The following is a 43,278-nucleotide window of genomic DNA, read 5'->3' as shown; positions in this document are numbered from 1 at the left end:
CCCCCGCGCCGCCCGCGGCTCCAGGGCCGCCACCCGAGCCGGCCCCCTCTCAGGCCCCGTCGATGACGCCCCCCGGCTGATTCGATGTGGATCGGCTGGCTGGAGTTCGACGTGTTGCTGGGCGACGTGCGATCGCTGAAGCAGAAGCGGTCGGTGATCCGTCCGGTGGTCGCCGAGCTGCAGCGCAAGTTCAGCGTGTCGGCGGCCGAGACCGGTTCGCAGGATCTGCACCGTCGGGCCGGCATCGGGGTGTCCTTGGTGTCCGGCGACCGCGGCCACGCCGTCGACGTGCTCGACCGCGCCGAGCGACTGGTGGCCGCGCACCCGGAGTTCGAGTTGCTTTCGGTGCGACGCGGCCTGCACCGCAGCGACGACAGCTAGCGACGGTGGCTAGCGACGGTGGCTAGCCGTCGCGGCCCTCGCGTTTGCGGCCCAGCGGCGCCGGCGCGATGACCCCGGGAGCGAGCCGTCGCGCAAAGATCAGGAACGCGGTGTGCCCGCGCATCGAATGCTGCGGCCGCACGGCCAGGCCGACGACGTTCCAGCCGCGCTGCAGGGTCTCCCACGCCCGCGGTTCGGTCCAGCACTGCTGGGCGCGCAGCGCCTCCACGACCCGCGACAGCTGGGTCACGGTGGCCACGTAGACCATCAGCACGCCGCCGGGGATGAGCAGCCGCGCGGCAGCGTCGAGCACCTCCCACGGCGCCAGCATGTCCAGCACGGCCCGGTCGAAGGAACCGTCGGGCAGCTCGGAGTCGGAGAGGTCGCTGACGATCAGCTCCCAGTTCTCGGGGGCCCCGCCGAAGAAGACGTCGACGTTGCGGCGGGCGTGTTCGGCGTGGTCGGCGCGCTGTTCATACGAGACCACCCGCCCGGCGGCGCCCACCGCACGCAGCAGCGAACAGGTCAGCGCCCCGGATCCGGCCCCTGCCTCGAGCACCCGCGCGCCCGGAAAGATGTCACCCTCGTGCACGATCTGCGCGGCGTCCTTGGGGTAGATGACCTGCGGGCCGCGCGGCATCGACATCACGTAATCGACCAGCAGCGGCCGCAGCGCCAGGAACGGCGCGCCGTTGCTGGACTTGACGACGCTGCCCGATTCGAGCCCGATCACCGCGTCGTGGGCGATCGAGCCGCGGTGGGTGTGGAATTCGGCGCCGGGGGTGAGCGACATCGTGTAGTGCCGGCCCTTGGCGTCGGTGAGTTGGACGCGTTCGCCGGCGGCGAACGGACCGGTTGCTGGCACGCCGTCTAGCGTGCCAGCCGACTCGCCGCGGCGGTGCTTGGGGGTTGTCGGCGCCCGGTTCTACGCTGCGACCATGACCGACCAGCTGGAGGGACGCGCACGGCCTGCGCTCTCGCCGTCGCGGGCGGCCGATTTCAAGCAGTGCCCGCTGCTGTACCGATTCCGGGCGATCGATCGGTTGCCCGAGGCGCCGTCGACCGCGCAGCTGCGGGGCTCGTTGGTGCACGCCGCGCTGGAACGGCTCTACGGTCTGCCCGCGGCCTCCCGCGGCCCCGCCGCGGCGCTATCGCTGGTCGACCGCGCCTGGGAGCAGGTGATCGCCGCGGAGCCCGGCCTGGCCGCCGAGCTGGACCCGGTGCAGCGAACCGAACTGCTGACCGAGGCCCGCGCGTTGCTGTCCGGCTATTACCGGCTGGAAGACCCGACGCGGTTCGACCCGGAAAGCTGCGAGCAGCGGGTGGAGGTCGAACTCGCCGACGGGACGCTGCTGCGAGGGTTCATCGATCGCATCGACGTCGCGGCCACCGGCGAGCTGCGGGTGGTCGACTACAAGACCGGCAAGGCGCCCCCGGAAGCGCGAGCGCTGGCCGAGTTCAAGGCCATGTTCCAGATGAAGTTCTATGCCGTGGCGCTGCTGCGGTCGCGCGGGGTGCTGCCCACCCGGCTGCGGATCATTTACCTGGCCGACGGCCAGATGCTGGACTACGCCCCCGACCGCGACGAGCTGCTGCGCTTCGAGAAGACGCTGATGGCGATCTGGCAGGCCATCCAAAGGGCCGCTCCCACAGGCGATTTCCGGCCCAGCCCGTCGCGGCTGTGCGATTGGTGCTCACACCAGCAACTCTGCCCGAGCTTCGGCGGCACCCCGCCGCCCTACCCGGGCTGGCCGGATGACCTGCCGGCGCAGCCTGTTTCGGCCCCGCCCCAGCCGGCCGCCTAGCTATAGCGGCGACATTTCCTGCAGCACGGTGGGAATCAGCTCGCTGACGGTGGGGTGGATGTGCATCGTGCGCGCCAGCGTCGGGTACGGCGCCTTGGCCGACATGACGTCCAAGACGGCGTGGATCGCCTCGTCCCCGCCGACCCCGAAGACGGCGGCCCCCAGGATCTCGTCGGTGTCGGCGTCGACGATCACCTTCATAAACCCTTGCGTCTCACCCTTTTCCACCGCCCGGCCCACGCGGGTCATCGGCCGCTTGCCCAGCAGCGCCCTGCGGCCCGAGGCGCGGACCTGCTCGACGGTCATGCCGGCGCGGCCCAGGGGCGGGTCGATGTAGAGGGCATAGGTTGGGATGCGGTCGCTCACGCGGCGCGGGTCATTGTCTAGCAGGTTCGCGGCGACGATCTCGAAATCGTTGTACGAGGTGTGGGTGAACGCGCCCTTGCCGTTGCAGTCGCCCATCGCCCAGATGTGCTCGACGTTGGTCCGCAGCTGGTCGTCGACCACGATGTAGCCGCGCGGGTCGGTCCGCACCCCGGCGGCGTCGAGGCCCAAGTCGTCGGTGTTGGGGCGCCGCCCCACCGCCACCAGCAGGTGACTGCCGGCGATGGGGGTCGCGCCGGCAGCGGGCGTGAGCTCGAAACCGTTGTCTTTTTTCATGATTCGCACGTCGTCGGCGCCGACGACGACCTCGACCCCTTCGGCCTCCAGGATTTCCCTGACGGTGGCCGAGACGTCCTCGTCCTCGCGGGACGCCAGCCGCGGTCCCCGCTCGACGACGGTGACCCGGGCCCCGAAGCGCCGGTACATCTGCGCGAATTCCAGCGCGATGTAGCTGCCGCCGAGGATGACGAGATGCGTTGGCAGCGTGTCGAGTTCGAGGATCGACACGTTGGTGAGGAAGTCGATGTCCGACAGCCCCGGGACGTCCGGCACCACGGCGCGGCCACCGACGTTGAGGAAGATCCGGTCGGCGTGCAGGCGCTCGCCGTTCACGCCGACGGTGTGGGGGTCTTCGAAGCGGGCGTGGCCGCGCACCAGAGTGCAGCCCTCCATGGTTTCCAGCCAGCTTTCGACGCCCCTGCGGTCGGCCAGCATGATGTCGTCCTTGCGCGCCTTGACCTTGGCCATGTCCACGCTGACGGGACCGGTCCCGACACCGTACTCGGCGCCGCGGCGGGCCAGCTGGGCCGCGTGCGCGCTGGCCACCAGGGTCTTGGTGGGGATGCAGCCGGTGTTGACGCAGGTGCCGCCGACCAGCTTGCGCTCGATGATCGCGACGCGCTGCCCGGCGTCGGTCAGCCGGCCGGCGAGCGGGGGCCCCGCCTGCCCGGCCCCGACGATGATCGCGTCGAAATGCTCGCTCACTTACTGGCTCACTTGACGGCCGTCAGCAGGTACTCCGTCAGCACGTGACCCGTCATCGCGACGATCGCGAACCCGCCCAAGACCGCGACCGCGTCCTCGAGCAGGGCGATGGGCAAGTCCCTACCGGCCGCGGCGGCCAGCCGCTTGCGCGCCTGATAGCCGCCGAGGGTGCCGAGCACCGCGCCGATGATGCCGGCGCCGAGCGCGGTGAAGGTCCAGTGCGGCCATGCGCCGAGCACCGCGCCGGCAAACCCGCCGGTGATGATCCGGACAGCGAAGATCGGCGCCGCCGTGCGGGCGGGCGTCTTGGGTAGCTTGTCGTTGACGAGCTCGCCGATGGCCAGGACGGTCAGGACGATGGCCGTGATGATGCTGGCCACCCAGGACGCCCACGTGCCGTGCAGGTCGATCCACCCCAGGAAGCCGCCCCAGGCGACCACGGCGGGTGCCGTCAGCGATCGCAACCCGGCGACGACGCCGATGAGTAAAGCCAACAGCACGATAACGACGTGTGTCATGAAGACCCTCCTGGGGAAGAACAGCCCGGCAACGGTAGAGCGTGACGGCCCGTGAAGATGCCACGGGCGTCGGTTTTTACGGCGGTCGTTCCAGCGGCACTAGGCGGACGCTAACACAGCAAGGCGTCGATCAGAATCGGCAGAATCGAATGTCGGATGCCAGAATCGCTTTGGCGCCGATCGCGGCGAGCTGGTCCATGATCTCGTTGACGCCGCGGCGGGGCACCAGCGCGCGGACCGCCACCCAATCCGGTTCGGCGAGCGGCGCGATGGTCGGCGACTCCAGCCCCGGCGTGATGGACGTGGCCTTCTCAAGCACCGACCGCGGGCAGTCGTAGTCGAGCATCAGGTACTGCTGACCGAAGACCACGCCCTGAATCCGCGCCACCAGTTGATCGCGCGCGGCCTGGCTTGCCTGGCCACCCTCGTCGGCCCGCTCGATCAGCACCGCCTCCGAATCGCACAGCGGCTCACCGAAGGCCACCAGATCGTGCAGACTCAGGGTTCGCCCCGATCCCACCACGTCGGCGATGGCATCGGCCACCCCGAGCTGCACCGAAATCTCCACCGCGCCATCAAGCCTGATGACGGTGGCCTCAATCCCCTTCTCCGCCAAGTCTTTCCGGACAAGGTTGGGATAGGCGGTGGCGATCCGCTTTCCGGCCAGGTCCGCCGTAGTCCAATCCCGCCCGGCCGGGCCCGCGTAGCGAAAGCTCGACGAGCCGAATCCCAGCGCGAGGCGCTCGCGCACCGGCGCGTCGGAATCGAGCACCAGGTCGCGGCCGGTGATGCCGAAATCCAGCTGTCCTGAACCCACGTACACCGCAATGTCTTTGGGCCGCAAGAAGAAGAACTCGACCTGGTTCACGGGGTCGATGACCGTCAGGTCCTTGGAATCGGTGCGGCGGCGGTATCCGGCCTCGGTGAGAATCTCGGTGGCCGGTTCGCTGAGCGTGCCTTTGTTGGGGACGGCCACCCGCAGCATGCTCACAGCTTCCGGTAGACGTCGTCGAGGGACAGGCCGCGCGCGACCATCAGCACCTGCGTCCAGTACAGCAACTGGCTGATCTCCTCGGCCAAAGCGTCGTCGGGCTCGTGTTCGGCGGCCAGCCACACCTCGCCGGCCTCCTCCAGGATCTTCTTGCCCAGCCCGTGGATGCCGCCGTCCAGCGCGGCGACCGTGGCGCTGCCGGGCGGGCGGGTGCGGGCGCGCTCGCCGAGTTCGGCGAACAGATCCTCGAAGGTCTTCACGGCCAGCGATTGTGTCACGCGGCGCCGAGCGAAGTCACGGCGGTTTCCGTCCGGTCGCGGGCTCAGTCCTCCGGGTTGTAGCCGAGGTTGGGGGCGAGCCAGCGCTCGGCCTCCTGCAAAGTCCAGCCCTTGCGCTTGGCGTAGTCGGCGACCTGGTCCTGGGCCACCCGGCCGACCACGAAGTACTGCGACTGCGGGTGCGAGAAGTACCAGCCGCTGACGGCGGCGCCGGGCCACATCGCCATCGACTCGGTCAACTCGATGCTGGTGCGCGCCTTGACGTCCATCAACTTCCAGAGCGTCACCTTCTCGGTGTGGTCCGGGCACGCCGGATAGCCGGGGGCTGGGCGGATTCCCACGTACTTCTCGTCGATGAGCGCGTCGTTGTCCAACTGCTCGTCGGGCTGGAATCCCCAGAACTCTTTGCGGACCCGCTGGTGCATCCGTTCGGCGAAGGCCTCCGCCAACCGGTCGGCGAGCGACTCCAGCAGGATCGCGCTGTAGTCGTCGAGGGCGGCCTTGAACTCCGCGATCTTCTCCTGGCTGCCCAGCCCCGCCGTGACGGCGAACGCGCCGACGTAGTCGGCCAGGCCGGTGGCCTTGGGCGCAACGTAGTCGCCGAGGCTCCGGTTCGGGACGCCGTCCCGGTGCTCGCCCTGCTGGCGCAGGTTGTGCAGCGTGGTCAGCACCTCGGTGCGGGTGTCGTCGGTGTAGACCTCGATGTCGTCACCGACCGCGTTCGCCGGGAAGAACCCGATCACCCCGTTGGCCGTCAGCCATTTCTCCTTGATCAGGGTGTCGAGCATCTCACTCGCGTCGTCGTACAGCTTGCGGGCGGCCTCGCCCGAGGCGGGGTTGTTGAGGATGTCGGGGAAGCGGCCCTTCATCTCCCACGCGTTGAAGAACGGCTGCCAGTCGATGTACTCGCGCAACTCGGCGAGGTCGTAGTCCTGAAATTCCCGTATTCGCGCACCGATAGCGGGCACCGGCGGCGTGTAGCCGTGCCACTCGATCGGCGTCCGGTTCGCGCGGGCCTTCTCCAGGGTCAGCATCGGGCGCTCGTTCTTTTGCGAGTGCCGTTCGCGCAGCGACGCGTAATCCTTCTCGGTGGCCTCCAGCAGGGCGGGCCGCTGCTTGTCGTCGAGCAGCGCGGCGGCGACCGGCACCGACCGGGACGCGTCCTTGACCCAGACCACCGGACCGCTGCGACGCGGCGCCACCTTCACCGCAGTGTGGGCGCGCGAGGTGGTCGCGCCACCGATCAGCAGCGGGATCTGCAGCCCCTTGCGTTCCATCTCGGCGGCGAAGTTGACCATCTCGTCCAGCGACGGCGTGATCAGGCCGGACAACCCGATGATGTCCGCATCGTATTCGTCGGCCGCCGCCAGGATCTTCTCGGCGGGCACCATCACCCCGAGGTCGATCACCTCAAAGTTGTTGCACTGCAACACAACCCCGACGATGTTCTTGCCGATGTCGTGGACGTCGCCCTTGACCGTCGCCATCACGATCGTGCCGTTGGTGTCCTTTGAGTCGGCGGTACCGTTCTGCTCCTTCTCGGCCTCGATGAACGGCAGCAGGTACGCGACGGCCTTCTTCATCACCCGGGCCGACTTCACCACCTGGGGCAAAAACATCTTGCCCGAGCCGAACAGGTCACCGACGACGTTCATCCCGTCCATCAGCGGGCCCTCGATCACCTCGATCGGCCGCCCTCCCGCGGCGGCGATCTCGGCCCGCAACTCCTCGGTGTCGTCGTCGACGTGGGCGTCGATGCCCTTGACCAGGGCGTGCGTGATGCGCTCGCGGACCGGCAAGGATCGCCATTCGGCCGCCGCCGGGTCGTCGGCCTTCTCGGAGCTGTTGAACCGTTCGGCGATCTCCAGGAGTCGTTCGGCCGCGTCCGGGCGACGGTTCAGGACGACGTCCTCGATGCGCTCGCGCAGCTCGGGGTCGATCGAGTCGTAGGGCACCAGAGCGCCGGCGTTGACGATGCCCATGTCCAGGCCGGCCTTAATGGCATGGAACAAAAACACCGAATGGATCGCCTCGCGTACCGGGTTGTTGCCCCGGAACGAGAACGACACGTTCGAGATCCCGCCGGAGATGTGCACGCCCGGCAGGTTCTCCTTGATCCAGGCGCAGGCGTTGATGAAGTCGATCCCGTAGGTCGCGTGTTCCTCGATGCCGGTCGCGAGCGCGAAGCAGTTGGGGTCGAAGATGATGTCCTCGGACGGGAAGCCGACCTCTTCGGTCAGGATCCGGTAGGCGCGCCCGCAGATCTCCTTACGACGCTCCAGGTTGTCGGCCTGGCCCTGCTCGTCGAAGGCCATCACGACGACGGCGGCGCCGTACTTGCGGCACAGCCGCGCCTCGCGGACGAACTTCTCCTCGCCCTCCTTCAACGAGATCGAGTTGACGATCGGCTTGCCCTGCACGTTCTTCAGGCCCGCCTCGATGACCTCCCACTTGGAGGAGTCGATCATCACCGGGACCCGGCTGATGTCCGGCTCGGCCGCGATCAGTTTGGTGAACCGGTCCATCGCGGCGACGCCGTCGATCATGCCCTCGTCCATGTTGATGTCGATGACCTGCGCACCGACCTCGACCTGCTGCAGGGCGACCGACAGGGCGGTGTCGTAGTCCCCGGCCTTGATCAGGTTACGGAACCGCGCGGAGCCGGTGATGTTGGTGCGCTCACCGATGTTCACAAACAGGGAATCGTCGGTGATGTTGAGCGGCTCCAGGCCCGAGAGCCGGGTCGCCACCGGGAGCTGCGGCACCTCGCGCGGCGGCTTGCCCTCGACGACCTTGGCGATCTCGGCGATGTGCGGCGGCGCCGTCCCGCAGCAACCGCCGACCAGGTTGACCAGGCCGGCCTCGGCGAAGTCGGCGATGTAGCTCGCCTGACGCTCGGGGGACTCGTCGTATTCGCCGAAGGCGTTGGGCAGGCCGGCGTTCGGGTAGCAGGAGACGAAGGTGTCCGCGATCCGCGACATCTCGGCGATGTAGGGCCGCATCTCCGGCGCGCCCAGCGCACAGTTGAGGCCGACCGCGATCGGCCGCGCGTGCCGGATCGAGTTCCAGAACGCCTCGGTGACCTGGCCGGACAGCGTCCGCCCGGAGGCGTCGGTGATGGTGCCCGAAATGATCACCGGCCAGCGGCGGCCGCGCTCCTCGAACAGCGTCTCCACGGCGAACACCGCCGCCTTGGCGTTGAGCGAATCGAAGATCGTCTCGATGATGAGCAGGTCGACACCGCCGTCGACCAGGCCGTTGGCGGCTTCGAGGTAGGCGGCGACCAGCTGGTCGTAGGAGACGTTGCGGGCCCCGGGGTCGTTGACGTCCGGCGAGATCGACGCGGTCCGCGTCGTCGGCCCGATCGCTCCGGCCACGTAACGGGGTTTGTCCGCGGTGCTGTATTCGTCGGCCGCCTTGCGGGCGAGGGCGGCGCCGGCGTAGTTCAGCTCGTAGGCCAAGTCCGACATGTCGTAGTCGGACAGCGAGATCGCGTTCGCGTTGAACGTGTTGGTTTCGATGATGTCGGCGCCCGCCTCGAGGTACTCGCGGTGGATGCCGTCGATGATCTGCGGCTGCGTCAGGTTGAGCAGGTCGTTGTTGCCTTGAAGGGCGGTCGGCCACTCGGTGAACCGGTCGCCGCGGTAGCCGGCCTCGTCCGGCCGGTCCCGCTGGATCGCCGTGCCCATCGCGCCGTCGATCACCATGATGCGCTGGCGCAGCACTGCCGTCAGTTCCTCGGCGCAGTCCGGGCGGATGTTCGGCTCTGGGCTGATCTTTACCTCATTGGAGGTCACGCGCATTCCTTCCGTTACGGAAGGCGTCCTTGAGTCTGCCGAGCGTGGCGGTCACCGGCGGGGAACCGGGACCGTTGCAACGCCTCTCGACGGTGAAAAGTCTACGTTGTCACCCGACGTCTGGACGCCCACCCCAATCGACCGCTCGCCAATGTTGTCGGCCAGGAGATAGTTACCCACGTTAACAAGTTTGCAACCGAACGTATTTCTTCCTGACCCGGTGAGTCTTGACCCGGTGAGTCTTGACCCGGTGGGTCGACCGATGCCGGCCAGGACGCGCGACCGCATCCCCGCCGGGCCGAAGGCCGTACCCTGAGTCTGTGACCCCGCCCGCTGGCCCACCCTTTGGCAAAGGCGCGCTGCCCGAACTGCACAACACCGTCGTCGTGGCGGCGTTCGAGGGCTGGAACGATGCGGGCGACGCGGCCAGCGACGCGCTCGAGCACCTCGACGCGATCTGGGAAGCCGACCCGATCGTGGAGATCGACGACGAGGCGTACTACGACTACCAGGTCAATCGCCCGGTGATCCGCCAGGTCGACGGGGTCACCCGGGAACTGGTGTGGCCAGCGATGCGAATCACGCACTGCCGCCCCCCGGGCAGCGACCGCGACGTCGTGCTGATGCACGGGGTGGAACCGAACATGCGCTGGCGCACCTTCTGCGCCGAATTGCTGGCCATCGCCGACAAGCTCAACGTCGACACCGTCGTGATCCTGGGCGCCCTGCTGGCCGACACCCCGCACACCCGTCCCGTGCCCGTCTCCGGCGCGGCCTACTCCCCCGAGTCGGCGAAACGCTTCGGCCTCGAGGAGACCCGCTACGAGGGCCCGACCGGGATCGCCGGGGTGTTTCAGGACGCCTGCGTCGCCGCCGGCATCCCGGCGGTGACGTTCTGGGCGGCGGTGCCGCATTACGTGTCCAGCCCGCCCAACCCCAAGGCGACGGTGGCCTTGCTGCGCCGCGTCGAAGACGTGCTCGACATCGAGGTTCCGCTGGGTGACCTGCCGGCGCAGGCCGAGGAGTGGGAGCAGGCGATCACCGAGATGGCCGCCGAGGACGAGGACCTGGCCGAATACGTGGCGTCGCTGGAGCAGCGCGGCGACGCCGAGGTCGACATGAACGAGGCCCTGGGCAAGATCGACGGCGACGCGCTGGCCGCGGAGTTCGAGCGCTACCTGCGTCGCCGGCGCAAATAACCCCGCTAGTCGCGCTGTCGGGGCACCGACCCGACGTTGAACGACGACATCGAGCGGCCGAGCGCGGCGACCTCGGCGTCCATGCGGGGCAGCAGTTCGGCGGTGGTCTTGCGGATGGGCGCTTCGCCGACGGGCGTCGACAGCACCGGCTTGAGCCAGCGGAACAGGCCCACCCAGCGCGGGCAGAAGATGCGGGCCTGGCGGCCCTCGATGCCCCTGACGAACGCATCGGCGCACCGGTCCACGGTGGTCGTCTTGTTCAGGGGCCACGGCAGGCGCGCGAGAAGCTCGGCGAACGCGGGGATGTCGGCCTTGGTGTCACGGACCAGGGCGGTGTCGATCCACGACATGTGCGCCGAGCCGACACCCACCCCGCGGTGGGCCAGCTCCAGCCGCAGCGCGTTGGCGAAGATCTCGACGCCAGCCTTGGACGCGTTGTAGGGCGCCCATCCCGGGGCCGCCGCGTACGCGGCCAGCGACGACACGATGAGCACGTAGCCCCGGCGCTCGATGAGCGCGGGCAGGGTGGCGCGGACGGTGTGGAAAACGCCGAGCACGTTGACGTCGAGCACCCGTTTGAACGCCTCGGGATCGACCTGGAGCACCGATCCGTAGCTGGCAATGCCCGCGTTGGCGACCACGACGTCGATGCCGCCGAAGCGTTCGACCGCCCGGGCGGCGGCGGCCTGCATGGCGGGCAGGTCGCGCACGTCGGCGACCGCCGTGAGCACGTGATCCTCGCCGAGCGCGGACGCCAGCGCCTCCAGCCCGGCCTTGTCGAGGTCGGTCAGCACCAGTTTGGCGCCCCTGTTGCGGAGCCGACGGGCGACCTCGGCCCCGATCCCCCGCGCGCCACCGGTGATGAACACAACTTTGCCGTGCAGTGACGTTTCGCCGTGCAGTGACGTCATGGCCGCGAACGTACCCCTCCGGTTCGACGGCGTCGAAGGAGCGCTCCTAAAGCTCGACTCCCAGCAGCGCATCCACGACGGTCGCCACCAGCGCCGGCGACCCGGCGTCGTGGCCGCCGTACTCCAGGGCGTCGGTGGACCAACCGTCAAGGGCCGCAAGCGCTTTGGGCGTGTCCAGATCGTCGGCCAGGTATTGGCGCACCCGGGCGATGACATCGGTGGCGTCCGGGCCGGCGGGCAGGGCGGTCGCGGCGCGCCAGCGCCGCAGCCGGGCGATCGCCTCGTCGAGCACCTGTTGGCTCCAGAACCGGTCGGCGCGGTAGTGGCCGGCCAGCAGGCCGAGCCGAATGGCGGTCGGCTCGACTCCCTGCGCGCGCAGCGCCGACACCAAAACCAGGTTGCCGCGGCTCTTGGACATCTTGTGCCCGTCCCAGCCGATCATCCCTGCGTGCACGTAATGCCGGGCGAATCTGCGCTCCCCGCGGACACATTCGGCGTGCGCGGCGGTGAATTCGTGGTGCGGAAAGATCAGGTCGCTGCCCCCGCCCTGGATGTCCAAACCGCTGCCGATGCGGCTGAGCGCGATCGCGGCGCACTCGACGTGCCAGCCGGGCCGGCCCGGGCCGAACGGCGAGGGCCAGCTCGGCTCGCCGGGCCGCGCCGCCCGCCACAGCAGGGCGTCGAGCTCGTCGGTCTTGCCCGGGCGGTCGGGGTCGCCGCCGCGCTCGGCGAACAGCCGCAGCATGGTGTCGCGGTCGTAGCCGGACTCGTAGCCGAATTGTGGCGTCGCGTCGGCCCGGTAGTACACGTCCGGGTACTCGTCCTCGACGGCATAGGCGGCCCCCGACGCCAACATCTTCTCGACCAATTCGACCACCTCGGCGATGGCCTCCGTCGCCCCGACGTACTCGCGCGGCGGCAGGACCCGCAGCGCCGCCATGTCCTCGCGGAACAGGGCGACCTCGCGCTCGGCGAGGTCGCGCCAGTCGACGCCGTCGCGCGCGGCGCGCTCCAACAGCGGATCGTCGACGTCGGTGACGTTCTGCACATAGTGGACGTCGTGGCCGAGGTCCAGCCACTGCCGGTGGACCAGGTCGAAGGCCAGGTAGGTGGCCGCATGACCGAGGTGGGTGGCGTCGTAGGGGGTGATCCCGCAGACGTACATCGTGGCCTTCCGGCCGGCCGCCACCGGGCGCACCTGCCGGTCGGAGGTGTCATACAGCCGCAACTCGGGGCCGCGTCCCGGCACCGCCGGCACGTCCGCACAAGACCAGGACCGCATAACGTCGACTCTAAACGCGGGCGGGATCAGCGAAATTCCTGGCGGATGGCCTCGAGCAGGATGGGCGCCAGCTCGGCCCGGCACATCACGAAGTCGGGCAGGTACGGGTCAAGCTGGTTGTAGCGCAGCGGCGAACCGTCCAGCCGCGACGCGTGCATGCCCGCGGCCATCACCACCCCGGCCGGGGCCGCCGAATCCCATTCCCACTGGCCGCCGGCGTGCACGTAGGCGTCGACGTCCCCGTCGATGATCGCCATCGCCTTGGCGCCCGCCGAGCCGATCGCCACCGGCTGAATTGGAAGCCGCTGCCGCATGCGGTGCAGCACCGCCGGTGGCCGGGTGGCGCTGACGGCGATCCGGAACGTGTGCGGCACGCCGACGCGTGCGGCGCCGTCGCTCACGGTGTCGCTGCGGTAGACGGTGTTGCCGCGGGCCGGCAGCGATACGGCCGCGTCGGTGATCTCGCGCTGGCCGTCGGTCGGGCGCTGCCACAGCGCGATGTGGACCGCCCAGTCGTCGCGGCCCGGCGTGGAGAACTCGCGGGTGCCGTCCAGTGGGTCGATGATCCAGACGCGGTCGTGGTTCAGCCGGGACAGGTCGTCGTGGGCCTCCTCGCTGAGCACCGCATCGGCGGGCCGCGCTTCCCGCAGCCGCTTCAGGATCAGCGCGTTGGCCAGGCTGTCACCGGCGTCGCCCAGCGCCCACGGGTGGCCGAAGCCGATCTCCTCGCGCACCTTAAGCAGCAACTCCCCCGCCTCCGCGGCGAGATCGGCGGCCAACGCGGCATCGCTCATCTCATCCGCGGCCGACGTCACCGGTTCAGTATCCCCGACGGACCCGGCCCGCTTGCGATCGCCGCTCAACCCCCACGCGCCGACCCGCTGCGCCCGGCTCCGCCGCGCTTGCGATCGCCGCACAACCCCCACGCGCCGACCCGCTGCGCCCGGCTCCGCCGCGCTTGCGATCGCCGCTAAAACGCCGGCCACGGGATGGGCCGGTGCCGGTTGGGCCCGGGCATGACCGGATTGGCCAGCAGCGCGTACGCGCGGCGGCGCAGCGCCGCGACCTCGGCGCGCGTGATGTGCCCGGCCAGCTCGTCGCCGAGCTCCCCGGTGAGGGCCTCGGCGAGCCCGGCCACCGCCTCGCAGGTCTCGTCGTCGATCGGCTTACCGGCCCAGCCCCACAGCACGGTGCGCAGCTTGTTCTCCACGTGCAGGCACACGCCGTGGTCGACGCCGTACACCTGGCCGTCGACGCCGAACAGGATGTGGCCACCCTTGCGGTCGGCGTTGTTGACCAAGATGTCGAACACCGCCATCCGCCGCAGCCGCGCGTCGTCGGCGTGCATCAGGATGACCTCGTCGCCGGCGTAGTCGTAGGCGCGCAGCACGGGCAGGTAGCCCGGCTGCAACTTGTTGGCGGGAAACAGGTCGACCAGATCCGGGCCCGGCCGCGGATCACAATCGGCCGCGTCCCCGGGCTGCTGCACCCACAGCTGCAGCATCCCGGGACCAGCCGGCCCGTCGCGAATCACGGTGTAGGGCACAATGTTCCACCGCAGCTGCGTCGACACCAGGTAGGCGCCAAGCTCGCGGCCGGCCAGCGTCCCGTCGGGAAAGTCCCACAGCGGCGCTTCACCGGAAACCGGCTTGTAAACGCAGTGCACGCTGGATTCGCCGAGCGTCGACTCGCACAAGAAGGTGGCGTTGCTGGCCGAGCGGATGCGTCCGAGGACTGTCAGCTCGCCGTCCCGCAACACCTCGCGCTCGTCAGCCCCGCTATTCCTCGGCGTCATCGTCGGGCCCGAGCAGCGCGCTGCGCCTATAGCCGTTGGTGCGGGCGCAGATGTGGCCCTCGGGATCCAACGGTTCGTCGCACAGCGGGCACGGCGGACGCCCGGCCGAGATGACGCGGTTGGAGCGGGTGGCGAACTGCCGCGCCGACTCCGGCGTCAAGAACACCCGCACCGCGTCTGGGCCCTCCTCGGTGTCGTCGAGCACCACCGAGGCGTCGAACTCGGCGTCGGTGACCGCCAGCAACTCGACCACCACGGTCTGGGCCTCCGAATCCCAGCCGAGCCCCATCGTGCCGACCCGAAACGCCGCATCGACCGGTGTGATCAACGGGTTGAGGTCCTCGACCTCGGCGGGCTCGGGCGGCACGGGCGTGCCGAACCTGCGGTTCACCTCGAGCAGCAGCGCACCGATGCGTTCGGCGAGCACCGCGACCTGTTGCTTCTCCAGGACCACGGACACCACCCGGGAGTCGCCCACCGCCTGGATGTAGAAGGTGCGGTTGCCGGGCTGCCCAACGGTCCCGGCCACGAAGCGGTCGGGTGTGCGAAAGACATGAATTGCGCGGGCCATGGCACCTCCAAAATACCGGCTGTTGCCGTCGCCGTGCGATTCGATTGCCCGCCCTCAGCGGAATTAATCAGTCGATCCGCCGACCACCGCGTCGCCGGACGGCACCGCTTCCGCCGGCGGGGTTTTCGCCTCGTCCTTCGGCTCACGCTGAGCCTGTCCGTCGGTGGACTGGTCCGTGCGCTCGTCCTTGCGCTCGTCCTTGGGCGGTGGCCCGGCGCGCAGCGCGGCCGCCAGCCGCGCACCGGTGTGGTTGACGTGCAACACGAACGGGCGCAACGGGGTGTATCGGATGACGCTGACCGACCCCGGGTCCGCGGTGACCCGCTGGAACCCGTCGAGGTGCATGCCGTAGGCGTCGGCGACGACGGACTTGATGACGTCCCCGTGGGTGCAGGCCACCCAGAGCGCGTCGCCGCCGTGCTGTTCGGCCAGTCGTCGGTCGTGTTCGCGCACGGCGGCCACGGCGCGCGCCTGCACCTGCGCGAGGCCCTCGCCGCCGGGGAACACCGCCGCACTGGGGTGGGCCTGGACGACCCCCCACAACGGCTCCTTCGTCAGCTCGCCGATCTTGCGGCCCGTCCACTCCCCGTAGTCCACTTCGGCCAGCCGGTCGTCGATCAGCGGCTCGAGGCACAGCGCCTCGGCCAGCGGCTCGACCGTGCGCCGGCAGCGCAGCAGCGGCGAGGTGACCACCGCCCGGATCGCCAGATCGCCGATCCGATCGATCAGCCCGGCGGCCTGCTCGCGGCCCTTGTCGTCGAGGTCGACGCCCTCGGAACGCCCGGCCAGGATCCCGGCGGTGTTCGAGGTGGAGCGGCCATGCCGCAACAGGATGACGGTCATCGCGCCGGAACCGCAGTCACGACGACGACCGTACCCGGTCCGGGCGGTGGGGACGGAGGCCGATTAGCGGTGGACGGAGACCGCGTGGGCGACCGAGTCGCGGACCGCCGCGGTCAGGCTGCGCTCGTCGGTGAGATCGAGGTCGACCAGGCTGCGGACCGCCCTGGCGACGACGTCTTCGGCCTGTGGAACCGGCCCATTCAGGCGCGGGCGGTAAATCTCGACGACGAGCGAGCGATGCTCGATGTGAAACGAAAAACTGCGTCCATCACCGACTTGTCCGTACCCGCTGGCGAAGATGCCTGTCGTGAGGTCCTCGACAGCAAACTCTGTAGCTGCGGTATGCCGGTCAGCGGTGACGGTCATGACGCGACCATACCTCTCCAGCGCGACCGGATACAGGCAACTTGGCCATCTTGGATGCGAAACCGTTCCTTAGAATTCGACTTTCACTCGACGGCTTTTATTCGACACCGCCAGGGAGAATCGTTGCTGAACCAACGTGGGCGCGACAAAAAAGCACTTCTCGCGTCCGTCGTGGCGGTGCTGCCTTTGCTGGCGCTGATCGGCGGTTGTGCAGGGGGCTCCCGGAATCCGCTCAGTGGCGCCCCGCCCACGATCGAGCCGGCGCGGGCCGCCCAGTCACCTCCGGCGGCGCAGCGCCCGGCCGGCGTGGTGCGGCCCCTGGCGGGCCAGCCCGCAGCGGCGATCTTCGACGCCAGCACCCGCCAGCTTGCCGTGTTGTCCCCCGGCGCCGACGCGCAAGCGCCGGCCAGCCTCGCCGAGTTCGCTGACTCGCACGCCGCGCCGCGCGTGATCGCCCTGCCCGGCCCGGCGACCGCGCTGACCGGCGACGGCCGCGGCACGGCCTTCCTGGCCACCCGCGGCGGCTATTTTGCCGTCGACCTGTCCGCCGGCCGCGCGACGCGGGTACCGGTCGCCAACGCCCAGCAGACCGATTTCACCGCGATCGCGCACCGCGCCGACGGGACGCTGGTGCTGGGCAGCGACGACGGTGCCGTCTACACCCTTGCCTCGCGGACACCCGAGACGATTAAGACCGCCACCATCGGCAGCCGGAACAAGATCTTCGCGCGCGTGGATAGCATTGCCGCGCAAGGAGATACGACCGTCGTGCTGGACCGCGGCCAAACCTCGGTGACGACGATCGGGCCGAACGGGCGCGTCGAACAGGCGCTGCGCGCCGGAGAGGGTGCGACCACCCTGGCGGCGGATCCCCTGAACCGGGTGCTGGTCGCCGACACCCGCGGGGGCCAGCTGCTGGTCTACGGCGTCGACCCGCTGATCCTGCGTCAGGCATTCCCGGTGCGGCAGGCCCCCTACGGCCTGGCCGGATCGCGCGAGCTCGCCTGGGTGTCCCAGACCGGTGCGAACACGGTCATTGGTTACGATCTGTCAACCGGAATCCCCGTCGAAAGGGTGCGATACCCAACCGTGCAGCAACCCAACTCGCTGGCCTTTGACGAAGCGTCGGACACCTTGTACGTGGTGTCGGGGTCGGGTGCGGGCGTTCAGATCGTCGAGCACGCGGCGGGTGGGCGTTGACCGCGGCGCGCTGGAGCCGGCTGCCGGCGGGTTGGGACACCGAGATGTCCGACGACTACGAGTGGATCCCGCTACGGCTGCCGCCGGAGGTCACCCGGCTCAGCGCGTCCACGCGGCTGTCCATCGAGGCCGAATACCGCGGCTGGGAACTGACCCGGGTGCGCCTCTACACCGACGGCAGTAGACGGGTCCTGTTGCGCCGCAAGAAAACCCGCGCTCAAAGCCGGCGGCCCGACCAGCCGGAGTTGTGATGTACCGGCTGCTACGCCGGCTGTTGTTTCTGATCCCGCCCGAGCGCATCCACACGCTGGTTTTCGCCCTGCTGCGCGGCGGCACGGCCCTCGCCGCGCAGCGGCGGATGCTGCGCCGGCTGCTTGCACCTTCCGATCCGGTGCTGGCCAGCACGGTGTTCGGGGTGCGGTTCCCCGGGCCGCTCGGGCTGGCCGCCGGTTTCGACAAGGACGGCGCCGGCCTGCTGACCTGGGGCGCGTTGGGCTTCGGCTATGCCGAGGTCGGGACCGTCACCGCACACCCGCAGCCCGGCAACCCGGCCCCGCGCCTGTTCCGGCTGCCCGCCGACCGGGCCCTGCTCAACCGCATGGGGTTCAACAACCACGGTGCCGGCGAACTGGCGCTGCGGCTGGCGCGGCACCGCCCCGAGGTGCCGATCGGGGTCAACATCGGCAAGACGAAGGCCACGCCGGCCGCCGACGCGGTCGACGACTATCGGGCCAGCGCCCGCCTGGTCGGCCCGCTGGCGTCGTATCTGGTGGTCAACGTCAGCTCCCCCAACACGCCGGGCCTGCGCGACCTGCAGGCCGTCGAGGCCCTGCGGCCCATCCTGTCGGGTGTGCTGGCAGAGACGTCGACCCCGGTGCTGGTCAAGATCGCGCCGGATGTCCCGGACTCCGACATCGACGAGATCGCTGACCTCGCAGTCGAATTGGGCTTGGCGGGGATTGTGGCCACCAACACCACGGTGTCGCGGGAGGGCCTAACCACACCCGGCGTCGACCGGCTGGGCCCGGGCGGCATCTCCGGGCCGCCGGTGGCGCGCCGCGCGCTCGAGGTGCTGCGTCGGCTCTACGCCCGGGTCGGCGACCGCCTGGTGCTGATCAGCGTCGGGGGCATCGAGACCGCCGACGACGCCTGGGAGCGGATCACCGCGGGCGCGTCGCTGCTGCAGGGCTACACGGGCTTCATCTACGGAGGGGGCTTGTGGCCCAAGCACATTCACGATGGCATTGCCCGACGCCTGCACGACGGCGGGTTCGCCTCGCTCGGCGACGCGGTCGGATCGGCGGCGCGGGAGCCCGGTTAGATTAACCTGCTGTTCGACCGGATCCGGGAGGGTCGACGGTTAGGAGGCACACCACCTACGTCATCGCCTCCACGCCCCGTTCGGGTAGTTCGCTGCTGGCCGCCGGCCTCGTGGCGACCGGGGTGGCCGGCCGGCCCGAGGAGTACTTCACGCCCGACCACATCGGGGCGTCTAAGCAAGATCTGAAGCTGCCGGGGGATTGCTCCTGGCGCGACTACCTGGCCACCGTGATGGCGTTCGCGGCGACGGAGAACGGCGTCCGGGGCGATCCGGGAGCGGCAATCGAATTTCTCTTCCCCGCAGCCGTTTTCGTCAATATCGTCCGGGCCGATCGGCGCGCGCAAGCGATATCGCTGTTTCGCGCCGGGGCCACCGACGAGTGGTTTCATGTTCCGGCTCGTCGCGCACGGGCCGCCATTGGGGCCTCTACCTCGCCCGGCCCGCGGCCGCCCGGGGCGCGTTCGATCTCACCGCCCTGGCACCGACGTACGAGCAGATCGTCGCGATAGAACGCGGCCTCGACGCCGAACAGGCGGCATGGACCGACTACTTCACCACCCGGCGCTGTCAGGTCCTGATGGTCCGCTACGAAGATCTCGACGCGGACCATCGCGGCGAGATCGCGCGGGTCTTGGACTTCCTCGGTGCCGACCCGTCACACGCCGCTCGCGTGCCCAGGCCCCCGCTCGAGCGTCAAACGGACCACGTCAACGAACACTGGCGACGCCTCATTGACCAAGAGGGTCGCAGGTTTAGCCCGCGCTGACCGTTGGGGCGTGTGCCCGGTTCGATCACGCCGCCCCGTCTTCGCCCTCGCGGCTTTCGTCGTCGCCGCCGTCTTCGTTGCCGGGCAGGAGCTTTTCGGGGTGATGGAAGGTGTTGGTTCTGGGCTGGCCGTAGTCGAGGTGGGGCGGGGGGATCCATTCGATGGTGCCGTCGTGGCGTTTTCGGGTGGTCCAGCCGCCGGGTTGGACCAGGGGGTGGTCGGCCCCGCAGGCGAAGGTGAGTTTGTCGACGTCGGTGCGCCGCGTGGTGGCCCAGTCCTCGACGTGGTGGACTTCGCACCAGTAGCCCCGCACGTCGCAGCCGGGACGGGTGCAGCCGCGGTCCTTGGCGTACAAGACGATTCGCTGGGCCGGTGAGGCGAGCCGCTTGGTGTGATACAGCGCCAGCGGCTCACCGTGGTCGAAGATCGCCAGGTACTGGTGGGCGTGGCGGGCCATCCGGATGACATCGGACATCGGCAGCAGGGTGCCCCCGCCGGTCAGCCCCTTGCCGGCGGCCGCTTCAAGGTCGGCCAGCGTGGTGGTGATGATGATCGATGCCGGTAACCCGTTGTGCTGGCCCAGGTTTCCGCCGGCTAGCAGCGGGCGCAGGCCGGCGTTGAGGCCGTCGTGGTTGCGCTGGGGTGCGCTGCGAGTGTCGCGGCGCACCGCCTCGGCATCGGCCGGCCCGTCCACGACGGGGGCGTCGTCATCGGGATTGCACATCCCCGGGGCGGCGGTCTTGGCCAGCACCGCCTCGAGGGTGGCGCGGGCCTCCGGGGTCAGCAGCGCCCGCAGCTCCGACATGCCGTCGGCGCCCTGCTTGCCCAGCGTCAGCCCGCGGCGGCGGGCACGGTCCTCGTCGGTGTAGTCGCCGTCGGGATTGAGGTAATAGGTGATCAGATCGGCCCAGTCGCGCACCTGCTCGGGACGATACTGGGCGGCCAAGCCGGCCAGGTCGGCCTCGGCGCGTTCCCGCGTCGCCGCGTCCACCCAGCCCGGCAGCCCCTCCAAAAACCGGCGGATCACCGCCACGTGGGCCGCGCCGGCCTGGCCCGCGCGTTCGGCCGCCGCGGTGACCGCAAGCCGCGGCTTTAGCGATTCACCGGTCAACGCGTGCCGCGGCCCCAAGTCGGCGGCCTCCGCCACCCGCCGGGTGGCCTCGCTGCGGGTGATCCGCAGCCGATCGGCCACCACGTGGGACAACCTGCCACCCAGCTCGGCGGGCCCGGCCTGCTCGCCCAGCTGATTGATCAGCGCATGCCCCGGCACGCGCAACCTGCGCGTCTCCTGCTCGAGCCGCTCGAGCAACGCCAGGCGCTCCGGCGTGGTCAACGCGTCGTACTCGTGCTCGACGACCCGCGACACGGCGGTGTGCAGCGCATCGAAGTCCTTCCGGACCTGCTCGCGGGTGGTCGAACTCATGTTCGAAATGATATGCCTGCCCACCGACAAGCGGCATGGGCGCAGGGTGCGGCCGACCGCCCAGGATGGCCGCGCTTAGGTCTGCTCGTACGTGCCGTAGATGTAGGCCCGCGCGATCGCGTGCTGAAAAAGGTTGAACCCCAAAAACGCCGGGCTGGCGTCCTCGGTCAGGTCCAGCTTCTCGACGTCCACCGCGTGCACCGCGACGTAGTAGCGATGCGGGCCGTGGCCCGGGGGCGGCGCGGCGCCGACGTAGCGGCGCATCCCGGCGTCGTTCACCAGCGTCAGGGCCCCGCCGGGAAGCTGGCGGCCATCGCCGGCGCCGTCGGGCAACTCCGTCACGTCGGCAGGCAGGTTGGCCACCGCCCAGTGCCAGAATCCGGACAGGGTCGGGGCGTCGGGGTCATAAACGGTGACGGCGAAGCTGCGGGTCTCCTCGGGGAAGCCCGACCAGCTCAGCTGCGGGCTCACGTCCTCACCCCCGGCGCCCATAAGCCCGCTGACTTGCGGTGTGGCCAGCGGCTGACCGTTGGTGATCGAGTTCGATTCCAGGCTGAACAACGGCAGCTTGGGCAGCGCGTCGTACGGGTCGGGCGGCAGGCTCATCGGCGATCCTCTCGTGTCTTGTTGGCTAGCAGTGCGTCAGGAAGTGGGTCAGCACGTCGGTGCCGAACCTCAGCGCATCGACGGGTACCCGTTCGTCCACGCCGTGGAACAGCGCGCTGAAATCCAGGTCCGGCGGTAGGCGCAGCGGGGCGAAACCGAAGCAGCGAATGCCCAAGCGCGCGAAGGCCTTCGCGTCGGTGCCGCCGGAAAGCATATACGGCACGGTCCGGGCGTCGGGGTCGAGCGCCAGCACCGCGGCGTTCATCGCATCGACCAAATCGCCGTCAAACCCGGTCTCATACGACGGCTGGTCCCTGATCCATTCCCGGGTGACGTCGGGGCCGAGCAGCCGGTCGACCTCGGCCTCGAACGCCGCCTTGCGGCCCGGAAGGATGCGGCAGTCCACCACCGCTTCGGCCGTCGCCGGAATGACGTTGGCCTTGTAGCCGGCCTTGAGCATCGTCGGATTGGCGGTGTCGCGCAGCACGGCGTTGAGCATGCGGGCCATCGGCCCCAGCTTTTCGATCGTCCCCTCGAGGTCTTTTGCCTCGGTGTCGAACGTCAGCCCGGTCTCGTCGCTGACCGCCGCCAGAAACTGGTCGACGGCGTGGGTGATCACGAGGGGAAACCGGTGCCGGCCCAGTCGGGCGACGGCCTCGGCGACGGCGGTCACCGCGTTGCGGTCGTGGGCCATCGAGCCGTGGCCGGCCGGGCCGCGGGCCGTCAACCGCATCCACGACAGCCCCTTCTCGGCCGTCTCGATCAAATAGAGCCTGCGCTCGCCGCCGTCGCGGCGCGGCACGGTCAGCGAGAACCCGCCCACTTCGCCGATCGCCTCGGTGACACCCTCGAACAGCTCGGGCCTGTTGTCGACCAACCATTGCGCCCCGTAGGTGCCGCCGTGCTCCTCGTCGGCGAGGAAAGCGAACACCAGATCGCGTGGCGGCACGATGCCCGACCGCCGCAAGTGCCGCGCGACGACGATCATCATGCCGACCATGTTCTTCATGTCGACCGCGCCGCGCCCCCAGACGAAGCCGTCCTCCACGGCGCCGGAAAACGGGTGCACGCTCCAATCGGCGGGCTCGGCCGGCACGACGTCGAGGTGGCCGTGGATCAGCAGGGCGCCGCGCGACCTGTCCGCGCCCTCGAGGCGCACCACGACGTTGCCCCTCCCGGGCGCGCCGGATTCGACGTACTGCGGCTGGTAGCCGACCTCGGCGAGCCGCTCGGCGACCCAGTGCGCGCATTCGGCCTCACCCCGCGTCGTCTCGGGGTCGCCGGTGTTTGTGGTGTCGAACCGGATCAAGCTGCTGACGACCTCGACCACGTCGTCGCGCGGATTGGTGGAACCCTCGCTTCCCCGGCTTTCAACGGTCACAACCACCTTTCCTACCATTGCCGGCGGCACTCGGCCCGCGCTGCGGTCGGGGGCGGGCGCAGGGCGCATGCGGGCCGCATCGTCGGCGAGCTGGATTAAATTGCCCGCCTCCTCCTCCGCCCGCCATGCGGGCCGCATCGTCGGCGAGCTGGGTTGGGTCCGCGGGGACCGATCCGATAGCCTTAGCTGCCAACCCATGCGGTTGGTCTTGTCCGAGTGGCGGAATGGCAGACGCGCTAGCTTGAGGTGCTAGTGCCCTACTAATGGGCGTGGGGGTTCAAGTCCCCCCTCGGACACAAAATCTATGGCCGGACGCCGCTTCGGCGCCGGGTAGACGGCTCTCGTGCGCAAGCGATGCTGCGGCCCATTTCGGATGAAGCGCCGAGTCTTTCCCACTGCCGATCGGCACACTGCCAATCGCGGTTCCACGAATGCGTTTTGGAGGCCCCGGCCGCCACACGTAGGCTTGAGGCAGGCCAAGAGCCTGGCGAATGGCGACCTATGAACCCACCGAGCGGCTTTCTCCGGAGAACCTCGACGCGCACGTTCCGCGATCGTCGCGAGGCCGGTCGCGCCCTGGCCGACGAGCTGGCGTCCTACCGCGACAAAGAAGGCGTGCTGGTCCTCGGGCTGGCCCGCGGCGGGGTGCCCGTGGCTTGGGAGGTCGCGGCGGCGCTGCACGCCCCGATGGACGTGTTCTTGGTCCGCAAGCTCGGCGTGCCGCGCTGGTCGGAGCTCGCGATGGGGGCGTTGGCCAGCGGCGGCGGGGTGGTGATGAACGACAACGTGATCTCCAGCCTGCACATCACCGACGAGGAGGTCCGCGAGGTGATCGCCAGCGAGACGGCCGAGCTCACCCGCCGCGAGCAGGCCTACCGGGGCGGGCGTCCGATCGCCGACCCCCGCGGCAAGACGGTCATCCTGGTCGACGACGGCATCGCCACCGGCGCGAGCATCTTGGCCGCGGTCCGTGCGGTGCGGGCCGCGGGCGCCGAATCGATCGTCGTCGCGGTCCCCGTCGGGCCGGAGTCGACGTGCCGCGAGCTCGCCAAGGAAGCCGACGATGTGGTGTGCGCGACCATGCCGCCGGGATTCGAGGCCGTCGGGCAGGTTTACGCCGACTTCCATCAGGTCAGCGACGATGAGGTGCGCGAGCTGCTCGGGACGCCGACCGGCTGAGGGCGTTACTTCGCGTGGTCGTCGCTGCGTCCGTCGGCGGGGACGGCCGACTCATCGCTCGTTTCGAAGCCCTGCGACGACTCGCCGACGGTGGTGTCGTAGGTGGCCGGGTGAAGATCGCTCTCCGGCGGGACTTCCTCGGGGTAGTCGACCGGGGCGTCGGCGTTATCCTCAGCGGCGTCCTCAGCGGCGTCTTCAGCGTCGTCCTGGGCGTCGCCTTCAAGGTCTCCGACGTCGTGCGCGTCGCCGCCGCGGACGTCGCGCCGCTGGCGTTCCCGCAGGGCGTCGATGATCAGCAGCACCACGCCCAAAACGCTGGCGCCGATGCACACCCAGGCCACCAACTCGTTGCTGGTGACGACCGCGAACACCAGTGCGACCAGCCCGATGAGGGCCAGTACCAGGGCAATGATCAGCATCGGTCATCCCTCCAGCCGACGAGCGGGAGTGCCAGGTTCAGTGCGGGCACGTTCTGAGGCTAGTTACTACCGCGGTTGAATTGGTCGAACCCCCCGGCGTCGGCGCTGGAGTCGACGGGCGCCGCCGATCCGCGCTGGCCGAGCTCCTCGAGCTGGGATTCCAGGTAGGTCTTGAGGCGAGTGCGGTATTCGCGTTCGAAGGTACGGAGCTGTTCGAGGCGGCCTTCCAGCACGGTGCGTTGCTGGTTGATGGTCCCCATGATCTCGGAGTGTTTGCGCTCGGCGTCGGCCTGCAGCGCGTCGGCCTTCTCCTGGGCCTGGCGCAGCTGGGCCTCCGAGCGGGTCTGGGCGTCGGCGAGCATCGCGTCGGCACGCTGGCGGGCCTCGGCGACGGTGGTCTCGGCGGTGTGACGGGCCTCGCTGAGGATCTGGTCGGCATTGGCGCGGGCGTCGGCCAGCATCTTTTCGGATTCGGCCTTCGCGGTGCTGGTCAGCCGGTCCGCGGTGTCCTGCGCCAGGCTCAGCACCCGCGCCGCCTTCATGGCCTGCTCCTCGTTGGTTCCCGCGGCGGCGGCGGGGGCGGCGACGGGGGCCGACGCCGCCCTGACCGGTTCGGGTTCGGGCTCGAACGCCGGGATCGCCTTGGTGGGCTGCGCGCCGCCGGCGCCGCCTGCGGCGGCCAGCTCGCGGTCCAGCTCCTCGATGCGTTGGCGCAGATCGGTGTTCTCTTCGATGAGCCGCGTCAGCTCGTTCTCCACCAGGTCGAGGAAGGCGTCGACCTCATCTTCGTTGTAACCGCGCTTGCCGATCGGCGGCTTACTGAACGCCACATTGTGGACGTCGGCTGGTGTAAGCGGCATTGTCGTCCCCTCGAGTTCCTGTCAAACGATCTGGAAAGTGTAGAACGGAGTGGTTGCCGTCATGCAACTGCCGTCCATCCTGTCACACCAGACCCTGCGGTAGCCGATTAGGCCAATTAATAAGAACCAATTTCACACACTAAGACCAATAAAATCCAAATCCTTAGAATTTTTAAATCGCGGCCGCCGAACCGAGGCTAAAGCGTGGCCGAACCGTCTCCGGGCTCCGGTAGCGGCCTCACGCCGCGGCGCCGAACGCCAGTTGCATGCCGATGAAGGCGACGAGCAGCAGCACCATGATGGACAGGTCGAAGCGGACCGCGCCGATGGTCAGCTGGGGGATCAGCCGGCGCAGCAGCTTCACCGGCGGGTCGGTGATGGACATGATGATCTCGAGGATCACCACGGTGACGCCGGTGGGGCGCCAGTCACGGCTGAACGACCGGATGAACTCGACGACGACCCGGGCGATGAGCAGCAGCCAGAAAATGAACAGCGCGAACCCGAGGATCTGAAAGAACAGCACCAACTTCGAAGCCCGACCTTACCGATGAGATGTCAGCCGCGCCCTCGTGCGGCAATCGCCAGCGTACCGACAGCGTACCGAGAGCGTACCGACTCTGATGTGCGGCCACACTTCTCGCGCCGACGGCGCCGAAGGGCGAGGGGACGACCCAGCCCCGCGGGCGAAACCGGTGTGGCTAATGGGGTGTGTGGCTATCGGGTGTGGCTATTGGTAAGCGTAGAACCCGGTTTCGGCGATCCGGCGGCGCTCCTCGGGCGACACGTCGACGTCGGCGGGAGACAGCAGGAACACCTTGGTGGCGACCTTGTCGAACGAGCCGCGCAGCGCAAAGGCCAGGCCGGCGGCGAAGTCGACGAGCCGCTTGGCGTCGGCGTTGTCCATCGAGACCAGGTCCATGATGACCGGGGTGCCGTCGCGGAAGCGCTCGCCGATGGTGCGGGCCTCGCTGTAATCCTTAGGCCGAAGCGTGGTGATCTTCGACAGCGGGTGGCCTTCTTCGAACATCATCGCCATCCGGCGCGGGTCCATCGCCAGCGCCCCGCGGGTGGTGTTGCGCAGCCACGACCCCAGGCGCGGCCTGGGCATCTCGGGCCGCTCGAAGTCGCGCGGGTGGATGGCGCCGTAGCGGGGGTCGTCCCCGTAGCCGCCGCGGTAGCTGCTCGGCGGGTAGTCGGCGGGCTCGCCGCGCGGGTCCCGGACATCCTCGTAGTCGCGGCCCTCGTAGCGGCCGTCCAGGCGGCCATATCCGTCGTCGAACCGCGGCCGCGGGAAGCCCCGGGACGGGGCCCGGTCGTCGTAGTACTCGTCGTCGTAATCCTCCATCGGAGCCATACCGAAGTAGGCCTTGACCTTGTGCAGTGTGCTCATCGCTAACCCCTTCTAGCCCCTGGGAGTTGTGGTGTCTGTGATGAAGGTGTGACTACAGTGATTACTCACGGTGACGGTAGCCGCCGCGGGCCCAATAGCGCGGTACCGACACGCACACATGTCGAACCATGTTTGACGGCGATTTCGAAGTCTCCGGACATCCCGGCGGACAGGCCGACGGCGTTCGGGTGCGATTCCATGACCCGACGATGCTCCGATCGCAGCAGCTCAAAGGCGCGATCGGGTTCCCAGTCCAGGGGCGGGATGCCCATCAGCCCGACCAGTTCCAGGCCCTTGGCCTCCTCCACCAGCGCGCAGACCCGGTCGACAGCGCCGGCCGCGGTGATGTCGACCCCGCCGCGCGAGACGTCGCCGTCGAGGCTCACCTCGACGTAGACGCGCAGCGGCTTGGTCCGACGCCCGTCGGCCAGGGCCGCCGACACCGCCCGATCGAGCGCGGCCACCAGCCTGGGGCTGTCGACCGAGTGGGCGGTGTGGGCCCACTGGGCCAGCGACCGCGCCTTATTGCGCTGAATCCGGCCCACCATGTGCCAGTGCATATCCCGTAAGTCCGGCCGCGCAGAACTGCTTGCCAAGCGGGCGACTTCGGCCACCTTCGCCGCGGCTTCCTGATCGCGTGATTCGCCGACGCACCGACAACCCAATCGAGACAAAATCGCAACATCGGTTGCGGGAAAAAATTTGGTAATAGGAAGAAGTTCAATTTCGCTGACATTGCGGCCCGCCGCTTCGGCGGCCGCGGCAAGTCGCGATCGCACGTTGGCCAACGCATGAGTCAATTCCGATTCGCGATCACCGTGGTTTGCGTCGCTTCCACGGGCCGGCGTGTTCACCGCCATTGCGGTCACTCCATCCAGACCAGCGATGCCAGCCGGCCGGTCGGCGCGTCCCTGCGGTGACTGAACAGGGCCGCGTCGGCCACCGTGCAGCGCGGATCGACGTCGATCGCGGTGACCCCCAAATGCCGTAGCTGACAAGCGATTCCGGCGCGCAGGTCGAGCCCGGGCGTGCCCGCCGCGGTGGTGGTGCGGCTGCCCGGCAGCGCGGCCTCGACCTCGTCGGCCATCGCCGCGGGCACCTCGTAGTTGCGGCCGCTGACCGCCGGACCGAGCAGCGCCGAGATGTCGTCGGCCCGCGCGCCTTGCCTTAGCATCGCCTCCACCGCACGCGCCACCACGCCACGCTGGGCGCCCACCCGGCCGGCGTGCACCGCCGCGACCACCCCGGCCCGCGCGTCGGCCAACAACACCGGCACGCAGTCGGCCGTCACCACGGCGAGCGCCAGTCGCGGCGTGCCGGTGACCAACGCGTCGGTCCCGTCGACCGCTGTTCCCCGCGGCCCGCCGACCACCTCGACCCGGTCGCCGTGGACCTGGTTCATCCACACCACGCGGTCGGCGCCCAAACCGATCGCGGCGCCCAGCCGGGCGCGGTTGGCCGCCACGGCGGCGGGTTCGTCGCCGACGTGGTCGCCGAGATTGAAGGTGTCGAACGGCGGCTTCGAGACACCACCCGCCCGGGTGGTGGTCACCCGCCGGATGCGAACGCTCACGTGACCAGTATCCGGAAACCGTCGTCGTCGGTCAGGCGGCGCCAGCGCTGCCGCCCTCGGGGTCACGGCCACGGGGTCACGGCCACGGGGTCAGCGGCGCATAAACGGCGGCACGTCGACGTCGTCGTCGTCGCCGCCAATGCTCAGCGTCGCGCCGTTGGTCTGCAGCGGCACGCTGACGGCATCGACGGGCTCGAACAGCGTCGAGCTGAGCTTGCCCGCCTTTGCGGATTCGATGCGATGCGCGCCGCCGGTTTCGGTCGCGCTCCCCACGACCGGCTTACGGCCCGGCCCGGTGGCGTCGAAGCCGGCGGCGATGACGGTGACGCGCACCTCGTCGCCCAGCGAGTCGTCGATGACGGTCCCGAAGATGATGTTGGCGTCGGCGTGGGCGGCGTCCTGCACCAGCGAGGCCGCCTCGTTGATCTCGAACAGGCCCAGGTCACTGCCGCCGGCGATCGACATCAGCACGCCCCGCGCGCCCTCCATCGAGGCCTCCAGCAGCGGCGAGTTGATGGCGATCTCGGCGGCCTTCAGCGAGCGGCCCTCGCCGCGGGCCGAGCCGATGCCCATCAGGGCGGTGCCGGCGCCGGACATGATGCCCTTGACGTCGGCGAAGTCGACGTTGATCAGCCCGGGGGTGGTGATCAGGTCGGTGATGCCCTGCACCCCGTTGAGCAGCACCTCGTCGGCGCTGCGGAACGCGTCCATCAGGGACACCGCGGCGTCGCCCATCTGCAACAACCGGTCGTTGGGGATGACGATCAGGGTGTCGCAGCTCTCCCGCAGCGCGGCGATGCCGTTTTCGGCCTGGTTGCCGCGGCGCTTGCCCTCGAACGAGAACGGCCGGGTGACCACGCCGACGGTCAGCGCGCCCAGCTTGCGGGCGATGCTGGCGACGACGGGCGCCCCTCCGGTGCCGGTTCCGCCGCCCTCCCCGGCGGTGACGAACACCATGTCCGCGCCGCGCAGCAACTCCTCGATCTCGTCCTTGGCGTCCTCGGCCGCCTTGCGACCGACCTCGGGGTCCGCCCCGGCGCCCAGCCCTCGCGTGGAGTCGCGACCGACGTCGAGCTTGACGTCGGCGTCGCTCATCAGCAGCGCCTGGGCGTCGGTGTTGATCGCGATGAACTCAACGCCCTTGAGGCCCTGTTCGATCATCCGGTTGACGGCGTTGACGCCGCCGCCACCGATACCCACAACCTTGATCACGGCCAAGTAATTGTGCGGGGGGGTCATCATGTCTCTTCCTCCCTGGTGGGGATTCGGTGTCTCCGCCCGGCAAACCCTCAACCTCAACCATAGGGTTAGAGTTATGTCAAGTAGTTCCGCGCAAACAGAACGGTATGGGCACGGCGCGCGCTAGCCCGGCAGGCGCGCCGAAACGCGCTACGCAAATTTTTGTCGGGAGCGTCACGGGCGCCGACGCCGGGAGCGCGACTATTTGACGGTCGGCAGGTCCGGGCTGGACACGTCGTAGACCTTGCCGGGCTGGGTCAGCAGCGCGGCGAGCTTCTCGGCCTTCTCGTCGGCGCGGTCGGTGGTCCCCCAGATCACCGTGCGCCCGTCGCCCAGCGTCAGGGTGATCGACGCCACCGACGGGGCCGCGATCCGGGCGACCTGGCCCGAAACCTCCGGGCGCAGCGCGAGCAACACCTGCAACGCGGCCTTGGTCGGCGGATCCGTGGGCCCGGGATCGGCGACGTCGATGTAGGGCAGCGCCGGCGGCGGTGGCGCGGTCGCGAAGTCCACGCCGTCGCGGTCGAACAGGTGCGGGCCGTCGGGAAAGTCCTTGACCACCAGGGGAACCCGCTCGACGATGGTGATCCGCAGCGCCGACGGATACTGGCGCTGCACCCGCGCGCTGGCCACCCGCCGGATCGCCGCGACCCGGTCGGCGACCTGGTTGGTGTTGATCTGCAGCAGCGGCGTGCCCGGCCGCACCCGCGCCGCGTCGAGGACCTCCTCGCGCGTCACCGTCCCGATGCCGATGACGACGATGTTGCGCGCCGACATGGCCGGCGTGAAGTACAGGATCAAGCCGAGCCCGACCCCCACGACGGCCAGTACCACGCTGGCCAGCAGCATCTTCAGGCCCCGAACCACCCCGCGCGCAGGGGGTTTGGGCGGGCTGGCGATGCGGCCGCTGGCCCGGCGTTTGGCCTCGCGGCGCGCCTCCTCGATGGCCCTGGCGCGGGCCTGCGCGGCGCGGCGCTCCGCGCGTTCGCGGCGGGCGCGCCGGCGCGGCCCCTCGAATGCGGTGTCGTCCGCGGCGGTCCGGCCGTCGGCCTGCGCGGTGGCGAGGGGCTCGGTCATCACGCCGTCGGCGTCGTCGGCCGGCTCGGTCATCGCAACGCCCCCGGCCGGCCCGGCGTGCCGCGGTTGGCCCGGTCCCGCAGCGCGGCCACAATCTCGGGCCCGAGCAGGGTCACGTCGCCCGCGCCCATCGTGACGACGACGTCGCCGGGGCCGGCGACCGCCGCCGCCGCCTGCGCGACGGCCGAGAAGTCCGGCAGGTAGCGCACCGGCACGCTGACGTGCTCGGCGACGCTGGCCCCGCTGACGCCGGGCAAAGGTTGTTCGCGCGCGCCGTAGACGTCGAGGACGAACACCTCGTCGGCGGCGTCCAGCGCGTGACCGAACTCGGCTGCGAAAGATCTTGTGCGCGAATACAAGTGGGGCTGGAACACCACGATGCAGCGGCCGCCGTCACCGCCGTCGCCCTCCTCGAGGGCCGTGCGCACCGCGGCCAGGGTGGCGCTGATCTCCGTGGGGTGGTGGGCGTAGTCGTCGAACACCCGCACCGAGCCCTTGCCCACCGACGCGGTCCCGATCAGCTCGAACCGCCGCCGCACCCCCTCGAAGCCGGCCAGCCCGTCGAGCACCTCGTCGGCCGGGGCGCCGATCTCCGTCGCCGCCAGGAGCGCGCCCAGCGCGTTGAGCGCCATGTGCCGCCCGGGCATCGAGAGCCGCATCACGCGAGGGTGGGGCTCGCCATCCAGCCCGATGAGGGCCACCGCCTCGGTGCCGTGTTGCTCCCACGACAGCAGCCGGGCCGCCAGGTCCTGCTCGGGGGACGACCCGTAGCGCAGCACCCGGATGCCCAGCGCGGCGGTGCGTTCGGCCAGCGCCGCGGCGCCCGGGTCGTCGATGCACACCACGAGCGCGCCGCCGGGCGCCAGTCGCTCGACGAACGCGTCGAAGACCCCGACGTAGGCGTCGGCACTGCCGTAGAAGTCCAGGTGATCGGTTTCGATGTTGGTGACCACCGCGACGTCGGGCGCGTATTCCAGCAGCGAGCCGTCGCTTTCGTCCGCCTCGGCGACGAAGCAATCACCGCTGCCGTGGTGGGCGTTGGTACCCGCCTCCCCCAGCTCCCCGCCGACGGCGAACGACGGGTCCCGCCCGCAGTGCTGCAAGGCCACGATCAGCATCGACGTCGTCGTCGTCTTGCCGTGGGTGCCGGTGACCATCAGCGTGGTGCGGCCCTCCATCAGCCTGGCCAGCACGGCCGGCCGAAGCACCACCGGGATGCCGCGCCGGCGGGCCTCGACGAGCTCGGGGTTGGTTTTCGGGATGGCGGCGTGGGTGGTGATCACCGCCGTGGGGCCGCCGGGCAACAGGTCCAGCGATGACGGGTCGTGGCCGACGCGGATCTCGGCGCCCCTGGCCCGCAGCGCGTGCAGCCCGCGCGACTCCTTGGCGTCGGACCCCGACACCAGCGCGCCGCGGTCGAGCAGGATGCGGGCGATGCCCGACATCCCGGCTCCCCCGATGCCGACCATGTGCACCCTGTGCAACTCGGGGGGCAGCTCGGGCGGCGGCTGCCCGGCGCTCACGGTGCCCCTCCGGACCTCCGGCCCGACGCCACCGCCCGCCTGGCGATGTCCAGCGCCGCCTGGGCCACCTGGCGCGCGGCGTCCGGGTGCCCGACCCGGGCGGCCGCCGCCGTCATGGCCGCCAGCCGCGGCGGGTCGGTGAGCAGCGCGGACACCCGCTCGGCGACCGCGGCGGGCGTCAGGTCGGCGTCGGCGACCAGCATGCCCCCGCCGGCGTTGACCACCGGCAGCGCGTTGAGCCGCTGTTCGCCGTTGCCGATCGGGAGCGGCACGTAGATGGCCGGCAGCCCGACGGCCGAGACCTCGGCGACCGTCATCGCCCCGGAGCGGCAGATCGCCAGGTCGGCGGCGGCATACGCCAAATCCATCCGGTCCAAGTAGGGCACCGCGACGTAGGGCGGATCGCCCGGCTGCGGCTCGCGCAGCTCGAGGGCGTTCTTCGGCCCGTGCGCGTGCAGCACGGAGACGCCCGCGGCGGCCAGCTCGGCGGCGGCCCCGGAGACGGCCCGGTTCAGCGAGACGGCGCCCTGCGAACCGCCAAACACCAGCAGCACCCGCGCGTCGTCGGCGAAGCCGAAGTGCCGGCGCGCCTCGGCCCGCAGCGCCGCGCGGTCCAGCGCGGTGATGGCGGCCCGCACCGGCACACCGACCACCTCGGCGCGCGCCAGCCCGCAGTCGGGCACCGCCGAGAGCACCCGGTCGGCGGTGCGGGCGCCGACGCGGTTGGCCAGCCCGGCGCGGGCATTGGCCTCGTGGATCAGCACGGGAATGCGCCGCCGCCGGGTGGGGATGCCGCGGGCGGCGAGGTAGGCCGGCAGGGCCACGTACCCGCCGAATCCGATCACGACGTCGGCGCCGACCGAGTCCAGCACCGCGCGGGTCTCGCGCACGGCGCGCCACACCCGCGGCGGCAGCCGGGCGAGGTCCCCGCCGAGCTTGCGGGGCAGCGGCACCGGCGTGATCAGCTCGAGGTGATAACCGCGCTGCGGCACCAACCGGGTCTCCAGACCGCGCGCGGTGCCCAGCGCGGTGATCCGGACCCGCGGATCCAGCGCGCTGAGCGCGTCGGCGACGGCCATGGCCGGCTCCACGTGCCCGGCCGTGCCGCCGCCGGCGAGCACCACCGAGACGGTGGAATCGATCGATGATGCGGCACCGGCGGGCGAGGGGCTCGCCCCCAGCCCGCCGGCCGGTTCATTGATCGTGCCGTTCACCCGTAACGCTGACCTTCCAATGCGCGATCCCGCCGTGTCCGGCGCTGGCCGGCGCCCTGACTGGCGTAGCGCTGGCCAGGTACATGATGCCTCGTGCGCCGCGCCGGGCGGGCGGCTGTGCGCCCGAACGCCGGCCGCGGCGGCGCGTCGTGGTTGCGGGACGCGTTCCGGGCGGGGCCCTGCTTGCCCTTCTTGGCCGGCTTCGCCTTGGCGGGTTGCGGGGCCTTTTTGTGATCCCGGAACGCCTCGATGCGGCCCGGCACGTACGGCTGCGGCAGCGGCAGCCGCAGCACCCGGTTCACCTTGTCGTCGCGGCCGGCCCGCAGCGCGGCCACCGCCTCCGGCTCGTGACGGGCCGCGTTGGCCATGATGCCTATCATGAAAAGCGTTGCCGCCGTGGAGGTTCCGCCGGCAGAAATGAGCGGCAGCTGCAGCCCGGTGACCGGCAGCACCCCGATCACGTAGCCGATGTTGATGAACGCCTGCCCGAGGATCCACATGGTGGTGGTCGCGGTCAGCAGCCGCAGGAAGGGGTCGGCCGACCGGCGCGCGATGCGCATCCCGGTGTAGGCGAACAGCCCGAACAGGGCCAACAGGCCGAACGCGCCGATGAAGCCTAGCTCCTCGCCGATGATCGCGAAGATGAAGTCGTTGTGGGCGTTGGGCAGGTAGTTCCACTTGGCGACGCCCTGGCCGAGGCCGTCGCCGAAGATGCCGCCGTGGGCCAGCGCGAACTTGGCCTGCCGGGCCTGGTAGCCGGTGTCCTGCGGGTCGCTTTCGGGGTTGATCCAGGAACGCACCCGTTCCGAGCGGTAGCCGGCCGACATCGCCAGGACGGCGCCGGCGACGAACACCGCCGCCAGGGAGGTGACGAAGACGCGCAGCGGCAACCCGGCGTACCACAGCAGGGCCAGCAGGATGATGCCCAGCGACACCGTCTGGCCGAGATCGGGCTGGGCGACGATGAGTGCCAGCGCGATGACGGCCGCCGGCACCAGCGGGATCAGCATCTCGCGCAGCGAGGCCCGTTCCATGCGCCGGGCCGCCAGCAGGTGCGCGCCCCAGATGGCGAAGGCGATCTTGGCCAGCTCGGAGGGCTGCATGGACAAGCCCGCGACCACGAACCACTTGCGGGAGCCGTTGGCCAGGTTGCCGATCCCGGGGACCAGCACCAGCACCAGCAGGATGATGGTGATCAGGTAGCCGGTGAAGGCGACCCGCCGGATGAACCGCACCGACACCCGCAGCGCGACGTAGGCCGCGACGAGCCCGATGACCGTCCACAGGACCTGCTTGCCGAAGATCACCCAGGCCGAGCCGTCGGCGCCGTACGAGCGCACCCCGGAGGCCGACAGGACCATGATCAGGCCGAGCGTCGTCAGCAGCCCGGCGATGGCGATGATCAGGTGAAACGAGGTCATGGGCCGGCCCAGCCAGGCCCCGAACCGGCGGCGCAGACCCCCCAGTTGCGCCCCGGCTTCGACCTTTACGGCCGACCCAGCGGCCGGACCCGCGGCCGGCGCTTCGGGGGCCGCGCCGCCGCCGGCGGCCTCGACGCCGTCGGTGGTGGCCTGAGCGGTGGCCTGAGCGGTGGCCTGAGTGGTGGCCTGGGCGGTGGCCTGGGAACTGGCCTGCGTCATGGCGCCGGGCGTGGCCGCGCCGTCGCTGCCCTTGCCCCGGCGCTGGTCCCGGCGCCTAAGCCGGCTCAGCGGGTTACCCACGCCCGCCTACCGGGTCGCCGCGCGGACGGCGGCCGCGAAGGCGTCGCCGCGCTCGGCGTAGCCGTTGAACTGGTCGAACGACGCACCGGCCGGCGCCAGCAGCACCGTGTCGCCGGGCTTCGCCAGCTCGCGGGCGGCCGCGACGGCCGCCGCCATGACACGCGCGCCGAGGCCCCCGCCCGACTGTCTCACTTCTGTCACATCTGCATCAGAAACCACAGCAGTCGCATCCATACCAGCATCCTCGCCCGTCACGACCTGGACGACGGGCACATCCGGCGCGTGTCGCGATAACGCCTCGGCAACCAGCCCGCGATCTCGGCCGATGAGCACCGCGCCGACCAGCCGCGGGGCCATCCTGGCGACCTCCGCGTCCACCGACGCTCCCTTCAGCAAACCGCCGGCCACCCAAACCACCCGCGGGTAGGCCAGCACCGACGCCTCGGCCGCATGCGGATTGGTGGCCTTGGAGTCGTCGACGTAGCCGATGCCGTCGGCGACGGCCACCACCTCGGCGCGGTGCCGGCCCACGCGAAACGACGCGACCGCGCTCGCGATCGCCTCGGCGGGCACCCCGACGCTGCGGGCCAGCGCGGCGGCGGCCAGGGCGTCGAGCACCCCGACCGGGCCAGGCACCGGGATCGACGCCGCGGGCAGCAGCGCCAGGTCGTCGGCGAAGGCACGGTCCACCAGCTGGCCGCCGCGCACCCCGAGCTCGCCGGCGTTCGGCTCACCCAGGCGGAAGCCGACCCGGATCGGGGCCTGCGCGGTGGCCAGCAGCGCGGCGGCCCGGGCGTCGTCGAGCCCGACCACCGCCACCCGGCCGTTCAGCACCCGGGCCTTGGCCGCGGCGTAGTCGGCCATCGTGGAATGCCAGTCCAGGTGGTCTTCGGCGACGTTGAGCACCGCGCCGGCCTCCGGCCGCAGCGACGGCGACCAGTGCAGCTGGAAGCTGGACAGCTCGACCGCCAGCAGGTCGGCGGGCTCGGTCAGGACGTCCAGCACCGGGCTGCCGATGTTGCCGCACAGCACGCTGCGCAGCCCGCCGGCGACCAGCATGGCGTGCAGCATCGACGTCGTCGTCGTCTTGCCGTTGGTGCCGGTCACCACGAGCCAGCGGCGCGGCGGCCCGTAGCGGCCGGCCGCGTCGAGGCGCCAGGCCAGCTCCACGTCCCCCCAGATCGGGACGTCCGCCGCCGCGGCGGCGGCCAGCAGCGGCGTGCTCGGCGCGAAGCCGGGACTGGTAACCACCAGCGCGTAGTCGGCGATCCGGTCGGCGGTTGCCGCCGTGGTCGCGGTCGGGACGCCGGCGTCGGTGTACCGGCGCAGCGTGGCGGGGTCGTCGTCGCACAGGGTGGGCGCGGCGCCGAATCGGGTCAGGGCGGTCAGCACCGCCTTGCCGGTCACGCCGCCGCCGGCCACCAGCACCGGCGCGCCCGCGGCCAGCGGCGCCCCTGCGTCTTCGGAGCGGGCCATTACGCACCGATCGCGGCGAGCCACTCACCGTAGAACAGCGCCACGCCCAGGCCGCATGTGATGGCGGTGAGCAGCCAGAACCGGATGATCACCGTGGTTTCCGCCCAGCCGCCCAACTCGAAGTGGTGGTGGAAGGGCGCCATCCGGAACACCCGGCGCCCGGTGGTGCGGAAGGCCAGGATCTGCACGACGACGGAGGCCACCTCGGCGACGAACAGCGAACCCAGCACGACGGCAAGGATCTCGGTGCGGCTGGTGACCGACAGGCCCGCGATGACGCCGCCCAGCGCCAGCGACCCGGTGTCGCCCATGAAGATCTTGGCGGGGGCGGCGTTCCACCACAAAAAGCCGATGCAGGCGCCGGCGGTGGCGGCGGCGATGATCGCCAGGTCCAGCGGATCGCGCACGTTGTAGCAGCCCAGGCCCGGCGCGGTGACGCACGCGTTGCGGTACTGCCAGAACGTGATCAGCACGTAGGCGGCGGTGACCATGGCCATGCTGCCGGCGGCCAGGCCGTCGAGGCCGTCGGTGAAGTTGACCGCGTTGGACCACGCGCTGACGACGACCACGCAGAACAGCACGAACAGCCCGGTGGTCAGGGTGACGGTGGCGATCTCGCGCACGTAGGACAGGTCGGGGCTCGCCGGGGTGAGGCCGTTGGCGTTGTGGAACTGCAACACCAGCACCCCGAACAGCACCGCGGCCACGATCTGCCCGACGGTCTTGGCCGTCTTGTTCAGCCCCAGGTTCCGCGACCGGCGGATCTTGATCAGGTCGTCGATGAACCCGACGCCGCCCAGGGCGGTGGCCAGGCCCAGCACCAGCAGCCCCGACGCGGTGATGCCCTCGCCGTCGAAGGCCAGCCCGGCGAGGTGGGTGCCCAGGTAGCCGGCCCAGATGCCGGCCAGGATCGCCACCCCACCCATCGACGGGGTGCCGCGCTTGCTGTGGTGGGTGGGCGGCCCGTCCTCGCGGATCTGGTGGCCGAATCCCTGCTTGGTGAACAGCCGGATCAGCGCGGGTGTCAACAGGATCGACACGGTGACCGCGATGGCGACGGCGATGAGGATTTGTCTCACGGGGCCGCCCCGGCCTGGTCGGAACTATCGGTGGCCAGCGCGTCGGCCAGCGCCCCGAGCCCGGCGGCGTTGGACGCCTTGACCAGGACCACGTCGCCGGGCCGCAGTTCGGCGCGCAACAACGCCAGGGCGGCGTCGCCGTCGGGCACGCTGACGGCGCCTCTGTCTTCGGCGGCGCCCCACGAACCCCACGCCCCTTCCAAGACCGCGCCGCCGTGCATGGCGCTCATCGACCTCCCGGTTCCCACGACAACGAGTCGAGACACATCTAAGCGCACCGCCAGCCGCCCGATGCGATCGTGCTCGGCTATCGCGTCCTCGCCGAGCTCGGCCATCTCGCCCAGGACCGCCCAGCTGCGCCGGCTCCGGTCGCCGCCGCGAAACCCTTGGTGCGCGATCCAGGCCAGCGCCTGCAGCCCGGCCCGCATTGAGTCGGGGTTGGCGTTGTAGGCGTCGTCGATGACCGTGACGCCGTCGGGGCGGGTGGTCACCTGCATGCGGTGCCGCGACACCGGGCCGGCCGCGCCCAGCGCGGCGGCCACCTGCTCGACGGTCGCGCCGCACTGCAAGGCGACCGCGGCGGCGCACAGCGCGTTGCCGACCTGATGGTCGCCGAACACGCCCAGCCGCACCTCGGCGGCGCCGCCGGCCGCGTGCAGCGTGAAGCGGGGCCGGGCCAATTCGTCCAGCGCCACCGCGTCGGCCCACACGTCGCTGGGCCCGGAGTCGGTGTGGCGTTCCCGGCTGACCCGGATGACCCGGGCCCGGGTGACCCGGGCCATCGCCGCGACGGCCGGGTCGTCCACGTTGAGCACGACTACGCCGGACTGCGGAACCGATTGCGGCAGTTCGGATTTCGTGCGGGCGATGGCCTCGTGCGAGCCGAACTCACCCAGGTGGGCCGTGCCGACGTTGAGGACCACCCCGATCCCCGGCGGCGCGATGTCGGCCAGCGCGGCGATGTTGCCGGGGTGCCGCGCCGACATCTCGAGGACCAGGTAGTCGGTGCGCCGCGTCGCGCGCAGCACCGTCCAGGGGTGGCCGAGCTCGTTGTTGAACGACCCGGGCGGGGCCACCACCTCGCCCAGCGGTTCCAGCACGGCGGCCACCAGGTCCTTGGTCGAGGTCTTGCCCGACGAGCCGGTGATCCCGACGATGGTCAGCCCGCCGGCCACCAGTTCGGCCGCCACCGCCTTGGCCAGCTTGGCCAGCGCCGCCAGCACGGCCGCACCGGAGCCGTCGGCGTCGTGTTCGAGCACGCTGGCCAGCGCGTCCCCGGCGGGGCGTGGCTGGGGTTCGACCACGACGGCGGGCACCCCGACCGGGCGGGCCGCCAGCACGGCCACCGCGCCGGCCGCCACCGCCGACCCCGCGTGGTCGTGCCCGTCGGAGCGCGCCCCCGGCAGGGCCAGGAAAAGCCCGCCCGGGCCCACGGCGCGCGAGTCGAATTCCACGGTGCCGGTGACGCGGAGCTCGGCCGCATCCTCCGGGGAGACGTCGGCCAGTGTGCCGCCGACTATTTCGGCGATCTGGGCGACGGTCAGGTCGATCATCGCGGCGCCTCGCGGGCGTTGAGCGCCGCCGCCAGCTCGACCCGGTCGTCGAACGGGCGGACCTCCCCGCCCGCGCGCTGCCCGGTCTCGTGGCCCTTGCCGGCGACCAGGACCACGTCGCCGGGCCGGGCCCACGCCACGGCGTGCCGGATGGCCTCGCGCCGCTCGGCGATCTCGACCACCTGGGCCGAACCGCCGCGCCGCGCCGCGCCGGCCAGGATCTCGCGGCGAATGGCCGCGGGGTCCTCGCCGCGCGGGTTGTCGTCGGTGACCACGACGAGGTCGGCCAGCTCGGCGGCGACCTCCCCCATCGGGGCCCGCTTGCCGGGGTCGCGTTCGCCGCCGGCCCCGAACACCACCGCCAGCCGGCCTTCCGGGGGCCGGAGCGCGGTGAGCACCGCCCGCAGCGCGCCCGGCTTGTGCGCGTAGTCGACCAGCGCCAGGAAATCCTGGCCGCAGTCGATCTCCTCGAGCCGCCCGGGCACCGCGGTTTCCAGCAGGCCCGGTGCGGCCTGCTCCGGGGACACCCCGATCAGGTCCAAAATGGCAAGCGCCAGAAGGCAATTGGCGACGTTGTAGTGGCCCGGCAGCCGGATGCCGACGAGGTGGTGCACCCCGGCGGGGTCGACGACGGTGAACTCCTGTCCCCCGGCACCCATCGGCCCGACGTCCACGGCGCGCCAGTGCGCGGGGCGGCCGGCGGCGCTGACGGTGATCGCGTCGCCGGCCCGCGCGGCCATGGACCGCCCGGCGTCGTCGTCCACGCACACCACGGCGCGCCGGGCGCGCAGCGGCGAGCCGGGGTCGAACAGCAACGCCTTGGCGTCGAAGTAGTCGGCCATGGTCGGGTGAAAGTCGAGGTGGTCGCGCGACAGGTTGGTGAAGCCGCCGACGGCGAAATCGGTGCCGTCCACCCGGCCCAGGACGAGCGCGTGGCTGGACACCTCCATGACCACGGTGTCCACCCCGCGTTCGGCCATCGCGGCGAGCATCGCCTGCAGCGCCGGGGCCTCGGGGGTGGTCAGCGTCCCGCGGATGTCGGTGCCGTCGATGCGGATGCCGACCGTGCCGATCAGCCCGACCGTACGCCCGGCGGCGCGCAACCCGGATTCGACGAGGTAGGTGGTGGTCGTCTTGCCGGACGTTCCGGTGATCCCGACGACCGTGACCCGGTCCGAGGGGTGTCCGTACACCGTTGCGGCCAGGCCGCCGAGCACGCCGCGCGGCGCCGGGTGCAGCAGCGTCGGGACGGCCCGCGCCCGCTCGCCCATCTCGGCCACCCCGGCCGCGTCGGTGAGCACCGCGACGGCGCCGCGGTCGACGGCATCGCCGGCAAACCGGGCGCCGTGCGTGGTCGAGCCGGGCAGGGCCGCGAACAGGTCCCCGGGCCGCACGTCCTGGGCGCGCAGCGTCACGCCGGTCACCGGCACGTCAGGGACGGTCACGCCCCGGTCGGCCGGCACCGCGCCGATCTGCGCGGCCAGGGCGGACAGGCTGGCGCCCGAGCCGGCGCTGGGGCGCAAATCAGTGGGCACCGACACCGCTGCTCACACCTCCGTCCACCCGCGTCGATCCTCATGATCGGCGATGACACCCTACCTACCGCCACCGGCCGCCAGGGCGTCCCGCGGCAATGGATGGCAACGGATTAAGTGGCCTGCAGCGTCAGCGGCGGCCCGGGATCCGGCGACAGCGGCACGTTCTCCCGCTGCATCAGCCAGCCGGCGATGTTGTGGAACAGCGGGGCCGCCGAATGACCGGGCGACCCGTCGGCGTTGCGCTGGGGGTTGTCCATCATGATGCCGATGACGTAGCGCGGGTTGTCGACGGTCGCCATCCCGGCGAAGGTGATCCAGTAGACGTCGTCGAAGTAGCAGCCGCAGCCCGGGTTGATCTGCTGGGCGGTGCCCGTCTTGCCGGCCATCTGGTAGCCCGGCACCGCGGCGGCCGGGCCGGTGCCCTGCTGGTAGCCCATCGGGTCGCGCTGCACGACGGCGCGCAGCATGCCCCGCACCGTCTGCGCGGTCTGCGGCGACACCACCCGCACCCCCTCGGGGCGCGGCTCCTCGGTGCGGGTGCCGTCGGGCGCGATGGTGGCCTTGATGATCCGCGGCGGCACGCGCAGCCCGTCGTTGGCGATGGTCTGGTACATGCCGGTCATCTGCAGCAGCGTCATCGAAAGGCCTTGGCCGATGGGCAGGTTGGAGAAGGTGCTACCCGACCACTGGTCGATGGGCGGCACCAGCCCGGCGCTCTCGCCGGGCAACCCGACGTTGGTGCGCTGGCCCAGGCCGAACTTGCGGACCATGTCGTAGAAGCGTTCCGGGCCGACGCGCTGCGCGAGCATCAGCGTTCCGACGTTGGACGACTTCCCGAAGATCCCGGTGGTGGTGTAGGGCATCACGCCGTGCTCCCACGCGTCGTGGATGCTGACGCCGCCCATCTGGATCGAGCCCGGCACCTGCAACACCTCGTCGGGGTTACTCAGCCCGTACTCGATGACCGACGAGGCGGTGATCACCTTGTTCACCGACCCGGGCTCGAACGGCGAGGAGACCGCCAGGTTGCCCAGCTGCCTGTCACCCTGGCGGCCGATGTCCTGCGAGGGGTCGAAGGTGTTGTCGTTGGCCATCGCCAACACCTCGCCGGTCTTGGAGTCCAGCACCACCGCCGAAACGTTGTGCGCCCCAGACAGATTCTTCGCCTGCTGCACCTGCTGCTGGACGTAGAACTGGATGTCGTTGTCGATGGTCAGCTGCACGGTCGAGCCGTTGACCGCCCGGTGCCGGTTGCGGTAGCTGCCGGGGATCACCACGCCGTCGGAGCCGCGGTCGTAGGTGACCGAGCCGTCGGTTCCCGACAACACGGAGTCCAGCGATTCCTCGAGCCCGAGCAGCCCGTGACCGTCCCAGTCGATGCCGCCGACGATGTTGGCGGCCAGCGATCCGCCCGGATACTGGCGCAGATCCTGGCGTTCGGAACCGACCTCGGGGAACTTGTCGGAGATCGCGCTCGCGACGGCCGGGTCGACGGCGCGCGCCAGGTAGACGAAGTTGTCGCCCGATTGCAGCTTTTTCAGCACGGTCGCATAGTCCGGCTTGTTGTTCAGCCGGGTCGAGACCTCCCTGGCGATGTCGCGCAGCCGCTCCTGCGGATCGGGGGCCGCCGAATTCTTCTTCTTCGCCTCCTCCAGCTGCTGGCGAATCCGCTTGGGCTGGAAGGTCAGCGCGCGTGACTCGGTGGTGAACGCGAGTTGGGCGTTGTTGCGGTCGACGATGCTGCCGCGGACCGCCTTCTCGACATCGGTGACCTTGAGCTGCCCGGCGGCCTGGGCGCGCAGCTTCGGGGCGTTGGTCACCTGCAGCATGAACAGCTGCACCGCGGCCACGACCGTCACCAGCACGATGACGGCGTTGCCGGCGCGATGCCGGAAGACGAACGACGCGCCGCGCGAGCCCACCTCGACCACCTGGCGGGTCCGCCGCTCCCGCGCCGAGTGCCCGGCCTGCGCGGGACCGGGACGAATGTCCTTGGCGTGCCTGCCCTTCCGGAACCCCCTCGCCTTGGCGCCGGCGTCCTGCGGCGCCTTGCGAGCACGCTTGGGTTGCCGGATGGCCTTGGCCTCCTGCGACTTGCGTGGACCCCGCGCCGGTCGCCCGGGCTGCGACCGGCGGGCCCGCCGGTCCTCGCCGCGGCTCACCGGGGCGCACCCGCCGTCGCGCCGGGTAACGGACCCGGTGCGACGGGGACGCCGGGCACCACCGCCTGCGGGACCGCCGGCGCGATTCCGGGGTGCACCGGGACCGGCACCTCCGCGGGCAACGGCGCCGGCATCTGGCCCGGGAGGGGAACGGGCAAGCCGCCCAACGGGATCGACACTTCGGGCGGGCCCGGGGCGGGCGCCGGTGCCCCGGGTGCCGGCAGGCCTGGCGTCGGCAGCCCCGGTGTGGGCAACAGCGCCGGCAGCTGGCCGGCGCGCGGCGCGTTGGGCAGGCCCGGAAGCTGGGGCGTGGTCTGGGGCAGGTGCTGACCGCCGACCGTCGCGGCGCCGTCAGGGGTGCGCAGCAGCGCCTCGGGTCCCGACCTGCCCGGTACCGCCGGGCCGCCGGGCAGCGGCTGCACGCGCACCGGGACCTCCGGGGCCAGGGCCGGTGCCGGGGGCGCCGGCGG

At 70.7% G+C, this 43,278-nt stretch carries 39 protein-coding genes, 1 tRNA gene and 3 pseudogenes; 10 read left to right on the top strand and 33 right to left on the bottom strand.

The window, feature by feature from the left end; genetic code table 11:
* The first annotated feature begins 84 nt into the window (after nt 1-84).
* Nucleotides 85-381 carry a DUF503 domain-containing protein gene (locus AWC19_RS27375; protein ID WP_085081206.1) on the top strand — a complete coding sequence of 99 codons (297 nt, stop codon included), beginning with the start codon at nt 85-87 and terminating at the stop codon, nt 379-381.
* Nucleotides 382-403: 22 nt separating this feature from the next.
* On the opposite strand, the gene trmI is transcribed toward AWC19_RS27375, so the two are convergent.
* Nucleotides 404-1,246, bottom strand: coding sequence for a tRNA (adenine(58)-N(1))-methyltransferase TrmI (trmI, locus tag AWC19_RS27370; protein ID WP_085081205.1), 843 nt, complete (start codon nt 1,244-1,246; stop codon nt 404-406).
* Nucleotides 1,247-1,319: 73 nt separating this feature from the next.
* Between trmI and AWC19_RS27365 the strand changes: the two genes are divergently transcribed.
* Complete coding sequence (locus AWC19_RS27365; RefSeq protein ID WP_085081204.1) at nt 1,320-2,186, top strand: RecB family exonuclease; 867 nt, start codon at nt 1,320-1,322, stop codon at nt 2,184-2,186.
* On the opposite strand, the gene AWC19_RS27360 is transcribed toward AWC19_RS27365, so the two are convergent.
* The 5 genes from AWC19_RS27360 to metH form a co-directional block, all read right to left on the bottom strand.
* Nucleotides 2,187-3,554 carry an FAD-containing oxidoreductase gene (locus AWC19_RS27360; RefSeq protein WP_085081203.1) on the bottom strand — a complete coding sequence of 456 codons (1,368 nt, stop codon included), beginning with the start codon at nt 3,552-3,554 and terminating at the stop codon, nt 2,187-2,189.
* 8 nt (nt 3,555-3,562) lie between these two features.
* The gene (locus AWC19_RS27355) at nt 3,563-4,072 is read right to left on the bottom strand and encodes a DUF4126 domain-containing protein (RefSeq protein ID WP_085081202.1); all 510 of its coding nucleotides are present in this window, start codon (nt 4,070-4,072) and stop codon (nt 3,563-3,565) included.
* Between the two features lie 130 nt (nt 4,073-4,202).
* Nucleotides 4,203-5,057 carry an ATP phosphoribosyltransferase gene (gene hisG, locus AWC19_RS27350; RefSeq protein WP_085081201.1) on the bottom strand — a complete coding sequence of 285 codons (855 nt, stop codon included), beginning with the start codon at nt 5,055-5,057 and terminating at the stop codon, nt 4,203-4,205.
* A 2-nt stretch (nt 5,058-5,059) separates the two neighbouring features.
* Nucleotides 5,060-5,341, bottom strand: coding sequence for a phosphoribosyl-ATP diphosphatase (locus AWC19_RS27345; protein WP_085081200.1), 282 nt, complete (start codon nt 5,339-5,341; stop codon nt 5,060-5,062).
* A gap of 44 nt (nt 5,342-5,385) precedes the next feature.
* Nucleotides 5,386-9,048 (bottom strand): methionine synthase, encoded by a 3,663-nt coding sequence (gene metH, locus AWC19_RS27340; RefSeq protein ID WP_372508553.1) that lies wholly within the window; start codon nt 9,046-9,048, stop codon nt 5,386-5,388.
* A 410-nt stretch (nt 9,049-9,458) separates the two neighbouring features.
* On the opposite strand from metH, the gene AWC19_RS27335 reads away from it, so the two are divergent.
* Nucleotides 9,459-10,337: a PAC2 family protein gene (locus tag AWC19_RS27335; protein ID WP_211285014.1), complete on the top strand. Its 879-nt coding sequence runs from the start codon at nt 9,459-9,461 to the stop codon at nt 10,335-10,337.
* A gap of 5 nt (nt 10,338-10,342) precedes the next feature.
* Here the strand turns inward: AWC19_RS27335 and AWC19_RS27330 are convergent, their stop codons facing one another.
* From AWC19_RS27330 to AWC19_RS27295, 7 genes are all read right to left on the bottom strand, one after another.
* Entirely contained in the window at nt 10,343-11,248 is a 906-nt protein-coding gene (locus AWC19_RS27330) for an SDR family oxidoreductase (protein WP_085081198.1), read from the bottom strand.
* A 46-nt stretch (nt 11,249-11,294) separates the two neighbouring features.
* A complete protein-coding gene (gene mshC / locus AWC19_RS27325) occupies nt 11,295-12,530 on the bottom strand; it encodes a cysteine--1-D-myo-inosityl 2-amino-2-deoxy-alpha-D-glucopyranoside ligase (protein ID WP_085081197.1) in 1,236 nt (411 codons plus the stop codon).
* A 26-nt stretch (nt 12,531-12,556) separates the two neighbouring features.
* Nucleotides 12,557-13,324 carry a 3'(2'),5'-bisphosphate nucleotidase CysQ gene (locus AWC19_RS27320; protein ID WP_085081196.1) on the bottom strand — a complete coding sequence of 256 codons (768 nt, stop codon included), beginning with the start codon at nt 13,322-13,324 and terminating at the stop codon, nt 12,557-12,559.
* A 176-nt stretch (nt 13,325-13,500) separates the two neighbouring features.
* Nucleotides 13,501-14,325 carry an SCO1664 family protein gene (locus AWC19_RS27310; RefSeq protein WP_085081194.1) on the bottom strand — a complete coding sequence of 275 codons (825 nt, stop codon included), beginning with the start codon at nt 14,323-14,325 and terminating at the stop codon, nt 13,501-13,503.
* A complete protein-coding gene (locus tag AWC19_RS27305; protein WP_085081193.1) occupies nt 14,309-14,896 on the bottom strand; it encodes a DUF3090 domain-containing protein in 588 nt (195 codons plus the stop codon). Before AWC19_RS27305 ends, AWC19_RS27310 begins: the two co-directional genes overlap by 17 nt.
* A 63-nt stretch (nt 14,897-14,959) precedes the next feature.
* Nucleotides 14,960-15,739, bottom strand: coding sequence for a histidine phosphatase family protein (locus AWC19_RS27300; RefSeq protein WP_085081192.1), 780 nt, complete (start codon nt 15,737-15,739; stop codon nt 14,960-14,962).
* A gap of 63 nt (nt 15,740-15,802) precedes the next feature.
* Entirely contained in the window at nt 15,803-16,105 is a 303-nt protein-coding gene (locus AWC19_RS27295) for a hypothetical protein (RefSeq protein WP_085081191.1), read from the bottom strand.
* Nucleotides 16,106-16,228: 123 nt separating this feature from the next.
* On the opposite strand from AWC19_RS27295, the gene AWC19_RS27290 reads away from it, so the two are divergent.
* The 5 genes and pseudogenes from AWC19_RS27290 to AWC19_RS31010 all read left to right on the top strand — a co-directional run bounded on the left by AWC19_RS27290 (nt 16,229) and on the right by AWC19_RS31010 (nt 19,392).
* Complete coding sequence (locus AWC19_RS27290; protein ID WP_211285013.1) at nt 16,229-17,305, top strand: YncE family protein; 1,077 nt, start codon at nt 16,229-16,231, stop codon at nt 17,303-17,305.
* Nucleotides 17,302-17,556, top strand: coding sequence for a DUF5703 family protein (locus AWC19_RS27285; protein ID WP_085081190.1), 255 nt, complete (start codon nt 17,302-17,304; stop codon nt 17,554-17,556). The genes AWC19_RS27290 and AWC19_RS27285 overlap by 4 nt, the downstream gene beginning before the upstream one ends.
* Complete coding sequence (locus tag AWC19_RS27280; RefSeq protein ID WP_085081189.1) at nt 17,556-18,626, top strand: quinone-dependent dihydroorotate dehydrogenase; 1,071 nt, start codon at nt 17,556-17,558, stop codon at nt 18,624-18,626. Before AWC19_RS27285 ends, AWC19_RS27280 begins: the two co-directional genes overlap by 1 nt.
* A gap of 62 nt (nt 18,627-18,688) precedes the next feature.
* Nucleotides 18,689-18,808 (top strand): annotated as a pseudogene (locus AWC19_RS31335) (Stf0 family sulfotransferase); the annotation flags it as partial.
* A gap of 197 nt (nt 18,809-19,005) precedes the next feature.
* Nucleotides 19,006-19,392, top strand: coding sequence for a Stf0 family sulfotransferase (locus tag AWC19_RS31010; protein WP_158090943.1), 387 nt, complete (start codon nt 19,006-19,008; stop codon nt 19,390-19,392).
* A gap of 25 nt (nt 19,393-19,417) precedes the next feature.
* Here the strand turns inward: AWC19_RS31010 and AWC19_RS27265 are convergent, their stop codons facing one another.
* The 3 genes from AWC19_RS27265 to AWC19_RS27255 all read right to left on the bottom strand — a co-directional run bounded on the left by AWC19_RS27265 (nt 19,418) and on the right by AWC19_RS27255 (nt 22,820).
* Nucleotides 19,418-20,815 carry an HNH endonuclease signature motif containing protein gene (locus AWC19_RS27265; RefSeq protein WP_085081187.1) on the bottom strand — a complete coding sequence of 466 codons (1,398 nt, stop codon included), beginning with the start codon at nt 20,813-20,815 and terminating at the stop codon, nt 19,418-19,420.
* 75 nt (nt 20,816-20,890) lie between these two features.
* Entirely contained in the window at nt 20,891-21,421 is a 531-nt protein-coding gene (locus AWC19_RS27260; protein WP_085081186.1) for a YbhB/YbcL family Raf kinase inhibitor-like protein, read from the bottom strand.
* A gap of 25 nt (nt 21,422-21,446) precedes the next feature.
* The gene (locus tag AWC19_RS27255; protein ID WP_085081209.1) at nt 21,447-22,820 is read right to left on the bottom strand and encodes a M20/M25/M40 family metallo-hydrolase; all 1,374 of its coding nucleotides are present in this window, start codon (nt 22,818-22,820) and stop codon (nt 21,447-21,449) included.
* A 192-nt stretch (nt 22,821-23,012) separates the two neighbouring features.
* Between AWC19_RS27255 and AWC19_RS27250 the strand changes: the two genes are divergently transcribed.
* Nucleotides 23,013-23,098: transfer RNA gene (locus AWC19_RS27250), tRNA-Leu, on the top strand.
* A gap of 178 nt (nt 23,099-23,276) precedes the next feature.
* Nucleotides 23,277-23,981 (top strand): annotated as a pseudogene (locus tag AWC19_RS27245) (phosphoribosyltransferase); the annotation flags it as partial.
* Between the two features lie 5 nt (nt 23,982-23,986).
* Here AWC19_RS27245 and AWC19_RS27240 read toward each other — a convergent pair.
* The 17 genes and pseudogenes from AWC19_RS27240 to AWC19_RS27160 all read right to left on the bottom strand — a co-directional run.
* Nucleotides 23,987-24,400, bottom strand: a complete 414-nt coding sequence (locus AWC19_RS27240) for a phage holin family protein (protein WP_085081184.1) — start codon at nt 24,398-24,400, stop codon at nt 23,987-23,989.
* Nucleotides 24,401-24,459: 59 nt separating this feature from the next.
* On the bottom strand, nt 24,460-25,260 hold the full coding sequence (wag31, locus tag AWC19_RS27235; RefSeq protein ID WP_085081183.1) for a DivIVA-like cell division protein Wag31: 801 nt from the start codon (nt 25,258-25,260) through the stop codon (nt 24,460-24,462).
* 238 nt (nt 25,261-25,498) lie between these two features.
* Nucleotides 25,499-25,789 (bottom strand): YggT family protein, encoded by a 291-nt coding sequence (locus AWC19_RS27230; RefSeq protein ID WP_085081182.1) that lies wholly within the window; start codon nt 25,787-25,789, stop codon nt 25,499-25,501.
* Between the two features lie 201 nt (nt 25,790-25,990).
* A complete protein-coding gene (locus tag AWC19_RS27225; protein WP_085081181.1) occupies nt 25,991-26,653 on the bottom strand; it encodes a cell division protein SepF in 663 nt (220 codons plus the stop codon).
* Nucleotides 26,654-26,718: 65 nt separating this feature from the next.
* Nucleotides 26,719-27,513: a YggS family pyridoxal phosphate-dependent enzyme gene (locus tag AWC19_RS27220; RefSeq protein WP_085081180.1), complete on the bottom strand. Its 795-nt coding sequence runs from the start codon at nt 27,511-27,513 to the stop codon at nt 26,719-26,721.
* Between the two features lie 5 nt (nt 27,514-27,518).
* Nucleotides 27,519-28,226 carry a peptidoglycan editing factor PgeF gene (pgeF, locus tag AWC19_RS27215; RefSeq protein WP_085081179.1) on the bottom strand — a complete coding sequence of 236 codons (708 nt, stop codon included), beginning with the start codon at nt 28,224-28,226 and terminating at the stop codon, nt 27,519-27,521.
* Nucleotides 28,227-28,316: 90 nt separating this feature from the next.
* On the bottom strand, nt 28,317-29,465 hold the full coding sequence (gene ftsZ, locus AWC19_RS27210) for a cell division protein FtsZ (protein WP_085081208.1): 1,149 nt from the start codon (nt 29,463-29,465) through the stop codon (nt 28,317-28,319).
* A 201-nt stretch (nt 29,466-29,666) separates the two neighbouring features.
* The gene (gene ftsQ / locus AWC19_RS27205; RefSeq protein ID WP_085081178.1) at nt 29,667-30,575 is read right to left on the bottom strand and encodes a cell division protein FtsQ; all 909 of its coding nucleotides are present in this window, start codon (nt 30,573-30,575) and stop codon (nt 29,667-29,669) included.
* Entirely contained in the window at nt 30,572-32,011 is a 1,440-nt protein-coding gene (gene murC / locus AWC19_RS27200) for a UDP-N-acetylmuramate--L-alanine ligase (RefSeq protein WP_211285015.1), read from the bottom strand. The genes ftsQ and murC overlap by 4 nt, the downstream gene beginning before the upstream one ends.
* A gap of 50 nt (nt 32,012-32,061) precedes the next feature.
* Complete coding sequence (gene murG, locus AWC19_RS27195) at nt 32,062-33,279, bottom strand: undecaprenyldiphospho-muramoylpentapeptide beta-N-acetylglucosaminyltransferase (protein WP_085081177.1); 1,218 nt, start codon at nt 33,277-33,279, stop codon at nt 32,062-32,064.
* Nucleotides 33,276-35,000, bottom strand: coding sequence for a putative lipid II flippase FtsW (gene ftsW / locus AWC19_RS27190; RefSeq protein ID WP_425436919.1), 1,725 nt, complete (start codon nt 34,998-35,000; stop codon nt 33,276-33,278). Before ftsW ends, murG begins: the two co-directional genes overlap by 4 nt.
* Nucleotides 35,001-35,006: 6 nt before the next feature.
* Nucleotides 35,007-36,476 (bottom strand): UDP-N-acetylmuramoyl-L-alanine--D-glutamate ligase, encoded by a 1,470-nt coding sequence (gene murD / locus AWC19_RS27185; RefSeq protein ID WP_085081175.1) that lies wholly within the window; start codon nt 36,474-36,476, stop codon nt 35,007-35,009.
* On the bottom strand, nt 36,476-37,555 hold the full coding sequence (mraY, locus tag AWC19_RS27180) for a phospho-N-acetylmuramoyl-pentapeptide-transferase (protein WP_085081174.1): 1,080 nt from the start codon (nt 37,553-37,555) through the stop codon (nt 36,476-36,478). The genes murD and mraY overlap by 1 nt, the downstream gene beginning before the upstream one ends.
* A complete protein-coding gene (locus AWC19_RS27175; protein ID WP_085081173.1) occupies nt 37,552-39,108 on the bottom strand; it encodes a UDP-N-acetylmuramoyl-tripeptide--D-alanyl-D-alanine ligase in 1,557 nt (518 codons plus the stop codon). Before AWC19_RS27175 ends, mraY begins: the two co-directional genes overlap by 4 nt.
* Complete coding sequence (locus AWC19_RS27170; RefSeq protein ID WP_085081172.1) at nt 39,105-40,649, bottom strand: UDP-N-acetylmuramoyl-L-alanyl-D-glutamate--2,6-diaminopimelate ligase; 1,545 nt, start codon at nt 40,647-40,649, stop codon at nt 39,105-39,107. The genes AWC19_RS27175 and AWC19_RS27170 overlap by 4 nt, the downstream gene beginning before the upstream one ends.
* 107 nt (nt 40,650-40,756) lie before the next feature.
* On the bottom strand, nt 40,757-42,808 hold the full coding sequence (locus AWC19_RS27165; protein WP_085081171.1) for a peptidoglycan D,D-transpeptidase FtsI family protein: 2,052 nt from the start codon (nt 42,806-42,808) through the stop codon (nt 40,757-40,759).
* Nucleotides 42,805-43,278: pseudogene (locus tag AWC19_RS27160) on the bottom strand (hypothetical protein); the annotation flags it as partial. The gene AWC19_RS27165 and the pseudogene AWC19_RS27160, both read right to left, overlap by 4 nt.

This window comes from Mycobacterium palustre, from assembly GCF_002101785.1.
Lineage (GTDB): Bacteria > Actinomycetota > Actinomycetes > Mycobacteriales > Mycobacteriaceae > Mycobacterium > Mycobacterium palustre.
Note: the sequence above shows the minus strand (reverse complement) of the source record. Positions and strands in the feature narration are given on the sequence as shown.

What these genes read in the sequence shown, in the direction of transcription:
- AWC19_RS27255 (WP_085081209.1), bottom strand. Translation starts at nt 22,820, where the DNA reads ATGGTAGGAAAGGTGGTTGTGACCGTTGAAAGCCGGGGAAGCGAGGGT.
- ftsZ (WP_085081208.1), bottom strand. Translation starts at nt 29,465, where the DNA reads ATGACCCCCCCGCACAATTACTTGGCCGTGATCAAGGTTGTGGGTATC.
- AWC19_RS27175 (WP_085081173.1), bottom strand. Translation starts at nt 39,108, where the DNA reads ATGATCGACCTGACCGTCGCCCAGATCGCCGAAATAGTCGGCGGCACA.
- wag31 (WP_085081183.1), bottom strand. Translation starts at nt 25,260, where the DNA reads ATGCCGCTTACACCAGCCGACGTCCACAATGTGGCGTTCAGTAAGCCG.
- AWC19_RS27220 (WP_085081180.1), bottom strand. Translation starts at nt 27,513, where the DNA reads ATGGCGGTGAACACGCCGGCCCGTGGAAGCGACGCAAACCACGGTGAT.
- murC (WP_211285015.1), bottom strand. Translation starts at nt 32,011, where the DNA reads ATGGTCGGCATCGGGGGAGCCGGGATGTCGGGCATCGCCCGCATCCTG.
- AWC19_RS27305 (WP_085081193.1), bottom strand. Translation starts at nt 14,896, where the DNA reads ATGGCCCGCGCAATTCATGTCTTTCGCACACCCGACCGCTTCGTGGCC.
- AWC19_RS27300 (WP_085081192.1), bottom strand. Translation starts at nt 15,739, where the DNA reads ATGACCGTCATCCTGTTGCGGCATGGCCGCTCCACCTCGAACACCGCC.
- AWC19_RS27295 (WP_085081191.1), bottom strand. Translation starts at nt 16,105, where the DNA reads ATGACCGTCACCGCTGACCGGCATACCGCAGCTACAGAGTTTGCTGTC.
- metH (WP_372508553.1), bottom strand. Translation starts at nt 9,048, where the DNA reads ATGGTGATCGACGGCGCGATGGGCACGGCGATCCAGCGGGACCGGCCG.
- AWC19_RS27225 (WP_085081181.1), bottom strand. Translation starts at nt 26,653, where the DNA reads ATGAGCACACTGCACAAGGTCAAGGCCTACTTCGGTATGGCTCCGATG.
- AWC19_RS27280 (WP_085081189.1), top strand. Translation starts at nt 17,556, where the DNA reads ATGTACCGGCTGCTACGCCGGCTGTTGTTTCTGATCCCGCCCGAGCGC.
- murD (WP_085081175.1), bottom strand. Translation starts at nt 36,476, where the DNA reads ATGGCCCGCTCCGAAGACGCAGGGGCGCCGCTGGCCGCGGGCGCGCCG.
- AWC19_RS27310 (WP_085081194.1), bottom strand. Translation starts at nt 14,325, where the DNA reads ATGACGCCGAGGAATAGCGGGGCTGACGAGCGCGAGGTGTTGCGGGAC.
- AWC19_RS27355 (WP_085081202.1), bottom strand. Translation starts at nt 4,072, where the DNA reads ATGACACACGTCGTTATCGTGCTGTTGGCTTTACTCATCGGCGTCGTC.
- AWC19_RS27375 (WP_085081206.1), top strand. Translation starts at nt 85, where the DNA reads ATGTGGATCGGCTGGCTGGAGTTCGACGTGTTGCTGGGCGACGTGCGA.
- hisG (WP_085081201.1), bottom strand. Translation starts at nt 5,057, where the DNA reads ATGCTGCGGGTGGCCGTCCCCAACAAAGGCACGCTCAGCGAACCGGCC.
- ftsQ (WP_085081178.1), bottom strand. Translation starts at nt 30,575, where the DNA reads ATGACCGAGCCGGCCGACGACGCCGACGGCGTGATGACCGAGCCCCTC.
- AWC19_RS27240 (WP_085081184.1), bottom strand. Translation starts at nt 24,400, where the DNA reads ATGCTGATCATTGCCCTGGTACTGGCCCTCATCGGGCTGGTCGCACTG.
- AWC19_RS27365 (WP_085081204.1), top strand. Translation starts at nt 1,320, where the DNA reads ATGACCGACCAGCTGGAGGGACGCGCACGGCCTGCGCTCTCGCCGTCG.
- AWC19_RS27320 (WP_085081196.1), bottom strand. Translation starts at nt 13,324, where the DNA reads ATGAGCGATGCCGCGTTGGCCGCCGATCTCGCCGCGGAGGCGGGGGAG.
- AWC19_RS27260 (WP_085081186.1), bottom strand. Translation starts at nt 21,421, where the DNA reads ATGAGCCTGCCGCCCGACCCGTACGACGCGCTGCCCAAGCTGCCGTTG.
- AWC19_RS27330 (WP_085081198.1), bottom strand. Translation starts at nt 11,248, where the DNA reads ATGACGTCACTGCACGGCGAAACGTCACTGCACGGCAAAGTTGTGTTC.
- AWC19_RS27265 (WP_085081187.1), bottom strand. Translation starts at nt 20,815, where the DNA reads ATGAGTTCGACCACCCGCGAGCAGGTCCGGAAGGACTTCGATGCGCTG.
- mshC (WP_085081197.1), bottom strand. Translation starts at nt 12,530, where the DNA reads ATGCGGTCCTGGTCTTGTGCGGACGTGCCGGCGGTGCCGGGACGCGGC.